Source organism: Paracerasibacillus soli (genome assembly GCF_042432965.1).
Lineage (GTDB): Bacteria > Bacillota > Bacilli > Bacillales > Amphibacillaceae > Paracerasibacillus > Paracerasibacillus soli.
This window is the reverse complement of record NZ_JBHLWL010000017.1, coordinates 130,571-188,241: the sequence shown is the minus strand read 5'-3', so window position 1 is coordinate 188,241 and position 57,671 is coordinate 130,571. Positions and strand designations below refer to the sequence as shown.

Sequence of the window (57,671 nt, the reverse complement as noted above, 5' to 3'; positions counted from 1 at the left end):
GGTGTTACGGTTGGAGTAAGTGGTGTAGCAGCTGATATGGCAGAAACATTTACACAGCTTGGGGTTGCCATGATCGCAGCGATTGCGATTGTGTACTTTATCTTAGTTGTTACATTTGGTGAAGGATTGGCGCCATTTGCTATTCTCTTCTCGTTACCATTTGCAGTAATTGGATCGTTTATCGGTTTATTCATAGCAAATGAGACAATATCTGTATCTGTGATGATGGGGCTATTAATGTTGATTGGTATCGTAGTAACAAATGCGATCGTGCTTGTAGATAGAATGGTTCGTATGGAACATAGTGGAATGGAAATGCGTGAAGCGATCCTTGAAGCTGGCGCAACACGTTTACGTCCCATTCTGATGACAGCAATCGCAACAATCGGTGCCCTACTTCCATTAGTATTTGGAGCAGGTGGAGGTGGCTTGATTTCAAGAGACCTCGGTATAACTGTTATTGGTGGTTTGACAAGTTCAACTGTCCTAACATTGATCATTGTTCCGATTGTTTATGAAACATTATCTAAGTTATTTAAGAAGAAACGGAATCACGTAGAGGAAGATTAATGATTGGCAGCTGAGTGAATAGTTCAGCAATGATGAAAGGGAAGTAAGATAGTTCATCTTAAGGTGGGCTTGTCTTACTTCCTTTTTTGATAATGAGCACAATAGATAGTACGTATCACATTTGCTATACAGGGGGGTTTTTTATGGATTTGGATTTTATTCCTTGTTGAAAACAGCTCCTGAAAAGAAGGGGAAAGGAAACAAAAAAGTTCCGAACATCGCAACGAGATGAACGGAACTTTTTTAATTTTAGCTTGATATGTTTATTTTGCCTGCTTTTTTAGGCATGTAAATGTCTTAAGCAATCAATATAAAGTAGGCGAGAAACAATAAAGCGATCGTACATAGTGGGATGGACAATTGTTTATATTTTTTAGTAAATATTTTTAAAAGTGGGTATGCAATAAAACCAAAGGCTATACCATCCACAATGCTATATGTTAAAGGAATCATAATAATCACAAGAAATGCAGGAAATACTTCGGTAAAATCACTAAAATCAATATGAACGATATTTCCTAACATCATCGCACCGATAATAATGAGAATTGGTGCAATAGCTACTTCTGGTACTAGCTTAATGAAAGGCATAAAGAATAGTGATAGTAAAAATAGAAAACCTGTTACGACAGCTGTCAATCCCGTTCTGCCACCAGCTGATATACCAGCTGCTGTTTCGACAGTTGAAACAGACGGACTTGTACCAAAAAGGCCACATACAACGGTGGAAAGTGACACAGCTTCTAGCGACTTTTTATTTTTCTCCGGAGCTTTTAACATCCCGTTTACCTGTGCATGCACCAATCCGATATTCTCGAAGATAAGTACTAACACAAATGAAAAACAAGCGATTAAAAACGGTGTACTCAACATGCTACTATAATCAGCACTGAAAAATACATCTTTATATTCGTGAAAAGAAATGAACCCGGAGTCCATGGACGAAAACTGAACGAGTCCAAACAAGTAAGCAACAATCGTACCTAAAATAATACTAATTAAAAAGTGTCCAGGTACTTTCTTTAAAAACAAAAATAGCGTAATAACTAAATTAATAAAAGATGCGAGCACAATTGGTGATGCAATATCGCCTAGTGCAACAAAATTTGTTTCATTGCCGACTACGATTCCACTTTTGTGTAAGCCGATAAATGCGATGAATACACCAATACCAACGGAAATGGATTCTTTTAAAGATATCGGTATTGCATCAGAAATGATAGTTGATAACTTTGTGAATGCAACGATAACAAAAAGAATCCCGGATAAAACGACTGCTGCTAAAGCAACGGTATAATGCAGACCCATTGATCCTACAATCGTATACGTGAATAGGGCGTTAATCCCCATTCCTGGAACAATTATTAGGGGTACATTCGCCATAAAGGCGACAAGTAGACAACCAATAAAAGAGGAAAGTATTGTTGCGATAATCCCTGCTTCTAGCGGTATACCTGCATCCTCCAAAATCTTTGCGTTTACAGCAATGATGTAGACGATAGAGAAAAATGATGTTAAACCTGCAACGACTTCTTTCGTAAAAGTCGTCCCATGCTTGTGAAGCTGAAAAACTCCCTTCATGATATATCACACTTTTTCAATATTCCCTCTCCCACCCGCAAACAAGTGATGCTAATCCGTTTCACTTATGCCAGACTATATTATAGCAAATACCTTTCATTATACAAGCTCTCGGCGATTGAACTAAACATGTAAGTCCGCTTCGTACGACTTTACGATATTTTTAGCCATCCTTGGATAAACTATGCAATATATCTGAACGCGATTTGGTATGTGGCGTGTGGGAGATCCATTGTTTACAAAATAGTGAGCTTTTACTTACTTAAATCTCGTGCATGATGAAGTATTTCATTAACGAATACTACTAAAATAAGTTAGTTGAAGTAAGATCACGTCTTCAAAAGGGAGGTTGATTCCAATAAACTTTTTAAAGCAACAAGCTGAAAATCTCTTTCCAGGTTATTTTGCTTTGGTGATGGCAACGGGAATATTATCGATTGGCTCTCATTTACTAGGGATGGAGCCCATTGCCATCCTCTTATTGTTCGTGAATATAGTTGCTTATACTAGTCTTTGGATCCTCACCTTCATTCGGATTTTCTATTACTATCCGAAAGTAAGACGAGATTTGACAAGTCATACACTTGGGCCGGGATTTTTTACAATGGTTGCAGGAACGAGTGTATTTGGTAGTCAACTTATTATGATCACAGGCCACTATTTGTTGTCGGTATTTTTATGGGCGATTGCGATTGTTTTATGGATTATTATTATGTATACGTTTTTTACGGCGGTGACAATTCGCACAAATAAACCATCTATTGCAGAAGGAATTAATGGGGCATGGTTAATTGCAACTGTTGCAACACAGTCTATTTCTATCTTGGGAACACTACTTTCTTCTTATGTTGGAGTTGGCAGAGATGTGATGTTGTTTGTAACGTTGTGCATGTATTTTTTAGGGTGTATGTTGTATTTAAATATTATTACGCTTATTTTTTATCGTTTCACATTTGTGGAACTAAAGTTTGATGCGCTAACTCCTCCATATTGGATTAACATGGGCGCTGTTGCAATTACAACTTTAGCGGGATCAACCTTAATCTTGCATCATGAAAATTGGTCTTTGTTAAAAGAAATTACCCCTTTTTTAAAAGGTTTTACATTATTTTTTTGGATAACGGGTACATGGTGGATCCCGTTACTCTTTATTCTTACGATTTGGCGTTATGTTTATCATCATTTCCCAATAACTTATGATCCACAATTGTGGGGAATGGTGTTTCCGCTTGGTATGTACACTGCAAGTACTTTTCAGTTATCACATGCTTTAGATGTGCCATTTTTAATCGTAATTCCTAAAGTAATGTTTTATATCGCCTTTACTGCATGGATTCTTGTACTTTGTGGTCTCATACATCACATCTATTTACATATCATTCGTTTCAACAAAGGGTAAAAAGGTGAGCGATGACGAGGATTTCTTAAAAAGGGGTCTGACCCCTTTTTAAGATTCATCTTGTACGAGAGCTGCTAGTTGTTGATAAATTTCTGGTTCAGCCTTGTCCAAACGTTTTGGTCTCCAGTTTTCATTTACCCACATATGTAATGTGGAACCAGTTGAGAGTAATTCACCATACGGTCTTTCTTCATAATTGTTATGAGCTACGGTATCATCTATTTTTCTTACTTCATACGCAAATTTTAAACGTACAGGTGAAAAATCTGTGAGCTGTGTGAAGATTGCTACATAATCGTCATAACGCGCAGGTTTTTGATAACGTACATTTACATCTAGAACTGGCAAGAGCAAGCCGAGTTCTTCAATTTTACGATAGTTTAAACCTTTTTCTCGCATATATTCTGTGCGTCCAATTTCAAACCAACTGACATAATTAGCGTGATGGACAACGCCCATTTGATCTGTTTCTTTATAATGTACACGTAAGTTATGTTGATGCCATTGTTTGCTCATTTTATTTTCTCCTCCAACTGGTCATTCTACTTTTTTTCAAGTTTCTCTATCGCGATTTCCTGTAAACGGAATTTCTGTACTTTTCCTGTACTTGTCATAGGCCAATCGGATGCTTCAATAAACCAAACGTAGCGTGGAATTTTAAACCGTGCAATACGGGCAGCACACCACTCTACAATTTCTCGACGCGTACAGTTTTCACCAGCTTTTAACTCGATAAACGCTGCGCCGGTTTCGGTCGTCATTTTATCAGGAACTCCTACAATATAGACATTGTTTACTGCAGGATGTTTGGAAATAACTTCTTCCACCTCGCGTGGCGCAACAATTTCGCCAGAGACTTTATAAATATCTTTCCTTCTTCCTAAAACTTCAATATAACCAAGTGCATCAATGCGTCCAATATCACCTGTACGTAACCAACCATCTTTGTCAATTGTAGCAGCGGTTTCTTCGGGATTATTGTAGTAACCATGTGTAACGGTATTCCCTCTTACAACAAGTTCGCCGACAGAGCCAGCTGGTAAGTCTTGACCTGTATCTTGATTGACTGTCTTATATTGAACGGTACTTCCATTAAATTCCGGTAATCCACATACTCCACCAAGCTTTGGTCGCCCAACACGACTTGAAATCCGCTCAATTGGATCTCCTACTTCTGTTGTAACACCAGATGAGCTCACTTCAGTTTGTCCATAACCTGTTAAAACTTCTGTTAAGCCAAGTACATCCATTGCTTTTTTCCATACTGGGACAGGAGCGGGTGCGGCACCACACCATATGGCAAAAAGATGAGATAAATCAAACTCGTGTACGCGTGGATGGTTTAATAATGGAACTAACATCGATGGTACACAAAGAAAATCATTTGCCTTGTATTTTTCCATCAATTGTAATGCTGTCAATGGAGAAAATGACGGACTTGATATGACGGCACCACCGACAAAGGACATCGCAAAAAGTGCTTCAATAATAGCAAAACAATGGTAAAACGGTAATGGAGCAAATGTGATTCTCCCGTCTTCGATTGCCCTACTTAAACATGTACTGTAAGCACAACGTAGCATCATATCGTGTGTCAGCATAACCCCTTTTGATTTTCCAGTTGAACCAGATGTATATAAAATAATGGCAACTTCATCTGGATAAAGGGATGCTTCTTTTCGCGCTGTCAATGTTTCATTTGAAACAGCTTGTGCCCCTTTACAAAATGCATCCCATGATAAGAAGTTCGTGCTAGTATGTTCCTTGCTACTTGTAACACAAATAGCCTTTGCTAATTGGCTATGTTTTTGAAAATCAGTTTCGTCTAAAAGTTCCACAATTGTTTTTGCATGGTTTTTATCTTTTACTTTGTCGTGGAAAATTAAAAAGCGACTATCTGATTGCGTCAAAATATAGGAAAGGTCTTCCTTATTTAACATCGTATTCAATGGGATACAGACTGCACCTATCATAGACGTTGCGATGATGAGTGATGGATAAGAAAGGTCATTTTCCATTAAAATTGCAACATGATCTCGCCTTTTCACTCCGAGATTGATCAATGCTTTGGCATAGTCCTCTGCCTTTTCCCAAATCTCAGCATAGGTAGCCTTTCTCCCGTCTGCCATATATATAAAATCGCGGTCTCCATATGTTATGCTTGCGTTAGAAAAATGCGTTGCTAATGTATTGCGTGGCCAAACTGGATATCTGCTTTCAAGTGCAACGCGTCTCATTTCTTTACTTGGAAGTGTGTCTACATGTATTGTCATGATTTCATCCCATCCCCTTTGGATATAAAATAAAGAACTTTTAAAACTATTATATAATGTAAGAGGAATATAACAAATATTTACTTTTGAGAAAACGGTCTCTATTATCATGACTTCTTATTGAAAATAGGGTAACATATGGCTGAGATAAGCAATTATTTTTAAAAATAGAGCATAAAATAGGGAGAGGAATGGAGAACATGAGTCAATTACCAAATTGCCCACAATGTAGTTCGGAATATACATATGAGGACAGACATTTATTCGTTTGCCCGGAATGTAGTCATGAATGGACAGCAGACGCTGCTGTTGAAGTGGAGGATGAAAAGGTATTTAAGGATGCACATGGGAATATTTTAGAAGATGGAGATACGGTTACAGTAATAAAAGATTTAAAATTGAAAGGAAGTTCCCAAGTTGTTAAACAGGGGACAAAGGTAAAAAATATCCGCCTTGTTGACGGTGATCACGATATCGATTGTAGAATTGACGGTTTTGGTGCGATGCAATTGAAAACGGAATTTGTGAAAAAGAATTAATGTAACTTAAGAAAATGGAGCCAATACTAAAATGGTGTATGCCACGGTAGTATTGGCTTTTTTATGTCTCATAATCTGGATAGGAAGCTGCTACTGCCTTTGTTTAAGGAGTAAATATACTGCTTTAGAATTGTAGTAGTTCATGTTTTCATGAATCCTCATATTACGTTAGATGTTCGTTGTAGATGGTGCTAACATCCAAAGATAGCCTTACATATCTTTTTCAGGCAAAGGAATACTATTTATGATAAAGCTTATGGAGGTTGGAGACATGGAAAAGCAAGAGCTTCATGATAAACTGCAATTGGCCAGTAAGCAAATAAAAGAGGCGCAAGAATCAATTCGTCTTGCACAAGGCTCTGATTTGCACTTGTATAATCGTGCCGAGGAGCAATTACAACATGCTGAAAGTGAATTAGAAAGTCTTAAAAGTGCTGGTACTGAAGCGATAGAAAACTCCCAGTTCCAACAAGCATATGAACAATTGCACGACACTCGTCAGCAAGTCCAAGAAGCGCAGCAAAATATAAATGATGTCTTGTAATGTCTTGTCTTTAACTTAAATGAACAAAAATCATTCCATTTGAATCTTTATCATACATGGGGGGTCAGACCCCCCATGTTGCATTATCCTGCCTTTTTCAGTGATTTGCCTCTAGGCTTGTAATCGATAAAGTACCCGATTGTTGCTGCTATAAGTGTAGGTAGTACCCAGCCCAAGCCATTTTCGAACATTGGAAGCAACCGCAAAATATGATGCAGTACGGGAATTTTGATTTGGAAGGAACCAAGCATATCATAAAAGGCAAATATCGTTGCAACTGTAGTAGCGTAGACATACATTTTATGACTTCCTCCAAAGAAATGTTGGAATATGGATAGTACAACAAGTACAATCGCAATTGGATAAATAAACATAAGTAAAGGTACCGCGACTTTCAAAATAATTGCTAGTCCAAGATTTGCAAACCCTAAGCCAATGAAAGTGAAAATACGCACATAATTTTTATAGGAAATGCCAGGAAATGTTTCGTTAAAAAATCTCGCACAAGCATTGATCAAGCCGATGCAAGTAGTTAAACACGCAAGAATAACGATAATCCCAAATAGTATATTTCCGCTAAAACCGAATAATTGCTGTGAAGCCAGAACTAAAATCTCTGCACCATTTTTAGGGGTTTTTGAAAGTGGCATGACTCGCCCAATCCACGCAAGTGATATGTAAACAACAGTTAAGCCAATCGTTGCAATGACTCCAGCAATCACAGTAGCCCGCAGGAGATTTCTTTTATCTGTAATCCCTTTATCTTTTAATCCATTAATAATGACAATACCGAAGGCAAGAGCTGCGATAGCATCTAATGTGAAATATCCATCTAAAAACCCAGCTAAAAAAGGATTGGATTGATAATGAGCTGCTGGTGGCATATCCGTATATGAAAAAACAGTAAAGGCACGAATGAATAAAATTGCTAAAGTAAGAAGTAATATAGGTGTTAAAATTTGCCCGACATAATCAATGATTTTTTTAGGATTTAAACTGATTACATATGTTAACCCGAAGAAGATTATCGAAAAGGCTAATAAAGTAAGTCGACTTTCAATACTACTACTAAAAATTTGAATAAATCCTAATTCATAGGCAACGCTTGCCGCACGTGGGATGCCATAGAAGGCTCCAATGGACATGTAAATGACAATGGCAAAAATGAGGCCAAAAATTGGATGTACACGCTGTCCAATAGCCAAAAGTCCATTTTCCGAAAGTGCTACAGAAATAACAGATAAAAAGGGGATAAGTACAGCAGTTAATATGAATCCAATGATTGCAATGATAAAATAGTTGCCAGATTCCATCCCTAAAAAGGGCGGAAAAATTAAATTTCCTGCACCAAAAAATAAAGAAAAGAGCATAAAACCCGAATATAATAAATTCCTCTTGTTCATAAAAAAACCTCCTATGTGAAAAAACTGTGAGAACTTTAAACCGGAGTTGCAAAAAGATTGGCGCAATTCTATGCACAAAAAAACTCGTCCCTTATTAGGGACGAGTTTTTGCTCGCGTTACCACCCATATTCCGTAAATCATTGCAATGCAAATAATCCGGCGCTCGTTCAACGTACAATTTATACGTGTTCCATATAACGGTGGAAGTCCGTCAAAGCTTACTTACTTCGGCCATGCATCTCGGAGATGATTTTCAGAAAAGTACTGCCCATCGGTTTTCACCATGTCCCGATTCTCTAAAGAACAGCATTCTTTTCCTACTCTTTCTCGTCACAGAATTTAAATGTTATGTGTAAATTAACATATACAGAATATAAAGTCAATTAAATGTAATTGATTATGGCATAATTTTAAAATCATGCCATAATCATGTAGACAGTGCACATTGGGGAATAGCTAGTAAAAGGTCAATTCGTTCAATAAAAATAAGTAGGAGGAAGTACGAAAACTCCATTCATTCATATTATATGATGTGTTATACTGTAATTATATGAAAATTACAATACTTATTTTACGCGAAATGGAATGATAAAACATTGGAACGTAAAAAGTGGAACCATCAACTGCATATCATATCATGGATTGGGATCATATTTTTTATTATTCCAGCTTCGATTCATCATGTTTATATACCGATTGTCCTATTACTAATGGGAGTAAATCTTATCGGTGGGTCGTGGAGTAACTTTAAGGCTAAAAAACGTCCTATCTTGTTTTTGTTGGCCTTTTTACCTACCGCTATCTATTTCGTAATACAATCATAAATAGAATATGAATAGAGGGAAGGTGTTGCGATGAAAACGTGGATGATTAGCATATTATGGGTTTTTATTATTGTAACTACGATTCTAGTTATTATTTCAAATCAAGAAGGGTTGGAGTGGCATCCCCTCCTAATTTTTGTGCTCTTCGCATTGGGGATTTCGCTATTTCTAGGATTGTTAACTCTTATAAAAGCTTTGGTAGTTGCACATGTCCCCTTGTTGCTAGGCGGCTTATCTTTATTTAGTTTATGTGCAATATTAGAAATGGATTATTTTTTTATTTTAACTTTTCTTTATTTTATCGGGTTAATGATTTATTTTATAAGTGAACAGAATATTCACGATGGGTAGGCGAGGCAAAAGGGGTTAAAGTTTTTTTGTGTATAAGGGATATAATACGATGATATTGATTAGCAATAAACTAAGATAGAAAGGATTTTAGATTTGGAAAAGTCAAGAAACACAAAGGTTTTGATAGATAGTCTTATCCCATTAGGAATGATTTTTGGTAGCGCGATTGGTGTAATATTTGGCATGTTTTTCAACCCGAGCTTTCTAGTGTTTTCAATCAGCATAGGAGCGGGGATTGGACTTTTAGTAGGTGTCATCGCTTTTGCTTTTTACAGTAAAAGAGGAAAAAAATCATAGGTAAATCGAATAGGAATGGAAGCATGCCAAATGTCTGGTATGCTTCTTTTTTCTGCTAATGAATGGATATAGCGAAACGTTTCAAGGAAGTACTGGGAGATCTTATTAAAACGACAGCGCGACGCAATGCAAAAAAGAAGAAAAATATATTACAAAGCAAAAGGTATTAGCTTTGAAACAAAAAAAGACTTATGCCGGCAATTGGCACATGACCATAGCCGGCACGTTATGATATCTTGTAGGAAAAACCCTTGCTATTTGAATGTTACGATTGTTTCTCGGCGACTGCCTTTTCAAATTCCTTCCGTATACGGTGTAATAATTCTGCATCTGTTAAGAGTCTGTATCCTGTATTCGCTAATGCCTTTGCTCCTTTTATAATCGCTTCGTCTCCTACTTTAGACTTTGCTGCCTCACGAAATTCGATTGTATGGCCGATGAGATTGTCAGGTCCAATTTTTATATGGCCGTGTGTAGTTGGGACTTCATAACTAATATTACCTGCGTCTGTTGACCCTTTACCAGCACGCTTTTCGGTAATGACATCTTCCCCGACATTCTCAAGTTCTTCACCTAACACCTCATCTAATACAGCGTTAAGTACAAAATCCTTCACTTCATTTTGAAATCTTTCCACTTTAACTGTTGCCCCAGTTGCAAGTGCTGCCCCTTCAGCTATTTTTCTTACCTTATTCGCTGTTTCTTCAGTTCGACTCCATGTAGATGCACGAATATAAAATCTTGCGGATGCGTAGTCAGGAATAATATTTGGTGCATCACCACCATGTGTAATAATTCCGTGAATACGCACGTCACTTGGTAATTGTTGGCGTAAAGCATTGATACCGTTAAATAATTGGATGACAGCATCAAGGGCATTAATTCCTTTATGTGGTGCTCCAGAAGCATGGGCCGCTTTCCCGTGAAAATGAAAGTCAAGCGGATCAACTGCTAATGTTTCGGATGTTAAAGATGTTTTTCCGGATGGATGAAGCATAAGTGCAACGTCCACATCTTTTAAAAATCCATGTTTTACAAAACTACCTTTTGCGCTGCCGTTTGGCCCCCCTTCTTCTGCAGGAGTACCGAGCACGATTACACGTCCTCCTGTTTCATAAATAACTTCAGATAATGCAATCGCAGCAGCGACGCTTGTTGTTCCGATAATATTATGTCCGCACGCATGGCCGAGTCCAGCTAGTGCGTCATATTCTGCTAGATACGCAATCGTAGGCCCTTCTTTACCAGTATCACGTATTGCATAAAAAGATGTTTCGTGTCCGGCAACTGCTGTTTGCACATCAAAGCCTGACCTTTCTAAAATGCTTACGAGTTCCTTACTTGCGAACACTTCTTCATTACCAATCTCTGGCTTCGCATGGATGGCCTGACTTGTTTGAATATATAAATCCCGATTTTGCTCAATAGATTGTGAGATTACATTCAGATGGTTATTTTTAACGACTGTCATTTCAATCACTCCATTTATTATTTTTTAAGTTCTGCAAATGTCTTTTCAAGTTGTTCAGCTGTTAATTTCACTAAAAACGAACCGCCATTTGTATCTTCCTTCACGACTTTTTCAATATCTTCCTCTTGGTAAAGCTCTGCGATTCGTTTGTATGCTTTGTTGTCTTTGTCATCCTCTCGTACGGCTAAGATATTGACGTAAGGATGAATGTTATCATCTGTTTCATCTTCAATAAATACCGCATCTTCAATAGGTGAGAAGCCTGCTTGCCCTGCAACCCCATTATTAATAACGGAGGCAGTTACATCAGGTAGTACACGTGGTGTTTGTTGTGCTGTCATCGGTAATATATCTAGATTTAATGGGTTGTCTGCAATTTCTGTTGGTGTTCCAAACAGACCAAAGTCATCGGAAAGTACAAGTAGGCCCGCACTTTCTAAAAGGCGTAATGCCCGAGCTTGGTTTGAAGGATCATCTGGGATTGCAATTTTATCTCCTGCCTTTATTTCAGATACATCATCAATCTTTTCGGAGAATAACCCCATTGGCGCTAACATGGTGGAACCAATTGGCACAATATGATTACCGCTTTCTTTTACATATTGGCCGAGAAAAGCGATATGTTGGAAAGCATTCATATCAATATCTCCTTGAGCTAGTGCATTATTTGGCAGTGTATAATCAGCAAACTCAATGAGTTCAATCTCAATTCCTTCTTTTGCTGCTTTTTCTTTTAAGATTGGCCACTGTGCACCGTCAGCACCATTGACACCAATTTTGACATGTATTTTATCTTTATCATCCCCTGGTCCTTCTGCTTTCGAACTGGAACAGGCTGAAATTGTAAATATAGTTAAAATAGCAATGCTTAGAAGTAATAATCTTTTCATGTAAATGTCTCCTCTTATCCAAAATAAGTTTTTTATTCTGTACGAACTAGGTAGTAAATAATTTAAATGGTACGGATGTCCCTGGATGAACAAGGCATCGTTTATGCGAGCTTTTTTGCCTGTTGACATGCTTTATCTGCGCATGATTTTCTTTGATAATGTATTTCCGAGCCATTGTGCCAGTTGGACCATTGCAATTAAAATGAGAACTGTAACGAGCATGACACTTCCATCAAATCGTTGATAGCCATAAGTCATTGCGACATGACCAAGCCCACCTCCTCCAACTGTACCTGCGACTGCAGAAAAGTCGATTAAGCCAACTGAAACAAATGTCAGTCCTAAAATAAGTGGTCCGAGTGCTTCTGGAATTAATACTGTAAATATAATGCGTAAGGGACTTGCCCCCATTGCCTGAGCCGCTTCAATGACACCTGGATCAATACTTACTAAGTTGTTTTCTACTACTCTCGCAACTGTAAAACTTGCAACAATAGTCATTGGGAAAATGGCTGCTGCGGTTCCGATAGTTGTTCCAATCACGAGCCTTGTAAGCTGTGAGATTGCTACAAGGAAAATGATAAAAGGAATAGGTCGGATCATGTTTACTAGTAAATTTAATATTTGAAACACGAATTTATTTTCTAAAATATGATTTTCTCTTGTTACAAAGAGTAGTAAGCCGAAAGTTATCCCGATAATGGAACCAAAGATTAAGGTTGCAATAACCATTGTGAGTGTTTCGCCTGTTGCTTCAACAATGCGAGGCCAAAATGTAGTCCAATCAACTTTCATGAATGTTCACCTCCTCAATTTGTACAAGCGTTTTTAGTTCTGTGAGTACTTGGTTTACGTTGGCGGATTCGCCAGTGAATGATACGAGTAAATTTCCGAATAATTGTGCTTGTAATTCTTGAACAGAACCATAGATAATATTAAAATCTACGTCATGTCGTTTCGTAACTTGTGATAATACGGGATTATTTGTAATTTCACCGGTAAATATAACGCGATAAAGCTTGCTGTTATTTGATTTATCTTGCCATTCTCTCAGAACTTCCTGGGACGGTAAGTCTTGTTGCACGGAACTAATAAATCGCTTTGTCGTTGGATGTTGCGGATTTGTAAATGTCTCAAATACGTTGCCGAATTCAATAACCTCTCCGTCTTCCATAACGGCGACTTTGTCACAGATGGACTGGATAACGTGCATTTCGTGTGTAATAAGTAACATCGTAATGCCAAGTTCACGATTGACCTTTTTTAGTAATCGTAAAATATCACTTGTCGTGTCAGGATCTAGTGCTGATGTTGCTTCGTCACAAATGAGCACGTCTGGTGAAGTGGCGAGTGCTCTTGCAATACCTACCCGCTGTTTTTGCCCTCCCGATAATTGATCGGGATAGTCTTTTGCTTTATCTTCAAGTCCGACAAACTGTAATAATTCATTCACTCGTTCGGCTATTTTTTGCTTGGAATATCCAGCTAGTTTTAATGGATATGCTATGTTCCCCGCGACGGTACGAGCGTTAAATAGATTAAAGTTTTGAAAAATCATCCCGATGTTTCTGCGTTTTGCACGTAATTCTTTTGCGGATAATGTGCTAATATTTACCCCGTGCATCCATACAGTTCCAGAGGTTGGGCGCTCCAGCATGTTGACTAAACGTAGCAATGTACTTTTCCCAGCACCACTAAATCCAATAACCCCAAATATTTCTCCTTGTGAAATTGTTAAGGATACGTTTTTTACAGCTTGCACTTCGCGTTTTCCGAGATGAAAAGTTTTTGAAACATCTTTAAACTCGATCATATGATGTCCTCCTCAAATGTTTTGAACCGTTCGCCTTTTTCCAAAATATTGCTGTTTTACACTATGGACACAAGCGGTGGCAGTGACGTTACTCCTTGTGTCACATTCTTTAAAAGTTGCACGAAAAAATCCCTCCTTTTCTTAATTGATAAGAAAAAGAGGGATTCTATGTAAGAAACCATCTCTTTCTCATCTTTCAAATGCAGCAATAGCATTTGTGGGACTTGGCACAGTTTTCCATTTTAAAAGAATCTGTTGCCGAGACTTCATAGGGCCCTTCCCTCCGTCTCTCTTGATAAGAAAGTGGTACAAATATTTAATTTTTAATACATTTCTTAATGTTAGATGTTAGTCTATAGGCTATTCTCTAAAAAGTCAATACCCTTTTTGAAATAATAATAAAAATGTGGACGGATTCTTTGCTAATGAAACAGGAGAACCGTCCCCATGTTTCACTTGAATAATAGGAGTAGGGTGAGAAACATGGTGGTTGCTACAATCTCTAGTGATAGTAGGTACCATGGGTATGGGCCGAGGAGGTCAAGTATGCTGCCGCTTGGTGGTTTTTCTGCTAAGAACATATAATTTCCACCTGTTATGTGATTGAGATATAAAATGATAGGCAGAAGGATATTTAATATAAGCATTGTTTGACCAATACCTTTTAGGGTTGGACGGTATCCTCGTTTTACCCAAGTAAAATAAAATGCTGTCATGATAATGCCACAATGTGTGATAAAAAAGTGGAAATATCGATAATGCGGAAAGCCGTAATCAGTTACAGGAGTAATTAATGCTTGTATCGCCCCAGCAATACCCGCATAAAATACAAATTGATATAGCACTTGATTTGGCCGCCATAATAAAATAATTGCCCCAAATAAGGTTAAACTACATAACTCTAACGGTAAATTATATTGTGGTGTCCAATTGGATTGAGCAAATTGCAGGCCATGGTAACCAACTTCCAGACCTAATAAAATGAGTGCAAAATAACGTTCATATCGTTTTAAGTTGCGTTGTCGTAAATGAGTAGCTCGATGTAAATAAAGTAAGGATAAGAAGAGTAAAACGAACACAATCAGATGTGAAAAGGAAAATAAAATAAAAGGCGTGTGTGACATTATCTTAACCTCTCCTTGAATAAGCAAAATAGTAAAATAATTATATCACTTTTGCTAGTCTGTATGGAGGGAAAGATGTAAATATACATGTTCTATTTATCATAGTTTCATGCGTAAGTCCGTCATTTCAAGAATTCGAGGAGGTTTAAAGTATGATAAGTGGGGAATCAACAACTAGAAACCTAATGCGTTCATTACGAACTAGTAGGAGAAATGTGACGATCCCTGCTGCTAATTTTAAAAAGGTTTGGAAAGGAGCAGGCAGATGATGAGAGAAAAAGTGAATCGTATCGTCATAATTGGGACGGGTGCAGTTGGTTGTAGTTATGCGTATGCATGTGTGAATCAAGGAGTCGCGGAAGAATTAGTATTGATTGATATTCATGAGGCAAAGGCTGAAGGTGAAGCGATGGACTTAAGTCATGGCATGCCATTTGCTCCAAGCCCAACAAAAGTTTGGAATGGAACATATGCAGATTGCAAAGACGCGGATATTGTCGTCATCACTGCAGGACTTCCACAAAAGCCTGGCGAAACAAGATTAGATTTAGTAGAAAAAAATGCAAAACTATTTAGGGGAATGGTTTCTGATGTGATGCAACATCATTTTCAAGGTATTTTCTTAGTTGCCACAAATCCTGTTGATGTTTTAACATATATCACTTGGCAGGAATCAGGGTTACCAAAAGAACGAGTTATCGGTTCAGGAACAGTCCTTGATACTGCAAGATTACGTTATACTTTGGGACAACATTTTCATATCGATACGAGAAATGTACATGCGCTAATCATTGGTGAACATGGTGATACAGAGCTTCCTGTATGGAGTCGTGCAACAATTGGGGTGGAGCAAATTGATACGTATTTAGCAAGAAACCCACTCATTAAACAGGAAGAATTAGATCACTTATTTATGCAAGTACGTGATGCAGCCTATCATATCATTGAAAGAAAAGGAGCAACATATTATGGTGTTGGTATGGCACTTGTACGAATAACAAAAGCAATCTTAAACAATGAAAATAGTATGTTAACGACTTCAACATATATAGAAGGGGAATATGGACACCGTGATATATATATTGGAGTACCAACCGTTATTAATCGTTCAGGCGTTCGGGAAGTTGTTGAAATAGACCTAAATGAAACAGAGAAAAGTCAATTTGATCAATCTGTCACGACACTTAAAAATGTCTTAAATAAGGTGAAGTAATAAATAAAGCTTTGATTGGTCCGATCTTATAAAGAGTGTACTATATTTTAATGACTAAGTGTTGTTAAAATATAGTACAAGTTTATTGTAAAGAAGGGGAAAATACATGTTGTTAGCAAAGCATGCGTACTTCAAAATCGAAAGAGAAGTTACGTCTATTGAGCAAAGACAGATTGAACATCATCGGGAAATATGTTTATATACGAATCGTGTTGAGACGAAACACCGGCAATTCTCTATTGAGGAAATAAGAGATATGTCTTACCGCATGTCCAGCAAAAATAGTGGATTGCTTTATTTACATACAATCCAAGGTGTATTTTCGTATTATGTGAAAACTCCGCCAAAGCAATTTGTAGAGGCCTTTCAACAACATGTAAAATCAATGATTCGTTAAAATAAATGACATATCTTTTTTATTCATGTTAAAATTTATTAATCCCATATTACATTTTATGACAACAAGATAAACAGAGGAGGTATGAAATGGGATATTTGTATACAGCCCCGCTCATTCAAGAGCCGATGGCGATATTTGCTTATTTAGCTGCGGTAGTTGGCTTTGTTTTTGTTTTAGGAGAATCCAAAAACCGCCTTTTGCAGAAGTTTTTCCACTATGCTCCGCCACTCATTTGGACATACTTCATTCCAATGATTTCAACTACTTTAGGAATTATTCCGGATCAATCTACATTATATGACTTTGTATCAACCTATATCTTGCCGTTTGGTCTATTATTATTGCTATTATCTGCAAATGTTCCGGCAACATTAAAATTGGGACCAAAGGCAATCATGATGTTTTTTGCAGGGACACTTGGTGTTATTATTGGTGGACCAATAGCTTTAGCAATTTTCCAACCTTTATTACCAGAAGAAGCTTGGACAGGTGTTGCTGCACTTTCAGGAAGTTGGATAGGTGGAAGTGCCAATATGGCTGCAATGATTGAGGCAACGGGAACGCCACACAATGTATTGTCACCTATCATTGTTGTAGATACAGTTGTTGGTTACAGTTGGATGGGTATTATGATCTTTTTAGCTGGATTCCAACATAAGTTTAATAAATGGAATAAAGCTGATAACACCATTATTGCAGAAGTAAATGAAGAGATGGCTAAATTTTCTCAAGAAAATTCCCGTCCACTTGCTGTACCACAGTTAGTCGCAATGTTGGGTGTTGGATTTGGTGTATCATATATCATTAGGCGTTTTTCGGAATTGTTACCCGAAACATCCGTCTTATCTGCCGGCACATGGACGATTATGATTATTTCTGCTGTTGGGATTATCTTTTCCTTTACACCGATTAGAAAACTAGAAAATTACGGTGCAAGTAAAGTCGGTTACGCAGGTATTTATATGCTACTTGCAACAATTGGCGCGAAGGCTGATCTTGCTTATGTACTAGATGCACCACAATATGTCTTACTTGGTGTAGTATGGTTGGCTATTCACGTTCTCGTTATATTCTTATTTGCTCGATTACTAAGGGCCCCACTATTCTTTGTAGCAGTTGGTTCTCAAGGAAATATCGGTGGGACAAGCTCAGCACCAGTTGTTGCTTCGGTCTTCCAACCTTCATTAGCCCCCGTCGGATTGTTAATGGGGATTTTAGGGAATGTTGTAGGGACGTATGGTGCAGTTATCGCAGCAACACTTGCAAAATGGGTATCCTCATTTTACTTTTAAATGATGGAGGCTAGGACAAAGCCAAAGGTCTAACCTCTTAACTATTAGAGTTGGTATCAATTTTAGTAGTTAAACGAGGATGAACCCTTTGTGTCCTAGCCCCTTTTTTATTGTGAAGATGATTAATTTCACACATAAATAGTAATCATTTTAATGTATCCATTATTCACATGAAATTTAACTATATTTTAATGGGATATTTACAACACAATATGTTACTTATGTCGATATAAGGAGTAGCGAGTAAAAGGAATAGCAAATAAAATACTTCTTTTAAAAATAATGAAAGGGAGTACATTTTTAAGTGAGAATTACTTGCGATCCTTTTCCAATCAGCATGAAGGGAGTCTACATAATGGACATATTGAAATTAAATTCGATTAAAAAGAAGCTTGTATTTATATCTGTTCTTTTATTAATCGTACCATTATCTGCTTTAGGCTATTTTAGTTATACAAATAGTACTAAAAGCTTAAATGATCTTGGTGAAACCAATTTAAAAAATAGTGTGGAAATGACAGTAGAAATGATTACAGCCTTAAATATTGAAGTTGAAAAAGGTAATATCTCGCTGGAAGATGCGCAAGAAAGAGTAAAAGTCGCAATCTTGGGCGAAAAAGATGCAGATCAAAAGCGGGCTATAAACAAGAAGATCAATCTGGGTGAACATGGATATATGTTCATACTTGATGATGAAGGAAATCAAATTGCCCACCCATGGTTAGAAGGCCAAAATAGTTGGGAAAGTGTCGATCCAAATGGGATAAAGTCAACACAGCAACTGATAGAAACAGGACATGATGGTGGGGGATTTACATATTTCTCGTGGCCTTTACCAGATAATGAAAAGGTGATTGAAAAAAAGGTATCCTATTCAGAAACAGAATCAAATTGGGGCTGGACTGTCGTTGCGGGAACTTATATGATGGATTTTAATAAGCCAGCTCATAAAGTATTATATGCAATCTTTATTGTGATAGGCATAGCTTTAGTAATCAGCATTTACCCAATTACAGTACTTGTTCGTAAAATATCGACGCCGATAAAATTAGTGACGGGCCAAATGTTGCGCATGGCTAAAGGTGATTTATCACAAAACAAGTTACATTATCAATCCAATGATGAGGTTCACCTCCTGATAGAATCTGTAAATATTACACAAGATAATTTAAAACAAATGTTGACACAAGTTGCTAACGCATCCAAACACATTACAAGTAGAAGCGAAGAGTTGACACAATCCGCCGTTGAGGTAAAAGAAGGATCTGAACAAGTATCAGCCACGATGCAAGAGCTTGCTTCTGGCTCTGAAACACAAGCAAATAGTACGGGTGACCTTGTTACTACGATGCAGGGTTTTAATACTAAGATTAATAGTGCAAATCAAGAGGGAGAACAAATCTATGGGGACTCTTCTACTGTTCAAAATCTCACGGAAGAGGGAACAGAATTAATGATTCATTCTGTAAGTAAAATGGAAAGAATCAATACAATTGTAAATGATGCGGTGCAACATGTAAAAGTACTTGATCAACAGTCTGAAGATATATCACAACTTGTCACGGTTATTCGTGATATTGCAGATCAAACAAACCTTCTTGCTTTAAATGCGGCGATTGAAGCTGCAAGAGCTGGAGAACATGGAAAGGGTTTTGCTGTTGTTGCGGATGAGGTACGTAAACTATCAGAGCAAGTTTCACAGTCGATAGGTGACATTACGCGTATAGTCATGGAAATTCAACAAGGTTCAAAACTTGTTGCAGGTTCACTAGAAAAGGGTTATAACGAAGTTCAAGAGGGAACAGAGCAAATTAAAGTTACAGGAAAAACATTCAAAGAGATAGGTAATGCAGTTACCCATATGGCAGAAGGTATTCAATCCATTACAACGCATCTTGGAGAAATAACTACACTCAGTGGAGAAATGAGACATTCACTTGAAGACATAGCTGCAATATCAGAGGAATCAGCAGCAGGTATTGAGGAGACATCTGCATCTGCTGAGCAAACTTCAAGTTCAATGGAAGAAGTAGCTATCAATGCGGGAGAACTTACAAAACTTGCTGGAGAATTAAACGAACTTGTACTGAAATTTAAAATATAGCATTCAAAACTTGCCTTTTCAACTGAGGGGGCAAGTTTTTATATTGTTGTACGATTGACAGTCATACTGTTGCAATGTTTCCACGCTTTTTAAGTATCTTCTATTGACTCTATTTAAATAAGTCATCTATACTATTTATAATTATATACTATTAGAAAAGATTCACGCTCGGCGTCATGTAGCATATTGCCGAGTTATTCTTTTGTTAAGAAAGAAGAGGGAAGCAAAATGTCTGATAAACAACTTGAAAAGATTAGTCAGTTTCTTCATGAACGATATGGTGAAGATGAACAAGACTTTGAAAATAAAATGAAGCAGTCCATACACTTTATGGGTGCTGTTCAAGATTTAATTGAAGTTTGCGGAGATGATCCTAGTCGTGAAGGATTGCAAGAAACACCTTACCGCTTGATGAAGGCATTTTTAGAATATACGGAGGGTTATAAAGAAGATCCAAAACTACATTTACAAAAGACATTTGATGTTAATCATCATGATATCGTGATGGTAAATGATATAGAATTTAATTCAATGTGTGAACATCACTTTGCCCCGATTTTTGGACATGTGCATGTAGGCTATATTCCAAATGGTAAAATAACCGGACTATCTAAAGTTGCGCGTATGGTGGATGGTTATGCGAAGAGATTTCAAGTTCAGGAGCGGATAACGAATCAAATTGTATCTGCGATGGATGAAGTATTGCAACCATTAGGTGTGATGGTTGTGATGGAGGCAAAACATATGTGTATGTGTGGGCGTGGCGTGATGAAACGCTCATCTTATACGACTACAACAGCAAGTAGAGGTATTTTTGCAGAACAAGCTGAAAAGCGGATGGAATTTTTATCTTTATTAAAAAGATGAATGGTTAGTATATGAAAAGAATGAAGTGCATGATACAAAGCGACTTCGAAAAAAGGACATGTCATAAGGAGGATTTACGTTGAAAGAGATTACTGCAAAAGAACTTGAAAAAAAGTTGGTGAATGGGGAACCATTGCACATTATCGATGTACGAGAAGATGAAGAAGTAACGCAAGGGGTCATTCCTGGTGCGAAACATATTCCGCTAGGTGAGCTAGATGAACGTTTATCGGAAATAGATAAAAAAGAGACGTATTACATTGTTTGTCGTTCAGGAGGCCGGAGTAGTGCGGCATGTACTTTCTTAGATGAACATGGTTTCCAAGTGATAAACATGGTTGGCGGGATGCTTGCTTGGGAAGGGGACATTCATTAATAAAGATAGGAATCTTTAGTAATATATTTGAAACCTTTATGCAAGGACAACCGTCTAACATGATGACTTCCCCAATTTATTTCCAATGATCTTCGAATCTGTCTAAAGTCCACGTTTGGAGATCATTGGATATTACAATTTACAATAAATTCACTCCTAATAAACAACACCGGAACCCTTTCTCAAGCATAAAACTGCATCAATGTATCCGCTGTCATAAAGTTGTAACAATTTCATGTGACATTGTGTCATAAAGATATTGACAAATGACACGTTGTCATTTTATTATAGTAGTAGCGTTACATGACACTTTGTCATAAGGAGAAAGCGATATGGAAACATTGGATATGAAGCAAATAAAAGACTTAAAAACGGAACTTGTTCGGTTTATGATGTCTTATAAATTTGCACTAGCTGAAGTAAACACCAAAATAGATATTTTAAAGCAGGAATTTCAATATATTCATGAATATAATCCGATTGAGCATGTAAGTTCAAGAGTAAAATCACCGGATAGTATTTTAAAAAAGGTAAAACGTAAAGGGTATGAGTTTACACTCGATTCTATTAAAGAAAACATTCGTGATATTGCGGGCATCCGCATTACTTGTTCATTTATACCAGATATTTATGAAGTAAGTAAAATGTTAAGCAATCAAAAGGATATTAAAGTTGTGGAAGTAAAGGATTATATTGAACATCCAAAGCCAAATGGATACCGGAGTCTTCACCTCATTATTCAGATCCCTATTTTTTTATCGGATCGCGTGGAAAATATCTACGTAGAAGTGCAAATTCGTACCATTGCAATGGACTTCTGGGCGAGTTTAGAACACAAAATATATTATAAATACAATAAGGAAGTTCCTGAATCTATTCGGATGGAATTAAAAGAAGCGGCTGAGGCTTCAACACAACTGGATTTAAAAATGGAAAATATAAATGAAAAGGTAAGGAAAATAAAGAAGGTTAATGACACTAAAGATGCAATACAAGAACTTTCTTTAGATCAAGAACGCTTTTATATTCCTGATGTTTTCTTCCACTCTAACTTAAATACAGCAAAATGAAGCGAGGGAAACTGGAGGTAGGAAAGTGCCAAAGCAAACTTTTTATAACTTGCCTGATGATAAAAAACAAATATTGATTCAAGCGCTAGAAGAGGAATTTTCCCGGGCACCGTTATTTCATGCATCTATCTCTAACATTGTAAAGTCTGCTGATATTCCAAGGGGAAGCTTTTATCAATATTTTGAAGGAAAAGAAGATGCGTATTTTTATTTGATCAGTAGGCAGGTGGAAAGTAGTAAGAAGTTGTTCATCACTTGCTTAATGAAATATGACGGTGATTTATTTCATGCAGTTACGGAGTTATTTAAACAAATAGTTGAAGAACTTTCAAAGGGTGACCATATTAACTTTCTGAAAAACGTCTTCTTAAATATGACACATGAGATTGAAAATAAATTTACAAGGATTTTTAATGGGAATGATAGTAGAGGGCAATTTTGTAAAATGAATGCGCTCATTAATAAGGATAATTTAAACGTTTCAAACGAGAATGAATTGTATCATCTTGTTCAAATTATCGGGACCATTACAATTCGGAATCTAATTGAAAAAATTGCGCAGGAGTTATCTTCTGAAACGGCAATGAATAACTTTCACATTGAATTAACGTTATTGAAAGAAGGATTATATAAAAGGTCTTAACATGGAGAGAGGAGTTTTGATATGACAGTTCAAGTATTTGGATTAGCATGTGGATCGACTCGTAAGGCACGGGATTGGTTTAGACGTCACAAAATTCCCTTTACAGAAAGAAATGTAAAAAGGGAACCATTAACGTTAAGTGAATTACAACAGATATTAGCATTAACAGTTGAAGGAACAGACGAGATTATTTCGACGCGATCGAAAGTATATAAGGAACTAACACAAGATATTGATGCTTTATCGTTAAATGAGCTATTAGAATTATTCCAGCAATATCCTGCTTTATTACGTAGCCCTATCATCATTGATCATAAACGTATACAGGTTGGTTATAATGAAGAGGAGATTCGCCAATTTTTACCGAGAGAAACACGTCAAAGACAATGGATAAAATGGCGAGCTGAAAACTTTATTCCTGTAAAAGGGTCTTATTAAACCTTCGCAAATTCTTCCTTTTACCTCAATCGTAAAGTTCATTACATATTTAACTCAAATCATAAGATTGTAATAGGCATCTCGTCTATTGCAATCTTTTTTTAACTCATTTATCTCGCCCTATTACATGTCAATAAATAACGAGAGTGAAAAATTAAAAAGCTAGAGTGAATAAAGAAGTCTGGCTGGGATTTGGGGTCAGACCCCAAATCCCAGCCCAAAATTAATTATATTAGCGGGTGTGAATTGAGTTTGCAATGTTTTTAAGAATGGTTGGGGGAACTTGTCCCGTAATGCGCTTATCAATACTTAAAACATACTGCCAGTTATTCGCATTGAAAATGAAAGTATCAAAATGTTCATCCATGTCGACTAAAAAAGCCGTTTCGCCATTTTCCAAAACGTATGTTTTTTTTATGGACACTTCCTCAACGGCAATCCGATCTTTATCCAAGAATATATCAAGTTTATAATGATTTTCGGGCAATTCCTCGTTAAAAAATTTTATCTCTAACCAATCTTTATTTTTATCACAGCGTCCTAAGTTGTGAGTAAACGGAACTGGCGGGATGATAGATGGCAAAATAGGCTTTTTATTAAAATTCGCTTCACATTCTTTTATCGCTAAATCAATAGGTTTGTAGTCCATATCCTCGTAAAACTGCTCGAAAGGCGGAACCTGTTGTTGGGCAAGTACACTCGTCTGGAACAACGTGATTGCAAAAAATAAAAGCAGTATTCGTTTATACAAATTTATCCAACTTTCACTGTTATATATATTATATATATTATATATTTACCGATAGCAAGCAGCATATCTTGGGTCTTTAAACAATCATTTTTCAAACAAATTACTCAGTTGTGCATCAAATTCATTACTAGGATCATCTAAATAATAAACACGGGCAGTGTCACTTTCGCTGTTTACATTTTGAATATAAACGCGCTTTCCGTTATATACGACATGTTGTAAGTCTGGGGAATTGGCAATTTCTTCTGCACGCATACGGTTCATATCCATTAACCTCCATCTTTTATTTTAAAAAGGTCCTTCTTCATACAAACCATTTAAGTCAACAATTTGTTCATTTTCCATCTCATCAAGAGGAAAAACGGTTGCGGTTTGATTTTCAAGATTGATTTCCTGTATATAAACGGGTATTCCATGAAAGCTAATATTTACTAATTGCGCTGACTGCATGATTTCTTGTAAACGATCAATATCCATTTTTTCCTCCTTTCTTGTTATGCTTATTTTTACCTTGATTGAAATTGCTATGCAGAGAAGATTTTAGACTGTTGTTGGATGTAAATGATAGGTGTCATTCGTACTAAGAAATAACGGATTGGTTCCTATATATATGTTTTGCTGACCCCGAAGTAAATCGTTCTACTATGTAGATGGTTTCAAATAGAGTAAGAAGGGAATTAATTGACTTCATTATCTGTTGAATATATAATATTTTCAGATAATTGTGTAACCACTATATTTTCTTAGGAGGTATACGCGCGTTATACATTTCTATGTAAAATGACGTTAGCAAAATATGCTTTCCTACATACTGTATGAGGATGAATAAATTGTGATGCTAAGATGAAGTCGAATGAAGTGGCACAGAGGAGGAGTCTATTTTGAAATATGATGTGATTGTGGTCGGCGCTGGACTAGCTGGTTTAACAGCTACAGCGGAACTGGCAGATAGTGGAAGGAAGGTTTTATTGCTCGATCAGGAGCCAGCAGCATCTATGGGAGGACAAGCATGGTGGTCGTTTGGGGGATTATTTTTAGTAGACTCACCGGAACAGAGAAGATTAGGAATAAAGGATTCAAAAGAACTTGCCTGGCAAGACTGGGTTGGGACGGCAGGCTTTGATCGGGATGATGAAGACTATTGGGGGAGAAAATGGGCAGAAGCTTACGTTGATTTTGCTGCTGGCGAAAAACGTGCATGGTTACAGCAAATGGGTGTACGGATGTTTCCTGTTGTTGGTTGGGCTGAACGAGGTGGATATTTAGCAGGAGGGCATGGTAATTCTGTTCCGCGTTTTCATATCACATGGGGTACCGGTCCAGGTCTTGTAAAGCCTTTTATGGAACGGGTAAAGGCGCATATAAAAAATGGCACAGTTACATATAAGCCACGTCACCGCGTAGATCAATTCGTTTTAGAAAACAATCAAATTACAGGTGTACATGGAACTTGTTTAGCGCCTAGTAAAGCGAAGCGTGGTGAAAAGAGTAATCGCGAAGTAATCGGTGATTTTGTATTTAAAGCTGTCGCTGTCGTTGTATCCAGTGGAGGAATTGGAGCGAATTTTGAACTCATTCGTAAAAATTGGCCAAGTCGATTAGGAACACCCCCGAAAAGAATGATTAGTGGTGTTCCTGCACATGTAGACGGTCGGATGTTGGAAATTACGGAGCGAGCTGGAGGAAGAATCGTCAATCGTGATCGGATGTGGCATTATACGGAAGGAATAAAAAATTGGCATCCAATCTGGCCAAATCACGGTATTCGCATTTTGCCCGGCCCATCATCGATGTGGTTTGATGCCGAGGGAAATCGATTTCCAACTCCAAATTTCCCAGGGTTTGATACGTTAGGAACATTAGAAGCAATTCAAAAAACAGGCTATGATTACTCCTGGTTCATTTTAACGCAAAAAATGATAGAAAAGGAATTTGCCTTATCTGGTTCAGAGCAAAACCCGGATTTAACAGGAAAGAACATTCTGCAAGTATTAGGAAGAGCAAGGGGTGGTGTACCAGGCCCAGTTCAGGCATTTATGGATTACGGAGAAGATTTTATCGTTGCAGATACGATTGACAATTTAGTAATCGGAATGAATAAATTGACAGGAGAGCGTTTGTTACATGCTGATCATATTATCGAACAAATACGTGCCCGAGATAGAGAAATGGATAATAAATTTACGAAGGATTTACAAATCACAGCGCTACGTGGTGCACGCCATTATGTCGGAGACAAATGGATACGTGTAGCAAAACCTCATAAAATACTTGATGTTAAAAATGGGCCTTTAATAGCAGTGCGTCTCCATCTATTAAGTCGAAAAACGCTAGGTGGTCTACAAACGAATTTAGATGCACAAGTATTAGGAAAAGATGGCTATCCTATTTCGGGGCTTTTTGCTGCTGGTGAAGTTTGTGGGTTTGGTGGTGGCGGTGTCCATGGCTACCGCTCATTGGAAGGAACGTTTTTAGGTGGTTGTTTGTTTACGGGATTAAAAGCTGCACGGGGTGTGCTAGCTCATCTTCAGTAAGATCATATGGTTTGTGATTTCATTGGGAGTGGAAGTCTCGCGTTACATTTCTCAACAGTATAAAGCGACAAGGAAGCAGCTTCAAATTGTAGCTGCTCCTTCACGTTTATCGCGGATTGGATCGGTTGTATCATCCTATACATCGTGATCAGAATGAAACCCCCAAGAGACGTGCATACTTCCTTTTAGTCGATCTCCCGTAACAATGATTTTATATGTTCCCGTCTGATGAGCTGTCAATATGTACTGGTTGTCATTTATTATGTCAACTTGCGCGTAGCTCTTGTTGTCATCCAAAAAGTGCCATCCATATCCACCGCCATTTTTATTATTTATATGGATTGTAATGTACAATACTTGACCTTTATCTAAATGAACGGGAATTTCCTGTTTCCCGTTAAAGTAACCAAAACTCGCAGTGTAGGAATCGTCCGCATAAGTTTCGGACCAACTTTTCTTTTGTGTAAAGTCGACTGTAAAAGTAATGGTAAGAACGATGGGCAAGAGGATAGCGAATAGATATGTAAAGGGACGAGAATAGGTGGCTATGATGACTCCGCTGTAATAGATGAAAGCAAGAAAGCACCCAATAATACCTGCGATGATTGTGAATATATTGAAGCCATAGGGAAGAAAAAAGGCAAAACCTGCGATACCATAAAGTAGGAGTTTCAATCCATAACGTGTTCTTTTACGTACAATGAAATCAATTAAGATGGAACTAAAAATAGCATAAAACAGAACGAGAATAATTGGGAACTCGCGAATGCCCTCGATTGTTTGATATAAATTGAATCCAGTTTGCATAAGCAGAAAGAAAGCGGCGAGTACATACATATAACAAGCTGCTGATACCTTTTTTGATAAATACCATATTGTTCTCATGGCGTTACTTTTTATCGTCAATTTGCAGGCCCCCCACCCAACGCATCATTGTTTGTTAATTATATCACAAAAAAGTATGTACAAATATAATATTCAGAATGATTATTGGGAATTAAAAAGGTTGCTCGAATATCCTTTTAAATATCCAAGCAACCACCCTCATAGGCTATTAATTTCGATGTTTATAGAGAATCTTTTACCTTTTGTGCAGTTTCTTTATCTACCCACTCTGTCCAAACATCTTCATATTCCGTTAGCCACCAAATTGCAGCTTCTTCTGCGTTTGCAGCTTGTTTTTCCATATATGCAAGGGCTGCTTCTGTTAATTCACTACTCGTTTCATACTTAGATAGAAGATCAACTACTTCAGGTGCTTGATCTGAAAGTTGATGATTTACAGCAATGTTTACTTCGTTTGGAGGAAAGGCGGTTCCGCTTGTTTCTATCCACTTTTCTTCATCATATGGTTCTTCCTTTAATAAGATTAAATCATATTTTGCGGTTACAGCTGTTGGCTCCCAATAGTATCCAACCCATGCCTCACCCTTTTCATAGGCAGCCGCAAGTGAAGTAATAATTGCAGCATCAGAGCCTGGCATAAAATCATTATATGTTTCATCTAGCCCATAATACGCCATCTTAGCTTTAATACTTTGGTCAACTTCCCAGCCGGCGGGTGCATTTATTATTCTTCCGCGATCTGGGTTTTCTGGGTCTTTGAAAATATGTGGGTATTTTTTCAAGTCCTCTACTGTCTCCAAGTCGGGTGCTAAAGGTTCGATACCTCGTTCTTCATCGCCTTCTATTACATATGCAGGTACATATAAACCTTGATCATTATCGGCAAAGTTGGTGGAAACCTTTTCTATATCACCAGAGTTAATTGCTTCATCGTAAACATCGCGTATGTTTTCAGTCCATATTTCCATATATACGTGTATATCCCCTTGTCGTAATCCTTGAATGGTGGCAGCAGTGGAGCCAGCCATTAATTCCGTTTCATATCCGTAACCTGCTTCTAATATTTTTCCAGCAATGTAACTATGAACTTGGATACTGTCCCATTTCGCATCTGCAAATACAATCTTTTTTAACTTTCCATCTGCCCCAGCAGAACTGCAACCAATAAGTAATACGAGACTTAACAAAATTACGAATGAATAACGAATTTTCATCTAATCCCCCATTTGATTTTTTAATCGTGTTGTTATGAAATAGGCATGCAATCTGTACCGTAATTTGAATAATTCCCCCTAACCTAACAGAGATACCCGAGCATTCCAATTGCACTTTTACAACAATAACAACTACCATGTAAGGCATTTTCCAAAATGATTATGACAAGCTTACCGAACTTCGAATTGAATCACAAACAGCCTATACACGCATATATGTTCATATAAAATGGTAAGGCGGAATCATTCGCCAATAGGAGGTCCTTATAGAAAAAACATCCATAATACGCCCAAATCCTTCCATTTCGAGTATTCATGCAAATGTCACGTTTTGCCATTGCTGCATAGACTAATAAAAAATTATTTATAGGGATGTGGCGAATATGGCACTATTTATCAATCGAGCGCATCATCCAGATGTATATAAAACTGATGAGGAAATTGTGGCTAGTAATCAGCACGTATTTCAAACAGATGTAAAGGCAGAAATGATTCAAAGCCAACGTAAAGTAAACGAAAGATTGCAGGAATCTGTACGTCTTTTAAATAGACTTTACGAGCAGCAACATATACAACAACAGGCGCAATGGCAGAAAGTCGATAGACGATTGAAGGAAATAAATATAGTTAATCAAGCACAAGCAAGAAAAGAAGAGGAAATGCTTCATAAAATAAGTATGTTAATGGAATTTGATAAAACCCTCCAATCTACAATTGAAAAATATCATGAGGAAGATAAAGAATTAGGAACAAATATAACGCAATTACTTCAAATGAAACCATGGATGGAGCAACAACTGTCCGAACAGTTGGAAAGGGATGAAAAAGTGCTCAGTCAGTTATCACAACTAATATCCGCTCAGGAAATGGCAGAGCAACAAATGATGCATGACAAGGAAGAACAAAAAAGCATTGTGTCACGTTTGGATAAGCAAGCAGCGACATTAGAAAAAGTTACGAGACAATTGGATCACTTTCGTTCCATTCTTTATGAACGATCACATTATCTTGCTGGAAAGGTTGAGGATTCGGTTAGATTAACGGCTTCTTATTTGTACAATATGTCAAAAGGTAAAGATAAAAATGCTATCTCTATGTATATAGACAATAATGAGGAATCCAAAACCACAAAATAAAGAAATCTTCGTTTCATGAAAACGCTAATTCTAATTGACATGTTGCAGTATAAAATATATGAACTGGTTTCATATCGATTTCACATCTGATAAGGTGCCGGATTCGGTCAATCAACAGTTAATGGCGGATGAAGAAGACTGTCTTGATGATTAAATTACTAAGTTTTGTTGATTTAATATCTGCGTAGTGGCATACAATGCTTTTCCTAAAAAGCTAGTCATCATGCCCGTTAATTGTGCATATGTTAGAAGAAACCGGAACCGCAAACTATATGGAGGGATATGAATGGATATTCTGAATAAGGTGAAGAGTTATCGTGAAGAGGAAGAAAAGTTAAAGTGGGAAGGTACGTTTGCGGATTATTTAAATTTGATAAAAGAGAGACCTGAAGTTGCCCAAACAGCTCACTCTCGCGTCTACAATATGATAAAGGATGCTGGAATTTCGAAAAATAATGGTCAAAAAACATATGATTTTTTTAGTAATGAAATATTTGGCCTTGAAGAAGCTGTAGAAAGATTAGTGGAAGAATATTTCCATCCGTCAGCAAAACGTCTAGATGTTAAAAAGCGTATTCTCTTATTAATGGGTCCTGTTAGTGGCGGTAAATCCACGATAGTGACGATGTTAAAACGTGGAATGGAACAATATACTCGAACAGATGCTGGTGCAGTCTACGCGATTAAAGGCTGTCCTATGCATGAGGATCCGCTACATCTCATTCCACATCATTTGCGTGAGGATTTCTATAAGGAATACGGCATTAAAATTGAAGGAAGTTTATCACCATTAAATACGATGCGGTTGGAAAAGGATTATGGTGGGCGAATAGAAGATGTTTTAGTAGAACGCATTTTTTTCTCGGAAGATAAACGTGTTGGGATTGGTACATTCAGCCCATCAGATCCGAAATCACAAGATATTGCAGATTTGACGGGTAGTATTGATTTTTCAACAATTGCGGAATACGGTTCAGAGTCTGATCCGCGTGCATACCGTTTTGACGGTGAATTAAATAAGGCAAACCGCGGAATGATGGAATTTCAGGAAATGTTGAAATGTGATGAGAAGTTTTTGTGGCATTTGCTGTCACTTACGCAGGAAGGTAATTTTAAGGCGGGAAGGTTTGCTTTAATCTCAGCGGATGAACTAATTGTGGCGCACACTAACGAATCAGAGTACCGAGCATTTATTTCCAATAAGAAAAATGAAGCGCTGCACTCTAGAATCATTGTGATGCCGATACCGTACAATTTAAAGGTTAGTGATGAAGAGAGAATTTATGAAAAGATGATAAATGATAGTGATATGGGTCATGTTCATATTGCACCACATGCATTACGGGTCGCTGCTATTTTTACGATTTTGACACGCTTAGAGGAATCAAAGAAAAATGGTGTGGACCTAGTAAAGAAAATGCGCCTGTATGATGGAGAAAGTGTGGAAGGATTTAATCGAGCGGATTTAACGGAATTGAAAAATGAATTCTCGAATGAAGGTATGGACGGCATTGATCCTCGGTATGTGATTAACCGGATATCGTCGTCAATCATACGAAAAGATGTACCATCCATTAATGCACTGGATGTATTACGCTCATTAAAAGATGGACTTGATCAACATCCATCGATTTCGGATGAAGATAAAGAAAAATATTTAAATTATATTGCCATCGCAAGAAAAGAATACGATGAAATTGCTAAAAAGGAAGTACAAAAGGCATTTGTTTATTCGTATGAGGAATCTGCGAAAACATTGATGAATAACTACTTGGACAATGTCGAGGCATTTTGTAATCGTCATAAATTGCGTGATCCATTAACAGGTGAAGAAATGCAACCTGATGAAAAGCTCATGCGCTCGATAGAGGAGCAAATTGGTATTTCCGAGAATGCCAAACGTGCCTTTCGAGAAGAGATTCTCATCCGCATTTCTGCATTTGCTAGAAAAGGTAAGAGTTTTGATTATCGTTCACATGACCGTTTGCGGGAAGCAATTCAGAAGAAGCTGTTTGCTGACTTGAAGGATGTTGTGAAAATAACAACCTCAGCGCAGACACCTGATGAACAACAATTGAAAAAGATTAACGAGGTCGTAGCAAGACTCATCGATGAACATGGCTACAACTCCACATCAGCCAACGAACTACTACGCTACGTAGGCAGCCTGCTAAACCGTTAAAACAGGGGGTTAAAAATGGGGGGTCAGACCCCATTGGCAAGCATACAATAAAATAGGGGTCTGACCCCCAAAATTCAAAAGGTGGGGATGAAGTGCAGGAGGATAAGCAAAGCTTTGTTGTTTCCGAGGAAAATTGGTCTCTCCATCGTAAAGGTTTTCAAGATCAGCGACGTCATATGGAAAAAATCCAAGATGCAATCAAGAATAACTTACCCGATTTAATAACTGAAGAAAGTATTGTGATGTCGAATGGTCGTGAAGTAATTAAAATTCCAATTCGTTCTTTAGATGAATATAAAATTCGCTATAATTATGATAAGTCAAAACATGTAGGGCAAGGCGATGGGGATAGTCAAGTTGGTGATGTCGTCGCTCGTGCACCTAAAAAGGCGAAAGGAAAAGGCGACGGTTCGGGTGAAGGTAAGGCGGGAAACCAACCAGGATCGGATTACTATGAAGCGGAAGTTTCACTAGATGAACTGGAAGGGGAACTATTTGAAGAACTGGAACTACCGAATTTACAAGAAAAGGAACAGGCTGATATATCAGTTGAAAAGATTGAATTTAACGACGTGCGCAAAAAAGGATTAATGGGAAATATTGATAAAAAGCGTACCATATTGACGGCGCTAAAACGAAACGCATCAGAAGGAAATCCGAAAATTACGCCCATTTATGAAGATGATTTACTTTTTAAAACGTGGAATGAAGTAGTGAAACCTGAATCAAATGCGGTCATTATTGCTATGATGGATACAAGTGCGTCGATGGGCACATTCGCAAAATATTTAGCACGTAGTTTCTTCTTTTGGACGACACGCTTTTTACGTTCAAAATATGAAAAAGTGGAAATTAAATTTATTGCACACCATACAGAAGCGAAAGTCGTATCTGAAGAAGATTTCTTTACAAAAGGTGAAAGTGGAGGGACGATTTGTTCCTCAGCCTACCGAAAGGCATTAGAGTTAATTGATGAAGACTATCCGCCATCACGCTACAATATTTATCCATTTCATTTTTCAGATGGGGAGAATTTTTATTCGGACAATCGGGAAAGTGCGAGACTTGTAAAGGAAATTATGGATGTTTCAAATATGTTCGGTTATGGGGAAGTGAGTACGTATAACCGTTATACTTCAACATTAATGCGAGCGTTCGAAGGTTTTGATGACCCGAAGTTTCGATATTATATTTTAAAAGAAAAAAGCGATGTGTATGAAGCGATGAAGACATTTTTTCATAATGAGTCTGTTGCTTCAACATAAAATCTCCGCTAGTACGGAGATTTTTTTTGGGAAATATATAAAGTTTTGCTTTGCTCATTCATTGATTCTAATTTATTAACTTCATGCTATATTTACGATCCTAATTGTATTTTATAGACACCACGATCTGTACTGATTAAAAATTGTTCCCCATCATATTCGTATAAGGCAGTATCTTGAAGAGGAATTTCGAACATGTCGGTGGGAAGTGGCTGGTAATGTGAGTCCGTTAAAATTTGCCCGTCCCCGTTTAATTGCATGGTGTACCGTGAAACATAATCATCCATATTTCTTCGTAAATCTTTGGCATAGGTAATCTGTTCCAGTTGTAATTGGATGTGATCGACGTCGTCCATTTCTATTTTTTGAATTTGGATGTCTTTTCCATGCCAGTTTTTTAATAATTGATCAAATTGTTCAATCGTTAAAAAATGTTGATTCACTTTCTACCCCTCCTCTTTATTAGATTGACCTGAATGATTTTGTACATGCATGGGTGTTTGTTCCACATTTGCTTATAAAAAAGCGACGTATTATTTATTGCTTTTACATAATAGAACCAAACTGTCTTCGTAACTAATATGCGCAAGTTTCCCGCTAAGATATTTAAATGACACAAACGATACGAAGGCTAAAAATTGATGGTTTTGATTCATCTATTTTGTAATTTTTCATAAACTATATAAAGCTTATTTGGAGGGAACAATTTGACTGAAATAAAGGAATTGGAAAATGCGATAGAAGAGATAACGGAGATTGCTGCTGATTTTGGCCTTGATTTTTATTCAATGCGATATGAAATTTGCCCAGCAGAAATTATTTATACATTTGGCGCTTATGGCATGCCAACACGATTTTCACATTGGAGCTTTGGGAAACAGTTCCATAAGATGAAACTGCATTACGATTTAGGACTTAGTCAAATTTATGAACTTGTTATTAATTCCGATCCATGTTATGCCTTTCTCCTTGATTCAAATACACTTGTCCAAAATAAACTAATCATTGCCCACGTCTTAGCACATTCTGATTTCTTTAAAAATAATGTTCGTTTTTCTAATACAAGAGGAGATATGGTGGAAAGTATGACGGCAACAGCTGAACGAATTGCCCATTACGAAATGGTGCATGGAAAGGATGAGGTAGAAAAGTTTCTTGATGCCATTTTGTCCATACAAGAACATATTGATCCGTCCCTTGTCCGACCTAAATTAGCACCGTACGAAGATGAGGAAGAATCCGAAGATACTCGTATCGTAACACCTTATGATGATTTATGGGATTTAGATAAATCTAAACCAAAGGAAAAAAGGAAAAAGCGGAGAAGGAAACTTCCGCCTCAACCAGAGAAGGACTTACTATTATTTATTGAACAATATAGCCAAGAGTTGGAGGATTGGCAACGGGACATTTTAACGATGATGCGTGAAGAAATGCTTTATTTTTGGCCACAAATGGAAACTAAAATCATGAACGAAGGCTGGGCATCGTATTGGCATCAACGAATCATGCGTGAACTTGATTTGACGACAAGTGAATCAATCGAATTTGCTAAATTAAATGCTGGGGTTGTGCAACCATCTAAAACACAAATGAATCCGTATTACTTGGGATTAAAGATTTTTGAGGACATTGAGGAAAGTTATAATAATCCGACAGAAGAAATGAAAAGAAATGGGGTGAAGCCAAACTCCGGTAGGGAGAAAATCTTTGAAGTACGTGAAATTGAGTCTGATACGTCCTTTATCCGCAATTATTTAACAAAGGAATTAGTAGTCAAAGAAGATATGTATGTATTTGCAAAGGATGATGAAGCATATCGTATAACAGATAAGGATTATGAGGAGGTAAGGGACCAATTAATTGCCGCACGGGTGAATGGCGGTTTTCCGTATATTACAGTTGAAGATGGCGATTATTTACGTAATGGCGAACTTTATTTAAAACATAGTTACGAGGGAACTGAATTGGACCTTCCTTATTTAGAAAATGTTATGCCTTATATTTATCAATTATGGGGTCGCGTCGTACACCTTGAAACATTTATGGAAGAAAAGCCAGTTCGCTTCACGTATGATGGGAAAAAGGTGCATCGTGGATTGTTGAATTAAACTAATTTTGAAATGGGGAAATGTCGGTTGGATACAGGATCTGTCTTTTGTTTCGACTTACAAGGCGAATATTGACCTTTGAGTTAACTTTGTTCAGCAAGACATCATAAATATCCAGTGCTAGGGATGCGAATCATGTTTGAATTGGCATCCCTTTTATTGTAGATGATGTTACAAATGTGAAACTTATTTTTATTGTTCCCCGTACACCTATATATATGGAGTTTCATGGAGGGTGAAGTAACTAGGCGCATACAAAGGATTACACCGATAAAAAACAGTATAGGTATCTTTTGTTGAGCTTTTTAACGGAATGTTACTTTGGACAAGAAGTGAAAGGGGGGATGCCTTGATGTACAAAAGGTTTTTGATGGTCTTTTTAAGTTTAATCATCGCGGTTGTAGCGGCTTTACTAGTTGCAAGATATCCAACAGGTCCTAACACGATTTCATACGATGAGCCAATTGGCTTGTGGCTATCGATTGGAATGATTATCGTGCTTTTTTTACCGCCTTTGATATTATCGCTACTTCGTAATCGTGTTGCAAGTATTATATCTGCGGTGTATCAGGCTTTTGTTGTCATTTCGTTTTTGGGAATGATCCCAGTTGGATTGCTTTTTCCAGAACATGCTGTAGTAAGTGTTGTTGCACTTGTGGGGGCTATCGTCACGATAAGTAGTGTAGTTCTCGCCGTAAAAACGAATTCGAATAAAGAAATGAAATATTAAATCATAAACGTGACATTCATATATGATGTACAGTAATAAGCCTAAATTGAGAAAAAGGGTTGAGTAATAATTTTATGAGGTTGGGAAAAATAAAAGGGGCTGCCCCAGTTAAATGAGTGAAGTCGGCCCCATATGTTTCAGCTTGTATTCATGCTATATACACGATGCGTTTGTTTTCTCTATGTCATACTCATTATATATTCATATTCACTGTTGTTAGTATCTTCCTCTACTAAACGAACTTGTCACTTTTTGTCATAGGATTTATTTCAGGCCATTTCCTCTTTTTGTTCATAAATTTGTAATTCCATTGCCTCTAGCCAGTAGTTAACAAGGTCAATCCCGTTCACAAGTTCAATATGGAGTCCTTTTGCATAATCTCTTGCTCCAACTGTAAAGTCACTTGTTGTAATCACATATCCACCTTTTGCTTGATGCTTTACCATATTGGAATGTAATAGTGCAATTGCCTCGTAATTTAAATCATTTTTCCAAGCTTTCACTTGACATAAATAGATGCCGTCTTCACGATGGTGTTCAAAATCAACTCCGAAGTCACCAGCTTTAGGTGCCGTATACACATACCCACCAAAGTAATTTTTAAAAATAGTGGCTACAAAATCTTCAAACTCCAACGATGTTTGTTTTAAAAAGATGGAAGAAGCCTTTTCAAAGACTTTTTCACCCTCTTCATTCAATTTTGTTGGAAAGTTAAAGCGTGCATGTAATCCCATGGCAAGTGTCCGTTTTAAATTTTCACTTACTTCTAGCTTTCTGGTGAGTAGATATGCTTCATGATCCTTTTTATTTTTTATATGCCATAACAAGCCACCAATTACGAATAATAAAACAATGACGAGAATTATCATAAATGTCACCTCATTTTCAATGTAGACATTTATATGGCGCTTTATACAATTTGTCATTGTAATTATTTTTCGATAAAGATAGCGTGGGGACAACGTTTTTTCAACACTTGTAAAAATTGTACTTCATTTTTGGGAGAAATTTTAATACACCCATTTTTGGCTGTTTGATGATGAATGTCGATTCCTTTTTTTGCTGATAAAATGCGATATCCGATATACGTACTATTCGTATGTTCTACGTGCGTAATTTCATTGTAGGGAATTTTTAAAGAAAATGGCCCGCCTTTTATCAAGACATAGTCGTTATGGAGTGCGTATTTGCGAAACATCATCCATGTTAGTAACCCCTCACAAATGATGGAAAATAATAATGCTGTAAAAATTAATGCAGGAGATGGTGTCTCTAAATAAAATATGATAGGAAACCATACGAAGGCCGCTACAATAATCATAGTAAAGGTTATGTTCATCACTAAATAGCTATCTGTTCTAGCATGAAATATCATGGACTCACCTCGATTTTATATAGTCTTCAAGCATCATTTGATGTGTACCTACTAAAAATGACGGTAGATTTGTTAAATCAAAAAACTTAAATTGAATGGATTCCGTTTCATCTACAATGAGATTGCCTGAGAAATCGTTCGTATGGTAAGCAACTGTAACAACATAAAACTCATCACCATTTTCTGCTTTAATAAAATGATTGGGACCTGAATATACTTGCAACAATTGTAGGTTCTCAACATGTAATCCCGTTTCTTCCATTACCTCACGGCGTGCAACATCTTCGGTTGACTCACCTAGTTCCATAAGACCACCTGGGAGCCCCCACTTTCCTTTTGGAAACCGCCTTTGTTGTAACAACACTTGCCCTTTTTCATTTAAAATCATGACGACAGAGCCAACGAAGATGAGAGGCCGGTGCCCTACTAACTTTCTCAGCTCTCGTATATACCCCATTTCAGTCCCACTCCTATCTAATCCGTTAAAATAATTTCAGTTTCAGCTAGTAAAATATTTTAAATTATGTAATTATTATAACATAGGGTATGAGAAAATTTACTGACATGAGCATAAAATTAATGTTCATTTTAGTTTAACTAGTTTAAGATAATAGATATACGATTTTGGATACTGTACACAAAAAAATGTACGAATAAATTCAACTAAAACACACAGCAATTGTGAGGTTTTTGAATAAAAGGGGTATGTCCATGTCTGAGGAAAATATTACAAGAATACATGTAGACGATAAAGAATATATATTAATCGGTACTGCACACGTATCAAAACAAAGTGCAGAGCAAGTAAAAGAAGTAATTGAAGCAGAGCAGCCGGATGCAGTTTGTATTGAATTAGACGAACAGCGTTATCAGTCGATTACGGAAGGAAACAAGTGGAAAGATACCGACATCTTTCAAATTATTAAGGAAAAAAAGGCAACATTATTATTAATGAATTTAGCCATTTCCTCCTTTCAAAAGCGAATGGCTGAACAATTTAATATAAATCCTGGTCAGGAAATGATTCAGGGGATTAAATCAGCTGAAGAAGTTGGAGCAGGTCTCGTTCTAGCAGACCGTAATATTCAAATCACTTTTTCTCGCATATGGCGTAATCTAGGAATAAAAGGAAAGGCAATGTTACTGACACAAGTGATTGCTGGGATTTTTAGTAAAGAAACGATTTCTGAAGAAGAATTGGAAAAGATGAAATCACAGGATATGATTGATTCGATGTTGCAAGACTTTACGGAATACTTTCCGCGTCTAAAAGAACCTTTAATTGATGAACGTGATCGGTATTTAGCCCAGAAAATAAAAGAAGCGCCAGGTGAAAAGGTAGTAGCAGTCTTGGGAGCGGCGCATGTTCCAGGGATTACACGCGAATTTCGTAATCACCATGATTTAGAAAAGTTAACAGAAGTTCCGCCCAAATCTATTTGGCCTAAAGTAATCGGCTGGTCCATACCGGCCCTCATTATTGGGATTATTGCTTATACATTTTTCTCCAACCCATCTGCAGGTTGGCAGCAAACTTTAAGTTGGGTGTTATGGAATGGTTCATTATCTGCAATTGGTACTGCGATAGCATTTGGACACCCGCTTGCGATAGTGACGGCATTTATCGCTGCCCCCATTACGTCACTGAATCCATTGCTTGCAGCAGGTTGGTTCGCGGGAATTGCGCAAGCATATGTACGTAGGCCAAGTGTACGTGATTTTGAATCACTATCACAAGATGTTTTTTCAGTAAAAGGCTTCTGGCATAATAAAGCTACCCGTGTTTTACTCGTCGTTGTTCTTGCTAACATTGGAAGTTCCTTTGGGACATTTATTGGAGGAGCAGACGTTATTCGGTTATTCTTTAAACATTTTTAATCGTGAGATGCATGTTGATTAAAAAAATGTTAGTTTGAAAATGAAATGATTGGGTAAAAGATAAAAAAAGACTATAATGAAATATATATCATCATATTTTAAAGAAATCGGATATTGCGTGGAGGGATGTGAGGATTATGAATATGTATATGTCTAAGATGCCACGTTTTGTGAAGCGGGAAATGGAACAAATCCAAAAGATTGTTGGACCATTAGCTAAAAAGTCATCGAAGTATGCACTGTGGTCCTTACCACTAATTAGTATTTCCCTAGTCAACATTGTGTTCTTACTATTTATTGTTCCAGCTGAATATCAAAGTACTCCAACTGTTTATATATTTGCAGCACTGGGAGCATTTGGATTAGCGCTCTCCAGGGAATCAAAGCTTCAAAAAAGAGAAATTCATAAACTTAGTACAGATTATATGATTAAACGAATTCAACAAAGTGATATCGCATCTGAGCTATCACAAAAAAGATATATTCGCTTAATCCATGAACAACCATTACAAATGATGCAACATTTTGTTAGATTTTTGGAAGAAGAAAATAGATCGAATACAATAGAAGAAAACTAAACTAGTATCGTTTTAGAAAAACAGACCTTCACGTAGTTGGGGGTCTGTTTTTATTTGTGTACTAGCAATTTCCTCATACACCTCTTACTCGATTTGATTTTACAAAGACAAATTGTAGAAATAAGAAAGCTGCTATGCACCCCAATTTAGCTAAAATCATAAATCTGGGGTGTGAAAATATTATACAAACTTACCCCGTGTATTGTCATATAATCATTGAGATTAAACCATGAGTTGTGTGGCATTTCAATTTACAAATAGACGAATAAAAGCTAATATACTTAGGGACACGAAATTTTTAAATAGAAGCTAAAACTTAATGGCGGAAGTAGGAAAAGCATGTCATTTATTGAAGAATGGTCAGCGCAATTCAAGACATATAATCGGAATATTAAGTTAGCTATTTGGGCTAATATCTTTTCCCAAATTGGTATGGGCATGTTTATGGTCATTTATAATTTCTACATACGAGCGCTTGGGTTGAGTCAGGATGTAAATGGGCAAGTCATTGCGCTTACTGCATTGGCGACAGCACTTATCTTAGTTCCTGCTGGAATGATGAGCGATAAGCTAGGTAGAAAAAGGGTCATGCTGTTTGGCGTCATCACATCGGGAATGGTACTTATTTTACGTAGTCTCGTGGAACCACAGTTTTTCCTGTTAGCAACTGGCTTTGCGACTGGGATAACAACAGCCTTTTTACAAGTGTCATCGATACCGTGGCTGGCGGAAAATTCTAATCCCAAACAACGGGTGCATTTATTTAGTTTACATTCTGCTATTATGACTGCTGCTAATGTATTAGGTAGTATTTTAGGCGGAGGATTAACCGATTTATTTTCTTTGTTTACTTCGGAGTTGTTAAGTATTCGGTTTACATTAATTGTGGGTGCTCTCTTTTATTTATTAGCTTTTATTCCTGTTTTAAAAATGACAGAAAAACAGAAGGTATATACAGAAAAAAGGGATTCATCTAAAAGACTTGATTTGAAGGTATTTTTTAATGCGAATAAAGTTGGTATCAAGATCATTGCGCTTTTTTCCATTGCGCAATTGTTAATTGGCTTTGGTAGCGGACTCGTTATTCCGTATTTAAACTTATATTTTGCCGATCGATTTGCAGCCTCTAATTCGATGATTGGTGTTATTATATCGCTTGGCCAGGCGGCAACAGCGGTAGCTATGTTTATTGGACCATTAGTAGTCAAAAAGGTTGGAGAAGTACGTGCGGTTGTTATTTTACAACTTTCTTCCTTGCCATTTCTTTTATTAACAGCTTATACACAAAATTTGTGGTTAGCGAGTATAGGGTTTCTATTCCGCCAAGCGTTAATGAATGCTGGTAACCCGATACAAATGTCATTAATGATGTCAAAAGTTGATGATTCTGTAAAGGGTCTCGCAAACTCCGTGAATCAAATGGTATTTCAGTTAGGGTGGGCTTTTATGGGTCCTGTTTCAACGTCAATTGTGCTACAGTATGGCTCTTACTGGGGTTATGCACACATATTTACGATAACATCCGGATTATATTTAACCGGCTCACTTTATTTCTATTTTGTATTTCGAAAACTAAAATCAGATACATAGCATCATATAATAGTAGGTGATACTTTACGTTACTAGCTTTTAATTTAAATAGCTGATTTCCATGACTACAATCTAATGTAGAGAATGGAACCATCACTAGCGTCTATATCAACAATAACTAAGCCACGATAATTTTGCATTTCCCGTATGAGTTGTTTTATCATCGGCTTTGCATAATGCTTATTCATCTGATGAAGAGGAAAAGGTAGGCTTTGTAATGAAGGATTAGATTTTATAATTTTCTTCCATACAAAGTTAGAACAAATAATTCCATTGGCAAGATGTAATAAACCATATGGAATGCGTATTGTAAGTTTTCTTTGACCTTGGGCCTGGATTTTTATTTTAATCATGATATACACCTACCTTTTTCTTTCATTACGCTATAAATATATTGATTTGGTCTCCTTCAGCAGTTGTAATGTCAACAATCTGCCCATCCAATTCATTTTCAATAGCATCTAAGATTAGATCAATGTCAATATCTTTTACATATTGCGCAGACTGTGGAATACTTGCAGCAATACTCTGTCCGGTAGCTAATGCGATTTTAACGAGTCGAAGGGGCAAATTAACTTTTACATTATCATTAGACTCAGAAATGACCACAATCTTTAGTGTTTTATCTAAATAATGAGTATCACGCTTGTTGTGCCCTTTTTCTTCTTCTTGATGTGGCTCTTGCTTTAACAGGTTGATGAGTTCGCTCGCCTTATCTGCATCGATTTTTCCTTCTTCCATCATCTTCAAAATTCTTGAAATTTCATTTTTCATATGATCCACCTTACCTTTTTAGTAATTTAATTGCTTCATCGGGGGTTATCTCTTCATTCTCGAGCATGGTGACAATATTCTCTTTAGAAATAGCTGTGTGATTCTTTTTTTCTTCTTTTTTATAGCCAAGTGTTGAAATGATGTCATTCAATTTACCGCGTACTGTCGGATAGGAAACGCCGAGTTCCTTTTCAACTTCTTTAATATTTCCACGACTCACAAGAAAGACTTCAACAAAATGGAGTTGATCTTCCGAGAGTTGGGAGATCCTCGAGAATTTGAAGTCATTTTCAATCGTTGTGTGGCAATGTTGACAGTGTAATTTTGTAATGGTTAATGTATTGCTGCAGATAGGGCAATGGGTTAATACTTGATGTGTCATGATTCAAACTCCCTTCTCTTTCTACATCATATTATATCAATAAACTTAAAAAAGTAAATGATTATATTTAATAATTTTATATTTTAATTAATAAATATTAAATATATTAATTTTGTAATTGAATATATGCCTTTCTAGATGATTAGGTGAAGGACGCGCTTTAATTGACATGAAAGCAGTGGATATGTTAAATAAAAAGATAGGGTTAGCACTCTCTGTTTAAGAGTGCTAAAATGATACATGTATATATACGGAAGGAGAAGAAATAAAATGAGTAAAATTGCTTTTAAAGCGGAATCAAAACGATTATTGGAAATGATGATTAATTCTATTTATACGCATCGTGAAGTGTTCTTACGTGAACTGATATCTAATGCAAGCGATGCGATAGATAAAATGTACTATAGAACGTTAACGGATGACGCGTTAACCTTTGATAAGGACGATTATTTTATTCAAATTGAGGCAGATAAAGACACACGGGTTTTGAAGATTACTGATACTGGAATTGGAATGACGAAAGAGGAACTTGAAACGAACTTAGGTACGATTGCAAAGAGTGGATCGTTAGCATTTAAAAAGGAAAATGAAATAACAGATGGTCATGATATAATCGGTCAATTCGGAGTCGGCTTCTATGCTGCGTTCATGGTGGCAGATACAGTGAAAGTGATTAGTCGCTCTGTGGATAGTGACGAGGCATATGTTTGGGAATCAGATGGTGCAGAGGGTTATACGATTGATTCACATGATAAACAATCTGTCGGAACTGAAATTATTTTAAGTATCAAGGAAAGTACGGAAGATGAAGACTATGATCAGTTTCTAGAAGAGTACCGTCTGAAGGAAATTATTAAGAAATACTCCGATTTTATTCGCTATCCAATTAAAATGGAAGTAACAAAAAGTAAGCCGAAAGATGACGAGTCCGATGAGTATGTTGATTACAAGGAAGAAGAAACAATTAACAGTATGGTACCTATTTGGCGAAAGAACCAAAGTGAATTGACAGATGAGGATTACGTCAATTTCTACCAAGAAAAACATTATGGCTTTGATAAACCGTTAAAGCATGCGCATATTAAAGCAGATGGTTCCATTCGTTATGATGCCATTTTATATATTCCAGAAACGATGCCATATGATTATTATACAGCGGAATATGAAAAGGGCTTAGAGCTATATGCAAATAGCGTGTTAATTATGGACAAGTGTGCGGACTTACTCCCTGATTATTTTAGTTTTGTGAAAGGGATGGTCGATTCTGAAGACTTATCACTAAATATTTCACGAGAAATGTTACAACATGATCGTCAGTTGAAGTTAATCGAGAAAAATATTACCCGTCGTATTAAGCGTGAATTGACACAAATGCTTCGTAACGAAAGAGAGAAATACGAGAAGTTTTATGATGCATTTGGCCGTCAATTGAAGTATGGCGTATATAGTGACTTTGGCGCGAACAAAGAAACATTACAAGATTTACTTCTGTTCTACTCATCCAAAGAGAAGAAACTTGTTAGCTTAGAAGAATATGTAGAGCGCATGCCAGAAGATCAGAAATATATCTATTATGCGACTGGTGAATCGAATGAACGTATCGAAAAATTACCACAAACTGAATTAGTTGCGGATAAAGGCTATGAAATTTTATATTTCACTGATGAAATTGATGAATTTGCAATTAAAATGCTCATGCAATATAAAGAAAAAGAATTCCGTTCCGTTTCGAGCGGTGACCTTGGAATTGATACAACAGAAGAAGATAAAAAGGCGGAAAAGGAAGCAACAGAACATAAAGATTTATTTGCCGAAATGAAAACAATTCTAGGTGATAAAGTAAAAGAAGTACGTGTATCGAAACGTTTACGTACGCATCCAGTATGTTTAGCAACAGACGGAGATATTTCACTTGAAATGGAAAAAGTATTAAATCAAATGCCAAACAATCAGCATGTTGAAGCAGAGAAGGTATTGGAAATTAATACGGAGCATGATGTGTATGAATCCTTGAAGGCTGCATTCGATGCGGATAAGGAGAAGTTTACGTTATATACAAACTTGCTATATAATCAAGCGCTACTTATTGAAGGGCTACCGGTAAAAGATCCAGTAGAATTTACAAATGATATTTGTAAAGTAATGGTTTAAAACAAGATAAAACCGAGTATAAATATGTAAGAAGCCGTGACAAATAATGTTTTGTTTATTATAATAATGTAAAATGAAGCACATATAATAAGAAGGACCGTTGGTGTTGCTGCACCAACGGCCCTGTACAATAGCCCTCAAGGGGGCGACTCACATAGTGGGATAAATACAAAAATCACCCTACCATGCTCGTCAGGCGTATAGGGTGGTTATTTTTTTGCATGTGACAGTATCGCAATAATTAATGTTCCAAACGAAATCATTAATACAAGCGCTTCAAAAACCGTCATATAGGCATCACCCCCCTTCAGCAATCAGGGAGTGAGTCGCCACCCAAGAACGCCTCATTGTACTTCTCTATTATAGCATGAAAACACCGTAAGGAAACATGCGTTCCTTTAAATGAATCAAAAGACCCGAATTTATGTTCACTCATCCCGTATTAATTACATATAATATGTGATTAAATATTTATCTATATATTGCTGTTATATTTATGAACGCTTGATAAGTTGTTTGTCCTAGCAATATGTATCATAATGTTATTTAAATGTGAAAGAAAGAGGTGGAGAATTGATATTTGTTATATTAATATGGGGTTCTCTCTTTTTCCAATTAAGTGGAATGGCTAGCGTCTTTGTAGTAAAAGGTGTCGGTTTATGTCGAAACTTTCAGTAATAACCCACCCCTAAAGCTGCCTGTTTATGATAATATTAAAATATAGAATAAGTGCGAATGATGTACTCCCTCTTATGATTCGTAGAGATGCCTATTAAGGTTATACATTTAAACATTGGATAGTAATCATAAGGGTTAAAATTTGATAAACTATAATCGTGCTTTTGGTGACTGAATATTCACTTCTTATAGATTTTTATATTGCAATTTCTTCAAAAAAACAAATGGGGATGGTGTGATGAAGTTGAAAAAGATATTACTGGCAATTTCGATACTTATAGGTGGATTAGGTATATTTAACATCTATCATTCGACTCATAAAGTTTATGCAAATGTAAAAGTTGAAAAGCCTGATTTGAAAAGGGAAATTGAATCTTTTACTGCGATAGGGGATCAAATCATGGTGAAAAGTATAGAAAAGATTGTTGACTTTAATAAGACGCAACAAATTGCTCTGTTTATTAGTCAAGAAGATAAATTGGGCTACGTTATTTTAAAGGATAATAAAATATTGACAGTAGCATACGGTGATAATAAATATGGGTATGATCAATACAAAAACTACTTTATTGTGTATGGTGAAAAACCTAAATTGGAATACAAAAAGTTAAATCTCCTTATTCAAGCAAAAAATAATGAAGATATGAACAAAAGTGTAAACCTAGGCGAAGGAAGATATTATTTGGAAATTCAAAAGCTTCCAAAGGGGATGAAAGAATCTAGGGTATATACGGATAACTATAAATTTAACTAGTAGATTGATAAGGTGGGGAGCATGAAGGTATATAGCCTACTTTATTTCTATTTGGTTTGGTATATATTTCATCATAACTTTTATCGTCTTATCAATGTTGTTATAGATGTCATACTTGTGTCAATAAACATATAACCGGAAGGAATTTTAATTTATATTTGGAGGGAGATGAAGTATGCCTAGATTAACAACCGAAGAGGATTATCGTGCGGATGGGAGAAAGTCCCGAATGATATGGTACGTGCATCTTGTGGTGTTTGTTATTTTCCAAATAGGATTCTTTATATCGCAAGATTTCGTTGTTTGGAAAGTATTTAATTTAAATCAATTTGGAGAATGGTTTGTATCAAAACTTACTTTTTTAGAATGGATTCAGATTCATGACCTGAAACAATTTAATGATGTAACAGGAGTATGGGGAATAACGTTAATCATTCATGGGCTATGTTCCTTTATTTATTCATTTTGGCCAAGGAAGGAAAAACCTACTACACATCTGTCATGAACAAATATAACACAAAAAAAGACCAACTTAACGAGTAAGTTGGTCCAACCTTTATTTCATAGGGGAAGTTAAAAAGAAAAGAGTTGAGAAATAGGGTTATAGTGATTATACCCGTTTTGCTGTTATCCAAACCTACCTGATATATAATCTTCTGTTCTCTTATCATGAGGATGATGAAAGATTGTATTCGTCTGATCGTATTCTACAACTTTTCCATCCAAAAAGAATGCTGTGCGATCAGAAATCCTTGCTGCCTGTTGCATGTTGTGTGTGACAATCGTAATCGCATATTTATCTTTTAAATCACGAATTAATTCCTCGACTTTTAAGGTTGATTTAGGATCAAGTGCGGATGTTGGTTCATCCATTAAAATAATCTCAGGCTCGATTGCTAAACAACGTGCAATACAAAGACGTTGCTGTTGCCCACCTGATAAGCGGTAGGCGTTCGTATGGAGACGGTCTTTTACTTCATCCCATATATAAGCACCGCGCAAGCTCTTCTCAACAATCTCATCTAAAATTAGTTTATTACGGATACCGTGAATTTTCGGGCCGTACGCGACATTTTCGTATATAGACTTTGGAAATGGGGTAGGCTTTTGGAATACCATACCAACACGTGAGCGTAGTTCCTCAACTGGATAATCAGAAAGCGCCTGATTTTGATATACAATCTTACCGGATGTTTTTACTCCTGGAACAAGTTCGACCATACGATTTAATGTTTTTAAATAAGTTGATTTTCCACAACCGGATGGACCAATTATTGCTGTAACTTCTTTTTCATGTATGGTTAGATTAATATTTTTTAAAGCATGTGTGTCCCCGTACCATAAATGGAAGTCTTCTGTTTGAAATACAGGTTTCTTAATAAGCTCGACCCGCTCTACATGTTCAGTATCCTTTTCCATTATATTTGTCTTTGGTTGACTTAATACAGTAATCGCACTCATGAAAACACTCCTTTGGTTTATACTTTCCAATTACCATTTATTTTAATTTACATAGTAGACGTATATTGCGAACTAGTGAAAACTTGCTTCTTTTACTTATTTTATAACGAATGGGAGCGTGAATTCGCTCCGGCAGAATACTTCGCTTTCCGCGGGCACGGCCTTGCCCCAACACTGGGGTATGCCGACGTTGGCCGCAAAGGCCGTATTTAGTCGGCCCTCCTTAAATTATTTCCTGTGGGGTTTCCGACGCACAGGACGTGCTAGTGCAGGTGTTGCGACAGGACGTCGCGAACTTAACCTGCCTTGCCCCAACACTGGGGTATGTCGACGTTGGCCGCAAAGGCCGTAGTTAGTCGGCCCCCCTCTAAATCGCGCTGCGGGGTCTTCGGACTCGTGCTGTTCCCGCAGGAGTCTACGTATTCCGCCTGCGCTAAGTGACAGTATTTAATAAAGGGTAAATTCTCTACCAATGCATGCATATCAATTGTACACAAGTATTTTCCCTTTGAAGTATGTTTCTTATAAGACTTACAAAGATTGATTAGCATAATCATCGCGGTTGTTTGGAGTGAAGGACAGTTGACTCCTCAAAAATGCAAAGAACGCATTTTATTGTGCAAAATCTGAATATCTAATTAAGTAATGAATAATAGATTTCACAATTTTAAAATACAAATACTAGCGGAGAAAATACACGAAGACTCCTGCGGGAGGAAAGGCCTAGATGAGACCCCACAGAGCGTTAGCTCGAGGAGGCTCAACAGCCGCCCGCGGAAAGCGAAGTGTATTTTCGTAGCGAGTTATGCACTCATCTAAAAGATAGTTAGTTCACAGTTTGAGTATATTGTGCAGTATCCACAACCTTTATAAAAACAATATCTACCACTTAATCGCTTCCTTACAGTAGCTGTTTTAACCGCTGTATTCAGAGACGAGCTCCTAAAACCGATGTTGGAATTTATTCCGCAACATAATCGCAGTAACATTTAAGGTAACAAGTAACACGAGTAAAACAACAATCGTCGCAGCAGCAAGATTCGCATATTCCGCAACAAGTGTAGAATCTAATGTCCAATAATATATTTGCATTGGTAAAACTGTAAATTTATCAAAAATACCATTCGGAAATGGAATCAATAGTGCCGGAATGCCAATGACGACAAGTGGAGCTGTTTCACCTATTCCACGTGAGAGAGAAAGAATGGCACCAGTTAAAATACCTGGTAAAGCTGCAGGCAAAATAATACGCTTTACTGTTTGCCACTTGGTCGCTCCTAAACCGTAAGAAGCCTCGCTAAGTTGATAAGGTACTGCACGAATAGCCTCTTGGCTGGCAACGATAATGATAGGTAAAATAAGTAATGACATGGTTAAACCGCCCGCAAGGATGATATTACCGAGATCTAATGCACGAACAAATACCGTCATTCCAAGAATGCCGTAGACAATAGACGGTACACCGGCCAAGTTAGCGATATTTGTTTGGATGAAAGATTGAAACCTTCCTTTTCTTGCGTATAATTCTAAATAAATGGCTGTTCCGACGCCGAAAAATAATGTAACAGGAGTGACGACGACCATTAACCAAAGGGTTCCTAAAATAGCACCAAAAATACCTGCCCTTTCTGCTTGAGTAGATTGTTTTCCGGTTAAAAAGTCGATGTTAATCCAAGAGATACCTTGAGAAAATACACGATATAAAAGAAGACTGAGAACAAGTAAACAAAAAATAGTAGATAGGAAGAATACTCCTTTTGCAATTGTGTTAACCGTAATTCTGAATCTGGTTCTATCTGTCGTTGTTGAAAAGTCCATTGGTTTCATCTTTTCTTTCCCCCTATCTTAGTAATCTTCTTTAAATTTCTTAGTTATCATACTAGCAACGTAGTTCATCAAAAGCGTAAATATAAATAAGGTCAAGGCAACAGCATATAGACTGTAATAAATTGTTGATCCTGCTGGTGCATCACCGCCAGTAACTTCGACAATATATGCGGTCATCGTTTGCATGGATTGTGTGACATCAAAGGAGAAGTTTTTTGAACTACCACTTGCAATGGTGACAATCATTGTTTCACCAATTGCTCGGGATATGCCAAGAACGATAGAAGCGATTATTCCTGACAATGCACCAGGTATGACAACTTTGAGGGCCATTTCAAAACGTGTGGAACCTAAAGCTAACGCGCCTTCCCTTAATGTATTTGGTACAGCATTCATGGCATCTTCTGATAACGAAGCAATCATCGGAATAATCATGACCCCCATCACTATTCCAGGACTTAAAATATTTGTTGCTTCTAAACTTGGAATGACCTTTTGTAAGATAGGCGTAACGAATGTGAAGGCAAAAAAGCCATACACAATGGTCGGAATGCCGGCTAGTAATTCCAAAATTGGTTTAAGAATTTTTCTTGCGCGTGAAGAAGCAAATTCACTTAAGTAAATGGCAACCATTAATCCAATAGGAGTTGCAACAAACATTGCGATAACGGTTGATGTCAATGTACCTGCCACTAAAGGTAAGACACCAAATTGCGGTTCTTTACTTAATGGTTTCAACACAGTGCTCGTAAAGAACTCCCAAATGGAGACATGAGAAAAAAATGCTATTGCATTTGAAAGCAGTGTATAAATAATCCCAAGCGTGGTGAGGACTGAACCACATGCTATGATGAATAGGAAGAATGGGATGAGTTTCTCTAACCTTTGTATATAGACTCTTCGTTTCTTTTGTTGCCTCATTAAATCTCGTACACTCACATTCATTTGCATATATTTTTTCCTTTCTAAATGAGATAAGAAGATGAGATGGCCAATTGCAATCTCATCCTCAACAGGGGGTGCTATATTGAACTAAGAAACAACTAGGTAATCCATAACAGTTATTTTAATTCCTCTAGAAAATCTAAGTTTTCTTGTATTTCATCATGCGGTATTGGTGCAAAGCCAGTTTCACCAGCAAAAACATTGATGTTGTCTAGTGCATATTTTGCAAAGTCTAATACTTGTGGTTTCTGAATGGCATGATTTACATTTAAGTACGTAAATACTGGTCTAGTGAACGGGGCATAGTCACCATCCTCCGCAATTGTGTCAAGGGACGGTACAATAGCACCTTCTCCAAAGTCCACGGCAACCGCTTGAAGTACATCTTGGTTTGTCGCATAGTATCCAAATCCGAAAAATGCAATGCCATTTTTATCGTCTGAAATGAGTTTGACAAGTGTGGAATATTCTTGCTGTAAATTTACGTTATTCATTAAATCTTGTTCTTCTAGTACATTTTCATAGAAAAATTCATATGTACCATGGTTTTCGTTTGGACCGTACGTATTTATTTCCTCGTCTGGCCAATCTGAATTAATGTCAGACCATTTTGTGATGTCGCCATCAGCTAAGAATATTTTCTTTATATCTTCAGCGGTCATTTCAGTAGCCCAATCATTCTCTTTATTAATAACGAATGTTAAGCCGTCTAAAGCAACTTTTAATTCTTTTATTTCAATTCCTAACTCGTCGGCTTTCGCTTGCTCTTCTTCTTTGATTTGGCGTGAAGCATCATTAAAATCTGTACCATTTGCTTCAAGGAATTTTTTGAAACCAGCACTTGTGCCTGCTCGACTCACTTCTACAGAGACACCTTCTTGTTCTGTTAGCATATACTCTTCTGCAATTCGTGCCATCAGTGGATAGACTGTACCAGATCCGTCAATGACAACACTACCCGATAATGCTGCGGTTTCTTTACTTTTCTCTGCACTATCTTTTGAACCATCTGAAGCTTTCTCTTCTGTGTCCGCCTTTTTTTGAGGTTCGTCAGCTCCAACCTTGTCCGAACATGCAGTCGTAATAACAGCTCCAATCATGAACATAAGAAGTAATAATAACTTTTTAAACTTCATGCCATTGTCCTCCCCTTTTTGGATAAATGTTTGTAGTTTTTGTAGTTCCTTACAATTTCAAGTATAAAGGGGAATTGTTGAGCTAGTTTTAATTAAGTGTAAATGTTATGTAAATTTAGAAACCAGGGCAAAAATAAAAAGAGGTGTAACAAAGGGAAGAGCGCCTTCGTTTACAACCTCTTTAAACATACTATTTCCGATGCATTTTAAATTCTAAAAATAAATCATTATAATAGGCAAGATTTTTTCGACCAAGATTTTGATAGACCTCAAGTTTTTTCGTAATTTCGGTAGCTGGATAAAATCGCTCATCTTCTACCATTTCAGGATCCATATATTTTAATGCTTCTTTATTTGGCGTGGAATAGGCAACATATTCCGTATTCTGGGCAGAGACTTTAGGATCAAGCATGAAATTAATGAATTTGTATGCAGCGTCCACGTTTTTCGCTGTTTTTGGAATAACAAAATTGTCAAACCACAAATTTGATCCTTCTTTCGGTACAACATAGTCTACATCTTCATTTTCACCCATAATATCTGCTGCATCACCGGACCAAATAACAGCGATTGCAGCCTCGTTATTTTGCATGAGTAATTTGTTCTCATCACCAACAACAGCTTTTACGTTTGGTGTTAATGTTTCAAGTTTTTCTAGCGTTTCTTGTAAGTGTGCTTTATTTGTATCATTTAATGAGTAGCCTAGGCTATTGAGGCCCATACCGATGATTTCCCGCGCACCATCAATTAATAAAATTTGGTTTTTTAAATCTTTATCCCATAGATCGTTCCAACTATCGAACTCTTTATTTGGTAGGAGTTTACGGTTAAATGTAATACCAACGGTCCCCCAAAAATATGGAATGGAATATTTATTGCCGGGGTCAAACGGAAGATTTAAAAACCGCTCGTCTATATTTTTTAAATTTGGTAGCTTTGATTGATCTAGCGGTAACAGTAATTCATCCTCGTACATCTTTTCTACCATATATTCAGATGGAACGGCGACATCATATGTTGTCCCGCCTTGCTGAATCTTCGTAAGCATTGCCTCGTTTGAATCGAATGTTTCATAAATAACCTTAATACCAGTCTCTTTTTCAAATTGCTTAATTAAATCCGTATCGATATAGTCGCCCCAATTAAATATCGTTAATGTATCAGCGCCGGCATATCCTTCAGATTTATTCAACTCGTGGATGATATATAACAGCAAGGCGCTTACGATGAGGCAAGCTATAAGGGTTCGAATGAGTTTATTCATTTTCTAATAGCCACCTCTTTTACATTTGCCCGTTGGCTAATAAAGTAGTAAATTCCAACAAGCATAATCGTGACGACAAACAGTACGGCAGACAATGCGTTAATACTAAGTGAAATCCCACGTCTTGCTAAAGAGTATATTTCCACTGATAAAGTAGAAAATCCATTCCCCGTTACGAAGAAAGTAACTGCAAAGTCATCTAAGGAATACGTAAGTGCCATAAAGAAACCAGCAAAGACACCTGGTGTAATGTAAGGTAAAATTACTTTGGATAATACATCCCATTGACTCGCACCAAGGTCACGAGCAGCGTCGATTAATGATGGGCTCATTTCTGAAAGCTTCGGCAAGACAAGTAAAACGACAATCGGAATGCTAAACGCAATATGCGATAGTAGCACTGAATAAAAGCCGAGTTTAATACCTGCAATTGTAAATAAGATTAAAAACGAAGCACCCATAATTACATCAGGGCTGATAATTAGTACATTATTTAAAGAGAGTACCGTATTTTTTGTTCTACTCTTTCGATACGAATAAATAGCCAAAGCACCAATAACACCAATTACAGTTGCGATAATAGATGAAAGTAATGCAATGACTAACGTATTTAAGACGATAATCATGAGTCGGGTATCATGAAAAATTTCTCGATACCATTCCAGTGTAAATCCTTTGAAATTGCTCATCGTTCCCCCACTGTTGAAAGAGTAAAAGATTAAGTAAAAGATGGGGGTATATAAAAGAGCGAAAACAAAAATTAAAAACAACCTGGATTTAAGTGACGCTTTTTGCCTCATATTACAAACCTCGCTTTCGGTCTCTCGTTACTAACATAACAAGAAACATGGCAAGTATTAAAAAGACGGCAATCGTAGATCCCATCCCCCAGTCTTGTGTGACAAGAAAATGCTGTTCAATTGCGGTACCAAGTGTAATGACGCGGCTACCGGCAATTAATCTTGTTAACATAAATAACGATAAAGCAGGGATAAAGACGATTTGGCATCCAGATTTCACACCATCTATTGTTAACGGAAAAATAACACGTTTAAATGTTGTCCAGCGGCTCGCACCTAAGTCGTTTGCCGCATCAAGTAGGGACGGATTTAATTCATCGAGCGCATTAAATATTGGTAAAATCATAAAAGGGATAAATATGTAGACCGACACAAATATAAAGCTAAAATCAGTAAATAAAATTTGTCTCGAACCTACTCCGATAATATCCAATATGTTGTTTGCCATGCCATGCTGTCCAAATATACCGATAAATGCATAGGCCTTCAATAAAAGGTTTACCCAAGACGGTACAATAATGAGAAGTAGCCATAATTGTTTATGTTTTGTCTTCGTTAAAACATAAGCAGTAGGATACGAAATAAGTAATGCGATAACCGTAATTAAAAAGGCATACCAAAAAGAACTAAATGTCATTTTTAAATAAACAGGTGTAAAAAATTTTTGATAGTTAACGAAGGAAAAGTTCCCCTCAATATCAAAAAAGGAATAATATAATACGAGAATGATTGGCGTGATAACAAACAAAATTATCCAAAGTAAATACGGAACTGAATATAATTGGCGAGTTAGCTTTTTATTCACGTTCATCGTCCTCCGCATATGCTTCAAGACGTCGATCGAAGTCTTCTTCTGATTCTCCAAAGCGCATGACGTGGATAGCCTCAGGCTCAAAGTCTAAACCAATTTGGTCCCCAACTTGAGCTTTCTTAGTAGAATGGACGAGCCATTCGTTCCCCGCAGCGTCTTGACCAATAATTTCGTAATGTACACCGCGGAATAACTGGGAAACAACGGTTACTTTTAACTTTCCTTTTTCTTGAGAGGTAATAGCTAAATCTTCAGGACGGATGACAATTTCAATTGGCTCGTTTTTATTCATTCCCTGATCGACACATTCAAATTGCTGCCCGACGAACGCCACGCGAAAATCTTCAATCATCGTACCTTTTACGATATTTGATTCTCCTATAAAGTCAGCAACAAAGCGGTTAATTGGCTCATCGTAGATATCAATCGGTGTACCACTCTGTTGAATTTTCCCCTTATTTAGGACGAAGATTTCATCTGACATTGCGAGTGCTTCTTCTTGATCATGTGTGACAAATATAAATGTAATTCCAAGTCTACGTTGTAATTGGCGAAGTTCATACTGCATTTGTGTCCTTAACTTCAAATCTAATGCAGATAGTGGTTCATCTAGTAAAATTACTTCCGGTTCATTTACAATTGCGCGTGCGATGGCAACACGTTGACGTTGTCCACCAGACATCTCCTTAATTTCTCTATGCTCATAACCACCTAAATTCACAAAACTTAAAGCTTGTCTTACTTTCTCTTCAATTACTTTATTTTTTAATTTTTTTATCCGCAAACCGAAAGCGACATTTTCAAATACATTTAAATGAGGAAAAAGTGCATAATCTTGAAATACTGTATTTACTTGTCTTTTATTTGCGGGGATGTGGTTGCAAAGTTTCCCGTCAAAGTATATTTCCCCGGACGTTGGCTCCATAAAACCAGCAATTAATCGTAAAATTGTTGTTTTTCCACAACCAGAGGGTCCTAATAATGTATAAAATTTCCCACGTTCAATTTCAAAGCTTACTTCATTTAATACAGGTTGGTCGTCACCAAACTGCTTTGTTACATTTTTGAATTGAATAATTTGTTGGTCCGTCATTGCCACTCTCCCTTATTTTTTAATCATATGTAAAGAGTATGTATATATCTTCCCGTTCAGGTAAAAGACTATTCATTTTTTACCATACCCAATTTGGCTCAATAATTGCATAACGGAATAATTATTACATGAAAAGGCTGAAAAGGGAATAATTTTTTGTGCCTTTTCTACAACTTATAAAAATTTGTTTGAATCAAGATTACGAAAACGGGAAACAGGAAGGCTCACCTAATTATGTCTACGATTAAAATTTGCAACATGGAGTAGTGAAAATAAAGGGAAGGAAATGGTGGGGGCGTGGAATAATCAGACGACTGTGATGTTGTACTATGAGTGGGTAGCACCTTTGATAAGAGGGGACTTGAGAAGTGGTTGGGCATAACGGAATGAACGTGGGACTGTCATAAGGGTATTTTCTAACACATATAAGCAACAATACTAAAATTAAGTTTATACTTCTATCCTGATGGAAAAGTGAAACGTAGTTAGATAAGACCAAAGCGTCAGACCCCCCAACCACTACATGTAGTATGATAAAATGAGTTTTTTTACTAAATATAGTAGTTGAACGAGGGGTCAGACCCTTCATTGTTTTGATTACATCTCAATCGCGGAGTCAATAACGTCTTGTGGAATTTCTATCTTATCAATACTGTTTATACTTTGATAAGTAGCTTTTACCTCTTGATTAATGTCAAGTGTCTCTCCATCAATTTCAAATGACATATCCATGGCCATGTCTAAATCTTTAAGATCAAATGTCTTTTTATCGAATTCCATTTCATATGTTAATGTTTTTACGGTTAAGGCATCAAGCATATCTTGACCTATTTCATTAAATTGCTCCATTAATTCTTGTGGCATATATTCTTTCATTAATTCTGAAGATATTTCTTTTACTTTATCGCCATCAGCTGTTAGTTCAAGTATGAATGCATCATCTGTTTGCGTAAACTTTAAGTCTTTAGTAAATTGCTCGAGAATCTTTAATTGATCTGTTGGATCTTGTTGTTGGTTGGCCATCATCTCGAGCATTGAACCATCCATCTTCAACCACTTCTCTGACTCACTGTCGTATGTATATATGGCGTTATCTGATAGGTACAGCTCCATGTTCATATCCATAGATTCCCCATCCATAGACATCGAAATTTTCCCATTTTGATACATTGCTAGTGGATCGAGAATCATCTGTGCATCCATTTTAGTTGTAGAATCAATCGCTATATCTTCACTAGGTATATTAATCTTTTGCTTTATATCCATTGTGAGTTCGGCACTGTTTATTTTTTCAGCAGCTGCTAAAGCCTTTTTATATACTTCTTCCGCAGTTAATTCACTTACCTTTTCTTTTTTCGTTCCATCAACTGGTTCGGCTTTATTGCCGCAACCTACTAGACCAATTGTTAAGATTAATGTAATCATTAACATCCATTTTTTCATGACATTTCTCCTCACCTTTTTGTTTTTCTAGATAGTATTCATACGCAATGTATCATGAAAAGTTTCATGAGGTAATACAATTTTTGCATTTTATATAAAAATAATGAAATAATCCTAGTTCTAATTACTTAGTTTTTATATAAATGTAAGATAGAAGACTTAGATAATATGTGTTGTAGGCCCTGACCTTTGGAATTGAGCATGATACATGTGACTTCGGCAATTCATAAAAAATGGATTTGTCTAACTAAAAAATTGTAGGAGCAGGTGTGAAAGCCTCTGCTGATTGAAATTTCACCCTATAGTGAAAAGTCCCTTGCAAAATAGTATATACATTGTTATGTTAGAAAAAAGTACAAAGTTGGTGGTTAAAGTGACTGAGAATACGGAACCAATCATATCGTTAAAGAATCTCACGATGCAGTATTCCGAAAAACATGTATTAAATGGAATAGATTTAGATGTACATAAAGGGCAAA

At 36.8% G+C, this 57,671-nt stretch carries 60 protein-coding genes, 1 riboswitch and 1 other annotated feature (2 of these 62 running past the window's edge); of the genes, 29 read left to right on the top strand and 31 right to left on the bottom strand.

Annotated elements, in window-relative coordinates:
• Positions 1-570 carry the 3' portion of an efflux RND transporter permease subunit gene (locus ACFFIS_RS05825; RefSeq protein ID WP_390186563.1) on the top strand. The gene continues 2,511 nt to the left of window position 1, outside the view, so only the last 570 of its 3,081 coding nucleotides appear in the window; its start codon lies off the left edge, out of view; the stop codon is at positions 568-570.
• 297 nt (positions 571-867) lie between these two features.
• Here ACFFIS_RS05825 and ACFFIS_RS05820 read toward each other — a convergent pair whose 3' ends face one another.
• The gene (locus tag ACFFIS_RS05820; RefSeq protein WP_320380497.1) at positions 868-2,151 is read right to left on the bottom strand and encodes an NCS2 family permease; all 1,284 of its coding nucleotides are present in this window, start codon (positions 2,149-2,151) and stop codon (positions 868-870) included.
• Between the two features lie 349 nt (positions 2,152-2,500).
• Here ACFFIS_RS05820 and ACFFIS_RS05815 point away from each other — a divergent pair, with 349 nt between their 5' ends.
• Entirely contained in the window at positions 2,501-3,550 is a 1,050-nt protein-coding gene (locus tag ACFFIS_RS05815; protein WP_320380496.1) for a tellurite resistance/C4-dicarboxylate transporter family protein, read from the top strand.
• 48 nt (positions 3,551-3,598) lie between these two features.
• Here the strand turns inward: ACFFIS_RS05815 and ACFFIS_RS05810 are convergent, their stop codons facing one another.
• Both ACFFIS_RS05810 and ACFFIS_RS05805 read right to left on the bottom strand, forming a co-directional pair.
• Positions 3,599-4,066: an acyl-CoA thioesterase gene (locus ACFFIS_RS05810; protein WP_390186562.1), complete on the bottom strand. Its 468-nt coding sequence runs from the start codon at positions 4,064-4,066 to the stop codon at positions 3,599-3,601.
• A gap of 26 nt (positions 4,067-4,092) precedes the next feature.
• Entirely contained in the window at positions 4,093-5,823 is a 1,731-nt protein-coding gene (locus ACFFIS_RS05805) for a class I adenylate-forming enzyme family protein (RefSeq protein WP_320380494.1), read from the bottom strand.
• Between the two features lie 200 nt (positions 5,824-6,023).
• Between ACFFIS_RS05805 and ACFFIS_RS05800 the strand changes: the two genes are divergently transcribed.
• Together ACFFIS_RS05800 and ACFFIS_RS05795 are read left to right on the top strand one after the other, a co-directional pair.
• Positions 6,024-6,362, top strand: a complete 339-nt coding sequence (locus ACFFIS_RS05800; RefSeq protein ID WP_390186561.1) for a zinc ribbon domain-containing protein YjdM — start codon at positions 6,024-6,026, stop codon at positions 6,360-6,362.
• A gap of 271 nt (positions 6,363-6,633) precedes the next feature.
• Positions 6,634-6,906 (top strand): hypothetical protein, encoded by a 273-nt coding sequence (locus ACFFIS_RS05795; RefSeq protein ID WP_320380493.1) that lies wholly within the window; start codon positions 6,634-6,636, stop codon positions 6,904-6,906.
• A gap of 83 nt (positions 6,907-6,989) precedes the next feature.
• Here the strand turns inward: ACFFIS_RS05795 and brnQ are convergent, their stop codons facing one another.
• Positions 6,990-8,309: a branched-chain amino acid transport system II carrier protein gene (gene brnQ / locus ACFFIS_RS05790; RefSeq protein ID WP_390186559.1), complete on the bottom strand. Its 1,320-nt coding sequence runs from the start codon at positions 8,307-8,309 to the stop codon at positions 6,990-6,992.
• Positions 8,310-8,402: 93 nt separating this feature from the next.
• Positions 8,403-8,653, bottom strand: a binding site (T-box leader).
• 253 nt (positions 8,654-8,906) lie between these two features.
• Here brnQ and ACFFIS_RS05785 point away from each other — a divergent pair.
• The 3 genes from ACFFIS_RS05785 to ACFFIS_RS05775 all read left to right on the top strand — a co-directional run bounded on the left by ACFFIS_RS05785 (position 8,907) and on the right by ACFFIS_RS05775 (position 9,782).
• Entirely contained in the window at positions 8,907-9,134 is a 228-nt protein-coding gene (locus ACFFIS_RS05785; protein ID WP_390186557.1) for a hypothetical protein, read from the top strand.
• 30 nt (positions 9,135-9,164) lie between these two features.
• Positions 9,165-9,485 (top strand): hypothetical protein, encoded by a 321-nt coding sequence (locus tag ACFFIS_RS05780; RefSeq protein WP_390186556.1) that lies wholly within the window; start codon positions 9,165-9,167, stop codon positions 9,483-9,485.
• A 93-nt stretch (positions 9,486-9,578) separates the two neighbouring features.
• Positions 9,579-9,782, top strand: coding sequence for a hypothetical protein (locus tag ACFFIS_RS05775; protein ID WP_320380491.1), 204 nt, complete (start codon positions 9,579-9,581; stop codon positions 9,780-9,782).
• Positions 9,783-10,047: 265 nt separating this feature from the next.
• On the opposite strand, the gene ACFFIS_RS05770 is transcribed toward ACFFIS_RS05775, so the two are convergent.
• From ACFFIS_RS05770 to ACFFIS_RS05750, 5 genes are all read right to left on the bottom strand, one after another.
• Positions 10,048-11,253 carry a M20 family metallopeptidase gene (locus tag ACFFIS_RS05770; RefSeq protein ID WP_390186555.1) on the bottom strand — a complete coding sequence of 402 codons (1,206 nt, stop codon included), beginning with the start codon at positions 11,251-11,253 and terminating at the stop codon, positions 10,048-10,050.
• Between the two features lie 17 nt (positions 11,254-11,270).
• Positions 11,271-12,143 carry a MetQ/NlpA family ABC transporter substrate-binding protein gene (locus tag ACFFIS_RS05765; RefSeq protein ID WP_390186554.1) on the bottom strand — a complete coding sequence of 291 codons (873 nt, stop codon included), beginning with the start codon at positions 12,141-12,143 and terminating at the stop codon, positions 11,271-11,273.
• A gap of 132 nt (positions 12,144-12,275) precedes the next feature.
• Positions 12,276-12,938 (bottom strand): methionine ABC transporter permease, encoded by a 663-nt coding sequence (locus ACFFIS_RS05760; RefSeq protein ID WP_390186553.1) that lies wholly within the window; start codon positions 12,936-12,938, stop codon positions 12,276-12,278.
• On the bottom strand, positions 12,928-13,956 hold the full coding sequence (locus tag ACFFIS_RS05755; protein WP_390186552.1) for a methionine ABC transporter ATP-binding protein: 1,029 nt from the start codon (positions 13,954-13,956) through the stop codon (positions 12,928-12,930). The genes ACFFIS_RS05760 and ACFFIS_RS05755 overlap by 11 nt, the downstream gene beginning before the upstream one ends.
• 186 nt (positions 13,957-14,142) lie before the next feature.
• A riboswitch (SAM riboswitch) is annotated at positions 14,143-14,258 on the bottom strand.
• A 150-nt stretch (positions 14,259-14,408) separates the two neighbouring features.
• Entirely contained in the window at positions 14,409-15,080 is a 672-nt protein-coding gene (locus ACFFIS_RS05750; protein WP_390186551.1) for a YwaF family protein, read from the bottom strand.
• A 268-nt stretch (positions 15,081-15,348) separates the two neighbouring features.
• On the opposite strand from ACFFIS_RS05750, the gene ACFFIS_RS05745 reads away from it, so the two are divergent.
• The 9 genes from ACFFIS_RS05745 to ACFFIS_RS05705 all read left to right on the top strand — a co-directional run bounded on the left by ACFFIS_RS05745 (position 15,349) and on the right by ACFFIS_RS05705 (position 23,483).
• Entirely contained in the window at positions 15,349-16,293 is a 945-nt protein-coding gene (locus ACFFIS_RS05745; RefSeq protein ID WP_320380656.1) for an L-lactate dehydrogenase, read from the top strand.
• Positions 16,294-16,399: 106 nt separating this feature from the next.
• Positions 16,400-16,690, top strand: a complete 291-nt coding sequence (locus tag ACFFIS_RS05740; protein ID WP_390186550.1) for a hypothetical protein — start codon at positions 16,400-16,402, stop codon at positions 16,688-16,690.
• Between the two features lie 89 nt (positions 16,691-16,779).
• On the top strand, positions 16,780-17,985 hold the full coding sequence (locus tag ACFFIS_RS05735) for a DUF819 family protein (protein ID WP_320380486.1): 1,206 nt from the start codon (positions 16,780-16,782) through the stop codon (positions 17,983-17,985).
• Positions 17,986-18,340: 355 nt separating this feature from the next.
• Complete coding sequence (locus ACFFIS_RS05730) at positions 18,341-20,089, top strand: methyl-accepting chemotaxis protein (RefSeq protein WP_390186549.1); 1,749 nt, start codon at positions 18,341-18,343, stop codon at positions 20,087-20,089.
• 228 nt (positions 20,090-20,317) lie between these two features.
• Positions 20,318-20,956: a GTP cyclohydrolase I FolE gene (folE, locus tag ACFFIS_RS05725; protein WP_390186548.1), complete on the top strand. Its 639-nt coding sequence runs from the start codon at positions 20,318-20,320 to the stop codon at positions 20,954-20,956.
• 79 nt (positions 20,957-21,035) lie between these two features.
• Positions 21,036-21,332, top strand: coding sequence for a rhodanese-like domain-containing protein (locus tag ACFFIS_RS05720; protein ID WP_320380482.1), 297 nt, complete (start codon positions 21,036-21,038; stop codon positions 21,330-21,332).
• A 332-nt stretch (positions 21,333-21,664) separates the two neighbouring features.
• Positions 21,665-22,402: a GTP pyrophosphokinase gene (locus ACFFIS_RS05715; protein ID WP_320380481.1), complete on the top strand. Its 738-nt coding sequence runs from the start codon at positions 21,665-21,667 to the stop codon at positions 22,400-22,402.
• Positions 22,403-22,427: 25 nt separating this feature from the next.
• A complete protein-coding gene (locus ACFFIS_RS05710; protein ID WP_320380479.1) occupies positions 22,428-23,045 on the top strand; it encodes a TetR/AcrR family transcriptional regulator in 618 nt (205 codons plus the stop codon).
• Positions 23,046-23,066: 21 nt separating this feature from the next.
• A complete protein-coding gene (locus ACFFIS_RS05705) occupies positions 23,067-23,483 on the top strand; it encodes a Spx/MgsR family RNA polymerase-binding regulatory protein (protein ID WP_320380478.1) in 417 nt (138 codons plus the stop codon).
• Positions 23,484-23,715: 232 nt separating this feature from the next.
• Here ACFFIS_RS05705 and ACFFIS_RS05700 read toward each other — a convergent pair whose 3' ends face one another.
• The 3 genes from ACFFIS_RS05700 to ACFFIS_RS05690 all read right to left on the bottom strand — a co-directional run bounded on the left by ACFFIS_RS05700 (position 23,716) and on the right by ACFFIS_RS05690 (position 24,711).
• Complete coding sequence (locus ACFFIS_RS05700; RefSeq protein WP_390186547.1) at positions 23,716-24,234, bottom strand: hypothetical protein; 519 nt, start codon at positions 24,232-24,234, stop codon at positions 23,716-23,718.
• Positions 24,235-24,318: 84 nt separating this feature from the next.
• Positions 24,319-24,498 carry an H-type small acid-soluble spore protein gene (locus ACFFIS_RS05695; protein ID WP_320380476.1) on the bottom strand — a complete coding sequence of 60 codons (180 nt, stop codon included), beginning with the start codon at positions 24,496-24,498 and terminating at the stop codon, positions 24,319-24,321.
• Between the two features lie 24 nt (positions 24,499-24,522).
• The gene (locus ACFFIS_RS05690) at positions 24,523-24,711 is read right to left on the bottom strand and encodes an H-type small acid-soluble spore protein (protein WP_320380474.1); all 189 of its coding nucleotides are present in this window, start codon (positions 24,709-24,711) and stop codon (positions 24,523-24,525) included.
• A gap of 404 nt (positions 24,712-25,115) precedes the next feature.
• On the opposite strand from ACFFIS_RS05690, the gene ACFFIS_RS05685 reads away from it, so the two are divergent.
• Positions 25,116-26,768: an FAD-binding dehydrogenase gene (locus ACFFIS_RS05685; RefSeq protein WP_390186545.1), complete on the top strand. Its 1,653-nt coding sequence runs from the start codon at positions 25,116-25,118 to the stop codon at positions 26,766-26,768.
• Positions 26,769-26,903: 135 nt separating this feature from the next.
• Here ACFFIS_RS05685 and ACFFIS_RS05680 read toward each other — a convergent pair whose 3' ends face one another.
• Complete coding sequence (locus tag ACFFIS_RS05680; protein ID WP_390186542.1) at positions 26,904-27,674, bottom strand: hypothetical protein; 771 nt, start codon at positions 27,672-27,674, stop codon at positions 26,904-26,906.
• A 161-nt stretch (positions 27,675-27,835) separates the two neighbouring features.
• Positions 27,836-28,828 carry an ABC transporter substrate-binding protein gene (locus ACFFIS_RS05675; RefSeq protein ID WP_390186541.1) on the bottom strand — a complete coding sequence of 331 codons (993 nt, stop codon included), beginning with the start codon at positions 28,826-28,828 and terminating at the stop codon, positions 27,836-27,838.
• A gap of 383 nt (positions 28,829-29,211) precedes the next feature.
• On the opposite strand from ACFFIS_RS05675, the gene ACFFIS_RS05670 reads away from it, so the two are divergent.
• The 3 genes from ACFFIS_RS05670 to yhbH all read left to right on the top strand — a co-directional run bounded on the left by ACFFIS_RS05670 (position 29,212) and on the right by yhbH (position 33,411).
• The gene (locus tag ACFFIS_RS05670; protein ID WP_390186539.1) at positions 29,212-29,964 is read left to right on the top strand and encodes a hypothetical protein; all 753 of its coding nucleotides are present in this window, start codon (positions 29,212-29,214) and stop codon (positions 29,962-29,964) included.
• A gap of 286 nt (positions 29,965-30,250) precedes the next feature.
• The gene (locus ACFFIS_RS05665) at positions 30,251-32,146 is read left to right on the top strand and encodes an ATP-dependent protease PrkA (protein ID WP_320380466.1); all 1,896 of its coding nucleotides are present in this window, start codon (positions 30,251-30,253) and stop codon (positions 32,144-32,146) included.
• 92 nt (positions 32,147-32,238) lie between these two features.
• Entirely contained in the window at positions 32,239-33,411 is a 1,173-nt protein-coding gene (gene yhbH, locus ACFFIS_RS05660; RefSeq protein WP_390186537.1) for a sporulation protein YhbH, read from the top strand.
• Between the two features lie 92 nt (positions 33,412-33,503).
• Here yhbH and ymzB read toward each other — a convergent pair whose 3' ends face one another.
• A complete protein-coding gene (ymzB, locus tag ACFFIS_RS05655; protein WP_390186535.1) occupies positions 33,504-33,854 on the bottom strand; it encodes a protein YmzB in 351 nt (116 codons plus the stop codon).
• A gap of 264 nt (positions 33,855-34,118) precedes the next feature.
• Between ymzB and ACFFIS_RS05650 the strand changes: the two genes are divergently transcribed.
• A complete protein-coding gene (locus tag ACFFIS_RS05650; protein WP_390186533.1) occupies positions 34,119-35,522 on the top strand; it encodes a SpoVR family protein in 1,404 nt (467 codons plus the stop codon).
• A 352-nt stretch (positions 35,523-35,874) separates the two neighbouring features.
• A complete protein-coding gene (locus tag ACFFIS_RS05645) occupies positions 35,875-36,252 on the top strand; it encodes a YdeH family membrane protein (RefSeq protein ID WP_320380464.1) in 378 nt (125 codons plus the stop codon).
• Between the two features lie 269 nt (positions 36,253-36,521).
• Here the strand turns inward: ACFFIS_RS05645 and ACFFIS_RS05640 are convergent, their stop codons facing one another.
• The 3 genes from ACFFIS_RS05640 to ACFFIS_RS05630 form a co-directional block, all read right to left on the bottom strand.
• Complete coding sequence (locus tag ACFFIS_RS05640) at positions 36,522-37,121, bottom strand: restriction endonuclease (protein ID WP_320380463.1); 600 nt, start codon at positions 37,119-37,121, stop codon at positions 36,522-36,524.
• A gap of 62 nt (positions 37,122-37,183) precedes the next feature.
• Entirely contained in the window at positions 37,184-37,627 is a 444-nt protein-coding gene (locus ACFFIS_RS05635) for a PH domain-containing protein (protein WP_320380462.1), read from the bottom strand.
• Between the two features lie 4 nt (positions 37,628-37,631).
• Positions 37,632-38,084 (bottom strand): NUDIX hydrolase, encoded by a 453-nt coding sequence (locus tag ACFFIS_RS05630; RefSeq protein WP_320380461.1) that lies wholly within the window; start codon positions 38,082-38,084, stop codon positions 37,632-37,634.
• Positions 38,085-38,338: 254 nt separating this feature from the next.
• Between ACFFIS_RS05630 and ACFFIS_RS05625 the strand changes: the two genes are divergently transcribed.
• The 3 genes from ACFFIS_RS05625 to ACFFIS_RS05615 all read left to right on the top strand — a co-directional run bounded on the left by ACFFIS_RS05625 (position 38,339) and on the right by ACFFIS_RS05615 (position 41,673).
• On the top strand, positions 38,339-39,505 hold the full coding sequence (locus ACFFIS_RS05625; protein WP_390186531.1) for a TraB/GumN family protein: 1,167 nt from the start codon (positions 38,339-38,341) through the stop codon (positions 39,503-39,505).
• Positions 39,506-39,642: 137 nt separating this feature from the next.
• Positions 39,643-40,083, top strand: coding sequence for a YwnF family protein (locus tag ACFFIS_RS05620; protein ID WP_320380459.1), 441 nt, complete (start codon positions 39,643-39,645; stop codon positions 40,081-40,083).
• 339 nt (positions 40,084-40,422) lie between these two features.
• Positions 40,423-41,673 (top strand): MFS transporter, encoded by a 1,251-nt coding sequence (locus ACFFIS_RS05615; protein ID WP_320380458.1) that lies wholly within the window; start codon positions 40,423-40,425, stop codon positions 41,671-41,673.
• A 65-nt stretch (positions 41,674-41,738) separates the two neighbouring features.
• Here the strand turns inward: ACFFIS_RS05615 and ACFFIS_RS05610 are convergent, their stop codons facing one another.
• From ACFFIS_RS05610 to ACFFIS_RS05600, 3 genes are read right to left on the bottom strand one after another with little or no spacing between them, the layout of a single operon-like run.
• On the bottom strand, positions 41,739-42,026 hold the full coding sequence (locus ACFFIS_RS05610) for a hypothetical protein (RefSeq protein WP_320380457.1): 288 nt from the start codon (positions 42,024-42,026) through the stop codon (positions 41,739-41,741).
• Positions 42,027-42,051: 25 nt separating this feature from the next.
• Entirely contained in the window at positions 42,052-42,447 is a 396-nt protein-coding gene (locus ACFFIS_RS05605) for an SHOCT-like domain-containing protein (RefSeq protein WP_320380456.1), read from the bottom strand.
• A 10-nt stretch (positions 42,448-42,457) separates the two neighbouring features.
• Entirely contained in the window at positions 42,458-42,829 is a 372-nt protein-coding gene (locus tag ACFFIS_RS05600) for a DUF2089 domain-containing protein (RefSeq protein WP_390186529.1), read from the bottom strand.
• 270 nt (positions 42,830-43,099) lie between these two features.
• Here ACFFIS_RS05600 and htpG point away from each other — a divergent pair, with 270 nt between their 5' ends.
• Positions 43,100-44,980, top strand: a complete 1,881-nt coding sequence (htpG, locus tag ACFFIS_RS05595; protein WP_320380455.1) for a molecular chaperone HtpG — start codon at positions 43,100-43,102, stop codon at positions 44,978-44,980.
• Positions 44,981-45,189: 209 nt separating this feature from the next.
• Here htpG and ACFFIS_RS05590 read toward each other — a convergent pair whose 3' ends face one another.
• Positions 45,190-45,270, bottom strand: a complete 81-nt coding sequence (locus tag ACFFIS_RS05590; protein ID WP_390186580.1) for a putative holin-like toxin — start codon at positions 45,268-45,270, stop codon at positions 45,190-45,192.
• A 626-nt stretch (positions 45,271-45,896) separates the two neighbouring features.
• On the opposite strand from ACFFIS_RS05590, the gene ACFFIS_RS05585 reads away from it, so the two are divergent.
• Together ACFFIS_RS05585 and ACFFIS_RS05580 are read left to right on the top strand one after the other, a co-directional pair.
• Positions 45,897-46,412 carry a hypothetical protein gene (locus ACFFIS_RS05585; RefSeq protein WP_390186528.1) on the top strand — a complete coding sequence of 172 codons (516 nt, stop codon included), beginning with the start codon at positions 45,897-45,899 and terminating at the stop codon, positions 46,410-46,412.
• Between the two features lie 175 nt (positions 46,413-46,587).
• Positions 46,588-46,917, top strand: a complete 330-nt coding sequence (locus ACFFIS_RS05580; RefSeq protein WP_320380452.1) for a YfzA family protein — start codon at positions 46,588-46,590, stop codon at positions 46,915-46,917.
• A 122-nt stretch (positions 46,918-47,039) separates the two neighbouring features.
• Here the strand turns inward: ACFFIS_RS05580 and pstB are convergent, their stop codons facing one another.
• The 9 genes from pstB to ACFFIS_RS05535 all read right to left on the bottom strand — a co-directional run bounded on the left by pstB (position 47,040) and on the right by ACFFIS_RS05535 (position 57,192).
• Complete coding sequence (gene pstB, locus ACFFIS_RS05575; RefSeq protein WP_320380655.1) at positions 47,040-47,831, bottom strand: phosphate ABC transporter ATP-binding protein PstB; 792 nt, start codon at positions 47,829-47,831, stop codon at positions 47,040-47,042.
• Positions 47,832-48,815: 984 nt separating this feature from the next.
• The gene (gene pstA, locus ACFFIS_RS05570) at positions 48,816-49,700 is read right to left on the bottom strand and encodes a phosphate ABC transporter permease PstA (protein WP_320380451.1); all 885 of its coding nucleotides are present in this window, start codon (positions 49,698-49,700) and stop codon (positions 48,816-48,818) included.
• 18 nt (positions 49,701-49,718) lie between these two features.
• Positions 49,719-50,645, bottom strand: a complete 927-nt coding sequence (gene pstC, locus ACFFIS_RS05565; protein ID WP_390186579.1) for a phosphate ABC transporter permease subunit PstC — start codon at positions 50,643-50,645, stop codon at positions 49,719-49,721.
• A 116-nt stretch (positions 50,646-50,761) separates the two neighbouring features.
• The gene (locus ACFFIS_RS05560; RefSeq protein ID WP_390186526.1) at positions 50,762-51,781 is read right to left on the bottom strand and encodes a PstS family phosphate ABC transporter substrate-binding protein; all 1,020 of its coding nucleotides are present in this window, start codon (positions 51,779-51,781) and stop codon (positions 50,762-50,764) included.
• 190 nt (positions 51,782-51,971) lie between these two features.
• Positions 51,972-53,045, bottom strand: a complete 1,074-nt coding sequence (locus ACFFIS_RS05555) for an ABC transporter substrate-binding protein (RefSeq protein ID WP_390186524.1) — start codon at positions 53,043-53,045, stop codon at positions 51,972-51,974.
• Entirely contained in the window at positions 53,042-53,845 is an 804-nt protein-coding gene (locus ACFFIS_RS05550; RefSeq protein WP_390186523.1) for an ABC transporter permease, read from the bottom strand. Before ACFFIS_RS05550 ends, ACFFIS_RS05555 begins: the two co-directional genes overlap by 4 nt.
• A gap of 1 nt (position 53,846) precedes the next feature.
• Positions 53,847-54,656, bottom strand: coding sequence for an ABC transporter permease (locus ACFFIS_RS05545; RefSeq protein ID WP_390186521.1), 810 nt, complete (start codon positions 54,654-54,656; stop codon positions 53,847-53,849).
• A complete protein-coding gene (locus ACFFIS_RS05540; RefSeq protein WP_320380447.1) occupies positions 54,643-55,749 on the bottom strand; it encodes an ABC transporter ATP-binding protein in 1,107 nt (368 codons plus the stop codon). Before ACFFIS_RS05540 ends, ACFFIS_RS05545 begins: the two co-directional genes overlap by 14 nt.
• 597 nt (positions 55,750-56,346) lie before the next feature.
• On the bottom strand, positions 56,347-57,192 hold the full coding sequence (locus ACFFIS_RS05535; RefSeq protein WP_390186518.1) for a DUF6612 family protein: 846 nt from the start codon (positions 57,190-57,192) through the stop codon (positions 56,347-56,349).
• 373 nt (positions 57,193-57,565) lie between these two features.
• On the opposite strand from ACFFIS_RS05535, the gene ACFFIS_RS05530 reads away from it, so the two are divergent.
• Positions 57,566-57,671, top strand: the 5' end (the start) of a protein-coding gene (locus tag ACFFIS_RS05530) for an ABC transporter ATP-binding protein (protein WP_390186517.1). The gene runs 746 nt beyond the window's last position; only the first 106 of its 852 coding nucleotides appear in the window; its start codon is at positions 57,566-57,568; its stop codon lies off the right edge, out of view.

What these genes read in the sequence shown, in the direction of transcription:
- ACFFIS_RS05820 (WP_320380497.1), bottom strand. Translation starts at nt 2,151, where the DNA reads ATGAAGGGAGTTTTTCAGCTTCACAAGCATGGGACGACTTTTACGAAA.
- ACFFIS_RS05810 (WP_390186562.1), bottom strand. Translation starts at nt 4,066, where the DNA reads ATGAGCAAACAATGGCATCAACATAACTTACGTGTACATTATAAAGAA.
- ACFFIS_RS05805 (WP_320380494.1), bottom strand. Translation starts at nt 5,823, where the DNA reads ATGACAATACATGTAGACACACTTCCAAGTAAAGAAATGAGACGCGTT.
- ACFFIS_RS05800 (WP_390186561.1), top strand. Translation starts at nt 6,024, where the DNA reads ATGAGTCAATTACCAAATTGCCCACAATGTAGTTCGGAATATACATAT.
- ACFFIS_RS05795 (WP_320380493.1), top strand. Translation starts at nt 6,634, where the DNA reads ATGGAAAAGCAAGAGCTTCATGATAAACTGCAATTGGCCAGTAAGCAA.
- brnQ (WP_390186559.1), bottom strand. Translation starts at nt 8,309, where the DNA reads ATGAACAAGAGGAATTTATTATATTCGGGTTTTATGCTCTTTTCTTTA.
- ACFFIS_RS05780 (WP_390186556.1), top strand. Translation starts at nt 9,165, where the DNA reads ATGAAAACGTGGATGATTAGCATATTATGGGTTTTTATTATTGTAACT.
- ACFFIS_RS05770 (WP_390186555.1), bottom strand. Translation starts at nt 11,253, where the DNA reads ATGACAGTCGTTAAAAATAACCATCTGAATGTAATCTCACAATCTATT.
- ACFFIS_RS05765 (WP_390186554.1), bottom strand. Translation starts at nt 12,143, where the DNA reads ATGAAAAGATTATTACTTCTAAGCATTGCTATTTTAACTATATTTACA.
- ACFFIS_RS05760 (WP_390186553.1), bottom strand. Translation starts at nt 12,938, where the DNA reads ATGAAAGTTGATTGGACTACATTTTGGCCTCGCATTGTTGAAGCAACA.
- ACFFIS_RS05755 (WP_390186552.1), bottom strand. Translation starts at nt 13,956, where the DNA reads ATGATCGAGTTTAAAGATGTTTCAAAAACTTTTCATCTCGGAAAACGC.
- ACFFIS_RS05750 (WP_390186551.1), bottom strand. Translation starts at nt 15,080, where the DNA reads ATGTCACACACGCCTTTTATTTTATTTTCCTTTTCACATCTGATTGTG.
- ACFFIS_RS05745 (WP_320380656.1), top strand. Translation starts at nt 15,349, where the DNA reads ATGAGAGAAAAAGTGAATCGTATCGTCATAATTGGGACGGGTGCAGTT.
- ACFFIS_RS05740 (WP_390186550.1), top strand. Translation starts at nt 16,400, where the DNA reads ATGTTGTTAGCAAAGCATGCGTACTTCAAAATCGAAAGAGAAGTTACG.
- ACFFIS_RS05735 (WP_320380486.1), top strand. Translation starts at nt 16,780, where the DNA reads ATGGGATATTTGTATACAGCCCCGCTCATTCAAGAGCCGATGGCGATA.
- ACFFIS_RS05730 (WP_390186549.1), top strand. Translation starts at nt 18,341, where the DNA reads ATGGACATATTGAAATTAAATTCGATTAAAAAGAAGCTTGTATTTATA.
- folE (WP_390186548.1), top strand. Translation starts at nt 20,318, where the DNA reads ATGTCTGATAAACAACTTGAAAAGATTAGTCAGTTTCTTCATGAACGA.
- ACFFIS_RS05715 (WP_320380481.1), top strand. Translation starts at nt 21,665, where the DNA reads ATGGAAACATTGGATATGAAGCAAATAAAAGACTTAAAAACGGAACTT.
- ACFFIS_RS05705 (WP_320380478.1), top strand. Translation starts at nt 23,067, where the DNA reads ATGACAGTTCAAGTATTTGGATTAGCATGTGGATCGACTCGTAAGGCA.
- ACFFIS_RS05695 (WP_320380476.1), bottom strand. Translation starts at nt 24,498, where the DNA reads ATGAACCGTATGCGTGCAGAAGAAATTGCCAATTCCCCAGACTTACAA.
- ACFFIS_RS05690 (WP_320380474.1), bottom strand. Translation starts at nt 24,711, where the DNA reads ATGGATATTGATCGTTTACAAGAAATCATGCAGTCAGCGCAATTAGTA.
- ACFFIS_RS05675 (WP_390186541.1), bottom strand. Translation starts at nt 28,828, where the DNA reads ATGAAAATTCGTTATTCATTCGTAATTTTGTTAAGTCTCGTATTACTT.
- ACFFIS_RS05670 (WP_390186539.1), top strand. Translation starts at nt 29,212, where the DNA reads ATGGCACTATTTATCAATCGAGCGCATCATCCAGATGTATATAAAACT.
- ACFFIS_RS05665 (WP_320380466.1), top strand. Translation starts at nt 30,251, where the DNA reads ATGGATATTCTGAATAAGGTGAAGAGTTATCGTGAAGAGGAAGAAAAG.
- ACFFIS_RS05645 (WP_320380464.1), top strand. Translation starts at nt 35,875, where the DNA reads ATGTACAAAAGGTTTTTGATGGTCTTTTTAAGTTTAATCATCGCGGTT.
- ACFFIS_RS05640 (WP_320380463.1), bottom strand. Translation starts at nt 37,121, where the DNA reads ATGATAATTCTCGTCATTGTTTTATTATTCGTAATTGGTGGCTTGTTA.
- ACFFIS_RS05635 (WP_320380462.1), bottom strand. Translation starts at nt 37,627, where the DNA reads ATGATATTTCATGCTAGAACAGATAGCTATTTAGTGATGAACATAACC.
- ACFFIS_RS05630 (WP_320380461.1), bottom strand. Translation starts at nt 38,084, where the DNA reads ATGGGGTATATACGAGAGCTGAGAAAGTTAGTAGGGCACCGGCCTCTC.
- ACFFIS_RS05625 (WP_390186531.1), top strand. Translation starts at nt 38,339, where the DNA reads ATGTCTGAGGAAAATATTACAAGAATACATGTAGACGATAAAGAATAT.
- ACFFIS_RS05620 (WP_320380459.1), top strand. Translation starts at nt 39,643, where the DNA reads ATGAATATGTATATGTCTAAGATGCCACGTTTTGTGAAGCGGGAAATG.
- ACFFIS_RS05615 (WP_320380458.1), top strand. Translation starts at nt 40,423, where the DNA reads ATGTCATTTATTGAAGAATGGTCAGCGCAATTCAAGACATATAATCGG.
- ACFFIS_RS05610 (WP_320380457.1), bottom strand. Translation starts at nt 42,026, where the DNA reads ATGATTAAAATAAAAATCCAGGCCCAAGGTCAAAGAAAACTTACAATA.
- ACFFIS_RS05605 (WP_320380456.1), bottom strand. Translation starts at nt 42,447, where the DNA reads ATGAAAAATGAAATTTCAAGAATTTTGAAGATGATGGAAGAAGGAAAA.
- ACFFIS_RS05600 (WP_390186529.1), bottom strand. Translation starts at nt 42,829, where the DNA reads ATGACACATCAAGTATTAACCCATTGCCCTATCTGCAGCAATACATTA.
- htpG (WP_320380455.1), top strand. Translation starts at nt 43,100, where the DNA reads ATGAGTAAAATTGCTTTTAAAGCGGAATCAAAACGATTATTGGAAATG.
- ACFFIS_RS05590 (WP_390186580.1), bottom strand. Translation starts at nt 45,270, where the DNA reads ATGACGGTTTTTGAAGCGCTTGTATTAATGATTTCGTTTGGAACATTA.
- ACFFIS_RS05585 (WP_390186528.1), top strand. Translation starts at nt 45,897, where the DNA reads ATGAAGTTGAAAAAGATATTACTGGCAATTTCGATACTTATAGGTGGA.
- ACFFIS_RS05580 (WP_320380452.1), top strand. Translation starts at nt 46,588, where the DNA reads ATGCCTAGATTAACAACCGAAGAGGATTATCGTGCGGATGGGAGAAAG.
- pstB (WP_320380655.1), bottom strand. Translation starts at nt 47,831, where the DNA reads ATGGAAAAGGATACTGAACATGTAGAGCGGGTCGAGCTTATTAAGAAA.
- pstA (WP_320380451.1), bottom strand. Translation starts at nt 49,700, where the DNA reads ATGAAACCAATGGACTTTTCAACAACGACAGATAGAACCAGATTCAGA.
- pstC (WP_390186579.1), bottom strand. Translation starts at nt 50,645, where the DNA reads ATGAATGTGAGTGTACGAGATTTAATGAGGCAACAAAAGAAACGAAGA.
- ACFFIS_RS05560 (WP_390186526.1), bottom strand. Translation starts at nt 51,781, where the DNA reads ATGAAGTTTAAAAAGTTATTATTACTTCTTATGTTCATGATTGGAGCT.
- ACFFIS_RS05555 (WP_390186524.1), bottom strand. Translation starts at nt 53,045, where the DNA reads ATGAATAAACTCATTCGAACCCTTATAGCTTGCCTCATCGTAAGCGCC.
- ACFFIS_RS05550 (WP_390186523.1), bottom strand. Translation starts at nt 53,845, where the DNA reads ATGAGGCAAAAAGCGTCACTTAAATCCAGGTTGTTTTTAATTTTTGTT.
- ACFFIS_RS05545 (WP_390186521.1), bottom strand. Translation starts at nt 54,656, where the DNA reads ATGAACGTGAATAAAAAGCTAACTCGCCAATTATATTCAGTTCCGTAT.
- ACFFIS_RS05540 (WP_320380447.1), bottom strand. Translation starts at nt 55,749, where the DNA reads ATGACGGACCAACAAATTATTCAATTCAAAAATGTAACAAAGCAGTTT.
- ACFFIS_RS05535 (WP_390186518.1), bottom strand. Translation starts at nt 57,192, where the DNA reads ATGAAAAAATGGATGTTAATGATTACATTAATCTTAACAATTGGTCTA.